The organism is Streptomyces tyrfis, from assembly GCF_037034285.1.
In the GTDB taxonomy this organism is placed as follows: domain Bacteria; phylum Actinomycetota; class Actinomycetes; order Streptomycetales; family Streptomycetaceae; genus Streptomyces.
The window spans coordinates 57,091-113,481 of record NZ_JBAGJZ010000006.1; the positions used below are offsets into that span (position 1 = coordinate 57,091).

Genomic DNA, 56,391 nt, shown 5'->3' on the forward strand with positions numbered 1-56,391 from the left:
CGGTGCGCACCCCGATTGTTCCTGGCTGAGCCTCCGGTTGCGAACCCGGGGGCGGACCGGGGTGTCACAGGTCACTCCGGCCGCTTCCCGGACACAGGGGGCTGAAGTACGGCGAACACGGCGCCCTGGTCGTCCTGGAGCACCGCCATCCGCCCGTGCGGGATGTCGAAGGGCGGCGCGGTGATGCGGCCGCCGAGGCGCACCGCGTGCCCGGCGGTGGTGTTGCAGTCCTCGACGGCGAAGTAGGTGAGGAAGTAGCTGGGCATCTCGGCGGGGAAGGCGTCGGTGATGACGCCGCGCCCGGCGATCGCGGTGTCGGGTCCGGGCTCGGCTCCCGCCGGGGACCAGACGCGGAAGTCGGGGTGGGTCCCGGCGGCGCCCGGCGCGGCCTCGCCGTGCGCCTCGTGGCCGGACAGGTCGCGGGCGGCGTCGTCGTGGTCGGCGCCGGCGGAGCCGAGGGCCGCGCCGGAGGCGTCGAGGTCGGTGCCCTGGAAGCCGAAGACGTCCTCGTAGAAGGCGTCGACGCGTTCCTTGTGCCGGGTGTGGACCTCGGTCCAGCAGAACGAGACGGGTTCGTTCCGCTTCTCGAAGCCCGCGCGCTCACCGGCCTGCCAGAGCCCGAAGACCGCGCCGCCGGGGTCGGCGGCCTGGGCGACCACCCCGGCCCGGCCGGCCGGCGTCGGAGCGGTGATCACCAGGCCGCCCGCCTCCCTGATCCGGGCGACGGTCGCGACGATGTCGTCGGTGGCGAAGTAGACGCCCCAGGCGGTGGGCATCCGGCCGTCCTTCTTGGCGACGAGCGCCGCGACCAGCCGCCCCTCGCTGTACGCGTCGGCGTACGGGCCCTCGCCGGGCCGGAAGGTCCAGCCGAACAGCTCGCCGTAGAAGCGCTTGCCCGCTTCGAGGTCGGGGAGCTGCACATCCACCCAGCACGGCGCGGATCGCGCGAATGCGGCCATGGGCCCGGGTCCTTCCGTGTTCACGGTTCACGCCGTCGCTCCCGAACGCCCCCCGACGCCCGCGACCGCTCCCGAGGCGTTCCCCCGGGGGGCGTTCCGGGCCGTCCGCGGGGGCTCACGGCCCACGTCGGTGACACTGGTCGCACCCAACGTAACCGCGCCCGGCGCACACCGCTCCCCGGGTGACCACAACGAGATCACCCTTCGAAGAAAGATTCGATATTTACCGGGTCACGGAAAGTTATCCACGGAAGTTATCCACAGGCTGTTGATAGGACTTATCCCCGCGCGGGGCCCGTCCCGTCGGTTTCCGGCCACTCACCCCGGGGCACCTGCGAAGCTCCCCATTTGCAGTCGGCCGAATCGCGCTGGGATCACCCCTCGGTAAGCTGACGGCATGACAGGACAAGTACGCACCGTCGACGGCCGCGTGGCCGGTCGACGCGGACAGGCGACGCGGCAGAAGCTGCTCGACTGCCTCAGCGAGATGCTCAGTTCCTCGCCGTACCGGGACGTCAAGGTCATCGACGTGGCCCGGAGGGCGGGGACTTCACCCGCGACCTTCTACCAGTACTTCCCCGACGTCGAGGGCGCCGTCCTCGAAATCGCCGAGGAAATGGCCAAGGAGGGTGCCGGGTTGACCGAATTGGTCGCCGGCCGCTCCTGGGTCGGCAAGGCCGGCCGGCAGACCGCCGAAGAGCTGGTCGAGGGCTTCCTCGACTTCTGGCGACATCATGACGCGATTCTGCGCGTGGTGGACCTCGGCGCCGCCGAGGGCGACAAGCGGTTCTACAAGATCCGCATGAAGATCCTCAATTCGGTGACGAACTCCCTCACGGACGCGGTGAAGGACCTCCAGGCCCGCGGCAAGGTCGACAAGGACGTGAGCGCGGCCGCGATGGCGGGCTCCCTGGTCGCCATGCTGGCCGCGGTCGCCTCACATCAGAAGGGCTTCACGACCTGGGGCGTGAAGCAGGCCGAACTCAAGCCGAACCTCGCACTGTTGGTGCACCTTGGCATCACCGGCAAGAAACCGGCGAGGTAGCCGGGCGCCGGGTTCCTCCTCACTTCCCCACTGGGCGCCGCCCGGCCGTTCCGGGCGCCCCCAGGTCCTGTCTCGCCGACGGCGGACCACCCAGGTGGTCCGCCGTCGGCGTACCCGGGTCCTTCCACCCGGGTACGTCCCCCGCTCACCGCATCAGCCCGTCGCGTCACCCGACTGTTCCAGCCGGAAGAGCCGGATTTCCCGTTCGACCCGTGCCTGGTACGAGGCGTACGGGGGCCAGAACCCCACCGCCGCCCGCCAGGCCGCCTCCCGCTCCGCGCCGCTGAGCAGCGTGGCGCGCACCGGGATGTCGCGCCCGTGCCAGTTGACGACGGCCCGGTCCGGCCCGGCCAGCAGGTTCGCGGTCCAGGCCGGGTGACCCGGTCGGCCGAAGTTGCTGCCGACCAGGAGCCAGCTGCGCGCCGCCCCCTCGCCCTCCGGGACGCAGGCCAGCGGGGTGGTCCTGGGCAGCCCGCTCCTCGCGCCCGGCACCGTCAGCACCAGCCCCGGCAGCATCCGGGCGCTGAGCAGCACCCGGCCGCGCGTCAGCCGGTGCACCGCCCGGTCCGCGGCCGGGACGACATGCGGGGCGATCCTCGCGAAGGCGCGAGTGGCGGAGACCTTCTGGACCAGCCGGACCCCGGCCGCCATCAGACGGTCACCCGCCCGGCCGTGCCCGGGGCGGACGCCGGGGCGGGCGTGGCGTCGACCCCCGGGGCGGCCCGGCCGGGAGCCGACGGCACGGCCGCGCCCGGATCGGCCGTGCCCGGGGCGGTCCGGCCTGCGTCCGGCCGCGCGCCGGCCGGTCCGGCGAACAGTCCGGCCTGCTCGGCCGCGCGGTCGCGGAGCCGGTGGACGGGCCCGAAGAGCAGTTCGTCGCCCGCGGCCCGCTTGAGGTACAGATGCGCCTCGTGCTCCCAGGTGAAGCCGATGCCGCCGTGCAGCTGGACGGTCTCGGCCGCGGTGGTCCGCAGCGTCTCCAGGGCCTGGGCGAGGGCGAGCCCCCCGGCGGAGGCCGGGTCCCAGGCCGCGTAGCAGGCGGCGGAGCGGGCCGCCCGCACCCCTACGTACAGGTCCGCCAGGCGGTGCTTGACGGCCTGGAAGGAGCCGATCGGCCGGCCGAACTGCTCCCGCGTCCCGACGTACGCGACGGTCCGCTCCAGCGCGCTCGCCGCCGCCCCCACCGCCTCCGCGGCGAGCAGGGCGGCGACCGGGGGCCCGGCCGCGGCGAGCGCGCCGGTCACGTCCGCGGTGTCGTCCGTGCCCAGGAGCTCGGCCCCGGCGTCCCGCAGCTCGACGCGGGCGAGCGGCCGGGTCTCGTCCAGCGAGGTGCGGCGGGCCCGGACCACCCCCGCCGTGTCCGGGCGGACCAGGAAGAGCAGCGTGCGGCTGCGCGGGAAGCCGCCGGCGTGGGCGGCGACCAGGAGAATCCCCGCGCTGTGCCCGTCCGGCACCCGCGTGGCCTCCCCGTACAGCCGCCATCCCGTGCCGTCGGCGGCCGGCCGGGCCTGCACGCCGCCCGCCCGGCCGCCCCCCGCCCAGGCGCCGCCGGCCGGGTCACCGATGAGACCCAGCGCGAGGGGCAGCGAGGCGCCCGGGACGGCCAGGGTCGCGGTCAGCTCCCCGGCGGCGAGGCGCGGCAGCAGGGCGGCGCGCTGGTCCGCGGTGCCGAGCGCGGCGATCAGCGGCGCGGCCAGGGCGGCGGTGGCGATCAGCGGCGACGGGAGCAGGGCCCGGCCGGTCTCCTCGCAGGCGACGGCCAGTTCGACGAGGCCGCAGCCGACACCCCCGTACTCCTCCGGGAGCGCGAGCCCGGGCAGCCCGAGGTCCCGGGAGAGCCGGCGCCACAGCGGGGCGTCGTAGCCGTCGGCGGTGCGCACGGCGCTCCGGACGGCGTCCGGTCCGGCGTGCTCGGTGAGCAGTTCGCGCAGGGTGCGGCGGATCGCGTCCTGTTCCGCGGTGAAGGCGGCGTCCATCGTCGGGCTCCTTCCCCTCGGGGGTCCCGGCCCCCGATCTGACGGGCCGTCATGTTAGGTGCGATCCCCCGAGATGCCCAGAGCCGCGCGCCCCGGGGCCGGGGCGGTCGCGCCCGGAGCCATCCGCCCCCCACCCCACCCGGCCCGCCCGGCCTGCCCGCCCGCGTGCGATCCGGGCCGCGGCGGCCCGCGCGGCGAACCACGCGACGGGTTCCGCACAGGTCCGCCGGACAGAAATCTGATGTACCGTCAGATTCATGGCTGCTTCCCCGCGCAAGGTCGCCGTCGTCGGCATATCGCTCGCGGACTGCGGACGCGTCGACGACGCCACGCCGTACGCCCTGCACGCCCAGGCCGCCCGTCGGGCGCTGGCCGACTCGGGCCTGGACCGGTCCGTGATCGACGGTTTCGCCTCCGCCGGGCTCGGCACGCTCGCCCCCGTGGAGGTCGCCGAGTACCTGGGGCTGAAACCCACCTGGGTGGATTCCACCGCGGTCGGCGGCTCGACCTGGGAGGTGCTGGCGGCCCATGCGGCGGACGCCATCGCCGCGGGTCACGCCCGTGCCGTGCTGCTGGTGTACGGGTCGACGGCCCGGGCGGACATCAAGGCCGGGCGGCGGACGTCCAACCTCTCCTTCGGGGCGCGCGGCCCCCTCCAGTTCGAGGCGCCGTACGGGCACTCGCTGATCGCGAAGTACGCGATGGCCGCCCGCCGCCACATGCACGCGTACGGGACGACCCTGGAGCAGCTCGCCGAGGTGGCGGTCCGGGCACGGGCGAACGCGGCGGCCAACCCGGACGCGATGTTCCGCGACCCGATCACCGTGGACGACGTGCTGTCGGGGCCGATGATCGCGGACCCGTTCACCAAGCTGCACTGCTGCATCCGCAGCGACGGCGGCTGCGCGGTGCTGCTGGCCGCCGAGGACCTGGTGGCGGACACGGCGAAGGACCCGGTGTGGATCCTCGGCACGGGCGAGCACGTCTCGCACTCCGCCATGTCCGAGTGGGACGACTTCACGGTCTCCCCGGCGGCGGTCTCGGGCCGGCTGGCGTTCGAGCGGGCCGGGGTGCGCCCGTCGGACGTGGACCTCGCGGAGATCTACGACGCGTTCACGTACATGACGCTGGTGACGCTGGAGGACCTGGGATTCTGCGCGAAGGGCGAGGGCGGCGCGTTCGTGGAGAAGGGCCGGACCGGTCTGACGGGCGAGCTGCCGGTCAACACGGACGGCGGCGGGCTCTCCGCCTGCCACCCCGGGATGCGCGGGCTGTTCCTGCTGGTGGAGGCGGTACGGCAGCTGCGCGGCGAGGCGGGCGCGCGCCAGGTCCGCAGAAGCGGCGGCGGGCTGCCGGAACTGGCGGTGGCGTCGGGGACCGGTGGCTGGTTCTGCTCATCGGGGACGGTGGTGCTGGGGCGGGGCTGAGCCCGGTGGCGGGGGCGGAGACCGGCGGGCCATGCGCTGCAATGGGGGCATGAGTGACGTACAGAAGTCCGACGCGCGGCGGCGCTTCCTGGATCTGCTCCACACCCAGCGGGTCTGGGACATCGACCTCCCGGCCTTCGAGCCGGGCGACGCACCCGACACGCCGCTTCCGCTCTTCCACGCGTGGTTCGCCGAGGCCGTGGCCGCCGGGCAGACCGAGCCGCACACGATGTCGCTGGCCACCGTCGACGCGGAGGGCCGGCCCGACGTGCGCACGCTGATGCTGCACGACGCGGACGAACGCGGCTGGCACTTCGCCACGCACCGCACCAGCGCGAAGGGCCGTCAGCTGGCCGCCCACCCGGATGCCGCGCTCGGTTTCTACTGGCCCGCCCAGGGGAGGCAGGTCCGGGTACGGGGGCCGGTCGCGGCCTGCTCCCCCGCCGAGAGCCGGGCCGATCTGCACGCCCGCTCGACCGGGGCGCTGGCGTCGGCGCTGGTCGGGCGGCAGAGCGAGGTGCTCGGCTCGGCCGAGGAACTGCACCGCGCCTCGGACCTCGCCTGGCGGCGCGCCGAGGCGGAGCCGGACGCGGAGGCCGCGAGCTGGACGCGGTACGTGGTCGAGCCCCGGGAGGTCGAGTTCTTCCAGGGCGACGCCCGGCGGCGGCACATACGGCTGCGTTATGTCAGGCGGGCGGACGCCCGGGGCTGGGACCGAGAACTCCTCTGGCCCTGAGACCGGGGGCTCCTCCGGGCCTGGCCCGGGGCTTCCCGGCCCCGGGGCCCGGGGCCTCTCCGATCCCGGCCCGGGGCTCCCCCGGCCGGCCGCCGCACCACGCCGTCCGTCCGGCCGGCCGCGATCCACGCATGCGGTCGCGGTCGGCCGGACGGTGCGGCCGATGAGCCGCCTCGACCGGTCGGACGGCTCGTCCGAGGCGATTCGACCGGTGAGGCGATTCGACCGGTGAGGCGGTTCAGCGGTCAGGCGGTTCGACCGGTGAGGCGGTGCAGCGATGAGGCGGTGCAGCGGTGCTGCTGTCGCAGCGATGAGGCGGTCGTTTCATCCGGCGGTGACGATGATCGCCTGCACCGGGCAGGCGCGGGCCGCCTCCTTCACCGTGGGTCCGTCGGCGGCGTTCTCGTAGTCGGGCAGCAGTTCGCTGAACCCTTCGTCGTCCTGGGTGAACACCTTCGGTGCGGTGAGCGCGCACTGTCCCGCGCCGATGCACCGGTTCCTGTCGATGTCGATATCGATCCGCATGTCGGCAAGCCTTTCTGATCCGGCCATGATCCGGCCCCTTCAGCCGCTCCGGATGATCCGGCCGGCACAACTCTTCCGACGGACCCGGAAGATTCGGCGGATCGATCCCGGCGATTCTTCGGGTCCGTTTTCGATCACCTTCCGATCACCACGTCACGGGCAGTTCGTACAGTCCCTGAATGGTGTCGCCCGGTTTGAACGGGATTTCCTCGGCGGGCACGGCCATCCGCAGTTCCGGAAGACGCCGGAACAGCGCCGGCAACGCGATCTCCATTTCGGCCCGCGCCAGATTCTGGCCCAGGCACTGGTGGATGCCGAACCCGAAGGCGAGGTGATTGCGCGCGTTCCGGCCCAGGTCCAGCCGGTCCGGTGCGGGGTAGACCTTCTCGTCGCGGTTGATCACCGAGGTGGACAGGATGACGCCGTCGCCCGCCCGGATGGTCACACCGCCGACCTCGATGTCCGCCACGGCCATCCGCGAGATCCCGTCCGCGATGGAGAGGAAACGCAGCAGTTCCTCGACCGCGGTCGGCATCAGCTCGTCCGACTCCCGCATCCGGGCCAGCTGCTCGGGGTGCTGGAGCAGGGTGAACGTGCCGAGCGAGATCATGTTGGCGGTCGTCTCGTGACCGGCCACGAGCAGGATCTGGGCCAGCCGCACCAGCTGGTCGCGGTCCAGCCCGCCGGTCTCCAGCTGCTTCACGATGAGCTCGTCGAGCAGCCCCTCGCCCGGGGCGGACCGCTTCCGCTCGATCAGCACACGGAAGTACTCGTCGAGGGCATCCCGCGCGGCCTCGACGTCGGCGGCCGCGGGCCCGCGCAGCAGCTTGCGCGACTGCGCCTCGAAGAACTCGTGGTCGGAGTACGGCACGCCCAGCAGCGAGCAGATGACCATGGAGGGAACGGGCAGCGCGAAGGAGTTGACCAGGTCGGCCGGCGGTCCCTGCTCGACCATCCGGTCGAGCAGCCGGTCGACGATCTCCTGGATCTGGGGCCGGAGGGCCGCCGTCCGCTTGAGCGTGAAGCTGGGGATGAGCATCCGGCGCTGGACGTTGTGCTCCGGGTCGTCGACGCCGAGCAGCTCCACGCGCCGCAGCTTGGACGTCGCGATCCGTTCGGCGAAGATCGGGAACGAGGGGTGCTCCCGGTCCGACGACAGCCTCGGGTCCGCCAGCAGTGAACGGGCCTCGGCGTGTCCGGTCACCAGCCACACCGTGCGTCCGTCGAAGAGCCGGACGGACGACACCGGCCCTTCCTCGCGTCGCGCGCTGCGGTATTCCGTTGGCGGGTGATAGGGGCAGGTACGGTTCTGCGGAAATGAAGGGGTCTCGGCAACTGCCATGGCGGACCTCGCAGGGGTGAGGGAGTCCTACCGATCTCTGCCCACTAGATGCCTCAGGCATCTAAAGGGTCCAGGTGATGTTCGGCCAAATATCCTCCGGTGGCCCCTCGGGACCTCCCCCGGTCCATTTTCCCTCCCCCGTCTGCTTTCCCTCGTCGGCCACTTTCCCCCCGCCGGACCGAACGCGCACGTCGAACTCCGCCCGCCGGGTGCTCCATAGTCCCTCCCCCGGGCCCCGCATTCCGGCTGCGCCGTCCCGCTTTCCGGGTGAAAGGGGCAAGATGGAAGGCGACAGCGTGACTGGAGGCGACGATGAGCCGAACCCGTTCCCGTTACGCCCCGGACAGCGGACTGACCACCCGCATGGTCAGCACGATGTTCCTGATCGGACTGCTGTACGTGGTCCTGGTCGGGGTGCTGCTCGCGGTGCTGCGCGGCGCCTGGCCGATCATCCTGATCATCGTCGGCGGCATGTTCATCGCCCAGTTCTGGTTCAGCGACCGCATCGCGGCGTTCAGCATGGGAGCCCGCGAGGTGACCCCGGAGGAGGCGCCCGAGCTGCACGGCGCGATCGACCGGATATGCGCCCTTGCGGACATGCCGAAGCCACGCGTGGCCATCGCCCGCAGCGATGTGCCGAACGCCTTCGCGACCGGCCGCAGCGAGAAGACCGCCCTGGTCTGCGCCACCACGGGGCTGCTGCGCAGACTGGAGCCGCCGGAACTGGAGGGGGTGCTCGCGCACGAGATGTCGCACGTCGCCCACCGCGACGTGGCCGTCATGACGATCGCCTCGTTCCTCGGCGTGCTGGCCGGCGTCATCACCCGCGTCGCCCTGTGGGGCGGGCTCTCCCGCAGCAGCCGCAGCAACGACCCGGTCGGCATCGTGGTCATGCTGATCCCGCTGATCAGCGCGGTCGTGTACGTGCTGAGCTTTCTGCTCACCCGGCTGCTCTCGCGCTACCGCGAGCTCTCCGCCGACCGGGCGGCCGCGCTGCTGACCGGGCGGCCCTCGGCGCTGGCCTCCGCCCTCACCAAGGTGAGCGGCCAGATGGCCCGCATCCCGACGGAGGACCTGCGCAAGGCGGAGCCGTACAACGCGTTCTACTTCGTCCCCGCGTTCTCCTCCAAGGAGAGCCTGAGCCGGCTGCTCTCCTCGCACCCGACCCTCGAACAGCGCCTGGACCAGCTGGCCCGCATCTCCACCGAGCTCTCCCGTCCGTGAGAAGCCCGGCAGCGCGGGGCAACGGAAGCGCACGACCTACCGGTAAGGAGCGTTCATGGGCCTTCTCGACGCCATCCTGGGCCGCAGCAAACCGGTCCGCCCCGACCTCGACCAGCTCTTCGCCGTGCCGTCGGCGGCCCTCACCCTCCAGGCGGGCGCCGGGTTCACGCCCACCGGACTCGGCTCGGTCTGCTTCGCGGGCGTCGAGGGCGGCTCCTTCGCCCGCGTGCGGCAGGACGTGCGCGAACTGCTCGACGCCGACACCGACCGCGGCGGCGTCCCCGTGGAGTTCAGCCAGGACGCCTACGGCTACACCTGGCTGCTCGCCCGGCAGTCCCCGGACGACGTGGCCTCCCTGGTCAACGACCTGCACGCGGTCAACACCCTGCTCCAGGAAGGCGGCTTCGGCCCGCAGCTGCTCTGCTCGCTGATCGGATTCCGGGACGGCCACGACCGCCCGCTGGCCCTGGTCTATCTGTACAAACGCGGCACGTTCTACCCGTTCGCACCCGCGCCCGACGGCGCCGAGAAACGCGACAACCAGCTGGAATTGCAGGTCAGGGCCCTCCTGGGAAACGACCTCCGGGTGGAGAAGGACCTGGCCCGGTGGTTCCCGGTGTGGGGAGCGCCGGGTCTGTGAACGTACGCGCCCGAGGGACGGCGAGGCCGCGGGCGTGCGCGCCGGAGCAGTGAGGCTGAGGGCGTGCGCGCCGGGGCGGTGAAGCCGCAGACGTACGCGCCGGGGGCGGCGAGGCCTCAGGCGTGCGCGCCGGGGGCGGGCGGGCCGTGAAAGCCGCCGCCCGCGGTCCCCGGGGCCGTGCGGGGGCCGTGAGCGGCGATCGGCACCGGGTCCGCCGGTGCCGCCCCCGCACCGCGCCTGCCCGCCGCGACCGAGAGCACACCCGCCGCGGCCGGGAGCACACCGACCGCGGTCGGGAGCACACCCGCCCGAAGAACACACCCGCCCCGGGGAGTCAGGCACGGGCCCGCGCGGCCCCCGGCCGGAAGACCGGGACCGCCTCCTGGCCCTCCTCCCGCCGGAAGGCCACCCGGAGCGGCATGCCGATCGCCAGGTCCGGCTCCGCGCAGTCCACGATCTGGGTCATCATCCGCGGCCCCTCGGCCAGATCGACGACGGCGGCCGTGTACGGAACCCGGGCCCCGAAGGGCGGCAGGTCGTTGCGGTGAACCACCGACCAGGTGTACAGCGTCGCCTCCCCGCTCGCCGGTTCCCAGACGACGTCCTCGCTCCAGCAGTACGGGCAGAACTCGCGCGGGTAGTGATGGGCGCGCCCACAGGCGCCGCAGCGGCGCAGCAGCAGCCGTCCGCGCGCGGCGGCGTCCCAGTAGGGGCGGCTGAAGGCGTCGGGTTCGGGCAGGTCGAAGCGGACGGCGGCGCCGGAGGAGGTCGTCACAGGAAGAGTCCGATCGCGTGGTCGAGGGACCAGGTCTGCCAGGACATCGCGAGCAACGCCACGAGCGAGATCAGCGCCATCATCGCGTTCTGCCCCTGCTCGGCCCAGTCGTGGATCATCAGCACCAGGTAGAGAAGGTTGAGGAGCAGCCCGCCGACCAGGGCGACCGGGGTCAGGAACCCGGCGACCAGGCCCAGCCCCAGGGCGAGTTCGGCGTACACGACGATGTACGCCATGGCCTTGGGGCGCGGGGCCACGATCCGCCGGAAGCCGGTGCGCACGGCCGCCCAGCGGTGCTTCTCCGCCACGTCGGCGGCCCAGGCGATGCCCGTACCGCGTTCGAACCAGCCCTTCTTGTCCTTGTGCCGCCAGCTCTCCAGCCACCACAGGCCCAGGCCCACCCGGAGAACGGCGAGCCACTCGGCCCCGCCGAGCCAGATCGTCTGCATGAGGCCTCCCGGTCAAGGAATCTGACGATACGTCAGTTCACCTGATGGCGACCGTCCGCACAAGAGGCGTGCGCCGTGATCGATTCGCAATCGATTCCGGTCTTGACCGAGACCCAACAAGCAGGGGCGTGATTACGCTCCGGACCATGCCCGACAGAGCGCCTGCCGCCGGTGGTTCCGTCCCGGCCCTCACCGACCTCACCGAGAACCGTCCCGTGTACGTGATCGGCGGCGGCCCGGGCGGTCTGGCCGCCGCCGCGGCCCTGCGGGAGCGCGGGGTGCGGGCGGTGGTGCTGGAGAAGTCGGACGGGGTGGGGGCGTCCTGGCGCCGCCACTACGACCGGCTGCGCCTGCACACCGTCCGCCGCTGGTCCGCGCTGCCGGGGCTGGCGATGCCGCGCCGGTTCGGACGCTGGGTGGCCAGGGCCGATGTGGTGCGCTACCTGGAGAAGTACGCCGAACACCACGAGTTGGAGGTGGTGACGGGCGTCGAGGTGTCCCGGGTCGACCCGGCCCCGGACGGCACCGGCTGGCAGCTGACCGCGAGCGGCGGCCGGATGCTGACCGGCCGGGCGGTCGTGGTGGCCACCGGCTTCAACCACACCCCGCACATCCCCGACTGGCCCGGGCGCTCCGGCTTCACCGGCGGCTTCGCGCACGCCTCCGGCTACCGCGACGCCGCCCCGTACACGGGCCGGGACGTCCTGGTCGTCGGCGTCGGCAACACGGGGGCGGAGATCGCCGTCGACCTGGCCGAGGGCGGGGCGTCACGGGTGCGGATCGCGGTGCGCACCGTGCCGCACATCGTGCGCCGCTCGACGGCGGGCTGGCCCTCGCAGGCGACCGCCGTGCTGGTGCGCCGGCTGCCGGTGTGGCTGGTGAACCCGGCCGCGAAGCTCATGTGCCGGCTGGCCGTGCCCGACCTCTCCGCGCACGGGCTGCCACGGCCGGACACCGGCCTGTACTCGCGGGTCCGGGAGGGTGCGATCCCGGTGCAGGACGTGGGGCTGATCCACGCGGTGAAGGGCGGCCGGGTGGCGCCGGTGGCGGCCGTCGAGTCGTTCGACGGGGACGCGGTGGTGCTGGCGGGCGGCGAACGGATCACCCCGGAGGCGGTGATCGCGGCGACCGGCTACCGCAGGGCCCTGGAGGGGCTGGTCGGCCACCTCGGCGTACTGGACGCCCGGGGCCGCCCGGTGGTGCGCGGGGGCCGCACGCCGAAGCGGGCCCCCGGGCTGTACTTCATCGGCTTCACCAATCCGATCAGCGGCATGCTGCGCGAAATCGCCCTGGACGCACCGAAGATCGCCAGGAAGATCGCCCGGAGGACGGCCCGCTCCCGCTGATCGCCGCGCCCCCACCGCCGCACGCCCCTCGCCGTACACCCACCGGGCCCGTGGCGGTACGCGCGCGGGGCGCGGCCGGTGCGACGACCGGCCGCGCCCCGCGCGGTGAACTCCCGTACCGTTCGGCGTGGTGTGCGTCAGACCCCGGAGGCGGGGTTCACCACGAACTGAGCGGTGTTGTTGTCCGGGTTCGGGTCGAACGGGAACGGCGCGCTGCCGAAGCTCGGCCGCAGCACGATCTGCCCGGTGGCGTCGGGGACGACCTGATCGATGCGCAGCTTGAACGCAAGGGTGTGCGCCGTGTCCGGCAGCGTCCAGTACGGCAGCTTGCACACGTAACGCGGAGCGCCGGCACTGCTCGGCCAGGAGTCGACGCCGTCCAGGGAGCGCGCTATGCACTCCTCGGGCGCGGAGGTGACGGTGACGCCCTCGGGGACGGTGAAGTCGACCTTGGCGACGGGGTCGCCGGAGCCGAGGTTGCCGAGCCAGGCCGGGCCGTTGTTGCGGAAGCCGAGTTCGGCGGTGACGGTCTCGCCCGCGGCGCCCGCGACACGGACGCCCCGCACCTCGAAGTCGGCGGTGTTGACCGCGTCGAGGTAGGCGATGGTGTAGTTGTCCTCGTCCGCGAGGTCGGCGGCGCCGTTGCCGGGGTCGACGCTCATGTCGAGGCGCTCGGCGTACGCGTGGGGAGCGAGGGTCACCCGCATCGGCTCGGGCAGGGCGAAGGAGTCGCCCGGTTCGAGGACCTGGTCGAAGGCGCAGGTGGCCTCGGTCATCGGGGCGTAGCCGCCGTCGCCGAGCGTCCGGTACGTGCACTCGGGGTACCGGGTGACGAGGTCGAGACCGTACGAGGCGACCATCCGGACGGTGAAGCCCTCGGAGGGGGCGTCGCCCTTGTTGGTGAGCGTGAACGGCACGGTGTGCGTGCTGCCCGGCTGGGCGTCCTTCACCGGGGCGACGTTCTCCAGGGAGAGGTCCGGCCCGCCGGCGACGGTGAGCGTGGAGTCGAACGAGTCGCGCGGGGCCTCCAGGGAGCCGGCGGGCCCGCCCGTGGCGACGGCGGCGTAGGTGATCCGCCCGTGCGCCCCGGCGGCCGCGCCGTCGGCGGCCCGCACCGTGAGACGCACCTGCCGGCTGTAGTCGTCATTGATGATCGGCACATCGGGGACGCTGCACACGGCCGTCGTCCCGCTCGGCGCGCAGTTGTCCGGCCAGGTCACCTCGGCCACCCCGGCGATGCCGGAGACGTCGACCGTGAGCAGGCCGCCCGTGACGGTGAAGTTGCCGTTGTCGTGGTAGAGCCCGATGGCCAGCGTGCGGCTCTGCGGCTCGCCGTCGGGGCCGCCGCCGAGCGGCAGGTTCTGTCCTCCGGGCGCGTCGATCCACAGCTGGTCGGTCTGGTCCACCGGTTCGTCGGCGGACGCGGGCATCGCGAGTCCGACGGACAGCAGTCCGGCGGCTGCGGCGGCGCAGGCCGTGAGCCGCAGGGTGCGCCGGGCGAAGGCGGGTCTCATTCTCTCCCCCAAAGATGGGCCATGAATGGCGAACTCGGCCGGGGAACCGGCCCTTTCAGTTGGACACCCAAGATCACCCGGAGGTTGTACGGCACCTCGGACGCCGCCCCGCTCCCGGCCCGGCCCCCTCCGCACCCCTCCCTCGACCGTCTCCCGCCCCCTCGCCACGCATCCGCCCCTCCCCCGGCTCCGCTCCCGCGCGCCGCCCGCAGGCATTGCCTGCACACCCATTCCTGACACGGCGTCAGTTCAGTAACCTGACACTGTGTCAGCTATTGGGCTGGCCGGAAACAGGCAGCCGACGGACTTCGAGCAGGAGCGGGCGGAACGATGCTTGGATCGACTCACGGCACCCTCACCACCGACCTCCGCGCCAGGGTGGTGGCCTGCGGCGAGGAACCGCGCGCCGCCGTCCACAGCATGGCGACCGCCGCCGCGGAAGGCGACCTCGACGTCAGCGGCCGGCCGCTGCACGCGCCCGTGCCCGACCTGGACCGGTTCTTCCGGCCCGAGTCCGTGGCCGTCGTCGGCGCCTCCGACACCGAGGGACGCCCCAATACGGGGATCACCCGGCAACTGATCGCCTGGGCCGAACGGGTCGGCGCCCGGCTCCATCCCGTGCACCCCACCCGCGAGACCGTGTTCGGGCGGCCCTGCTTCCCGTCCGTCGCGGACCTGCCGGAACAGGTCGACCTGGCCGTGCTGCTGGTCGGCGACCCGCTCCCGGTGATCGAGGAACTCGCCCAGGCGAAGGTGAAGTTCGCCGTCGCCTTCGCCTCCGGGTTCGCCGAGACCGGCGAGGCGGGCGCCGCAGCGCAGGCACGGCTGGCCGCGGCGGTGGAACGGTCCGGGCTGCGACTGCTCGGGCCGAACACCAACCTCAACGCCTTCGAGAAGTTCCGGGACGACCTGGACGGACCCGCGATCGCCCTGATCACCCAGTCCGGCCACCAGGGACGCCCCGTCCACACCCTTCAGGAACTGGGGGTGCGGCTCTCGCACTGGGCGCCCACGGGCAACGAGGCGGACCTGGAGACCGCCGACTTCATCTCGTACTTCTCACAGCGCCCGGAGGTCGGGGCCATCGCCTGCTATGTGGAGGGGCTCAAGGACGGGCGCTCCTTTCTGCTCGCCGCGGACCGGGCCGCGCGGGAGGGGGTGCCGGTGGTGACCGTCAAGGTGGGACGTACGGAGACGGGGGCCAGGACGGCCGCGTCGCACACCGGCAAGCTGACCGGCGCCGACCGGGTGGTGGACGCGGCGATGCGGCAGTTCGGCGTGATCCGGGTCGACGGGCTCGACGAGCTCCAGGACACCTCCGCCCTGCTGGCCCGGGCCCGCAAACCGCTGGCCGACGGCGTCGTCGTGTATTCGATCTCCGGTGGCACGGGGGCGCACTTCTCGGACCTGGCGACCGAGGCGGGGCTGAGGCTCCCCACCCTGTCCGAGGAGAAGCAGCGCGAACTGCACCAGTGGATACCCGGCTATCTCAACGTCGCGAACCCGGTCGACAACGGCGGGCACCCGGTCGGGGACTGGCGGGGCCGGAAGATCATCGACGCGATCCTCGCCGACCCGGACGTCGGGGTGCTGATCTGCCCGATCACCGGTCCCTTCCCGCCGATGAGCGACAAGCTCGCGCAGGACCTGGTGGACGCGGCGGAGGCCACGGACAAGCTGGTCTGCGTGGTGTGGGGCTCGCCCGTCGGCACCGAGGACGCCTACCGCACGACCCTGCTCGGCTCGTCCCGCGTCGCCACCTTCCGCACCTTCCGCAACTGCATCACCGCCGTGAAGGCGTATCTGGACCACCACCGGTTCACCGACCGCTACCGCTCCCCCTTCGACGAGGCCCCGCGCACGCCGTCGCCCTCGTTCCGCAAGGCGCGGGGGCTGCTGCGCGCGGGCGACCAGCTGAGCGAGCACGCGGCGAAGCAGCTGCTGCGGGCCTACGGGATCCGGGTGCCGCGCGAGCAGCTGGTGACCAGCGCGGCGGCGGCCGTCCGGGCGGCGGGGCTGGTCGGCTACCCGGTCGTCATGAAGGCGTCCGGCGCCCGGCTCGCCCACAAGACGGAACTGGGGCTGGTCAAGGTCGGCCTCACCTCCGCCAGCCAGGTGCGCGACACATACCGGGAACTGACCGACATCGCGCGGTACGAGGGCGTCGAGCTGGACGGGATCCTGGTCTGCCAGATGGTCGAGCGGGGGGTCGAGATGATGGTCGGTGTGACCCAGGACGCGCTGTTCGGCCCGACGGTGACGGTCGGACTCGGCGGCGTGCTCGTCGAGGTGCTGCACGACTCGGCCGTACGCGTGCCGCCGTTCGGCGAGGACCAGGCCCGGTCGATGCTCGGCGAACTGCGCGGCCGGGCCCTGCTGGAAGGGGTGCGCGGCGGGCCGCCGGCGGACGTGGACGCGCTCGTCGAGGTCGTGCTGCGGGTGCAGCGGATGGCCCTGGAACTGGGCGACGACCTGGCCGAGCTGGACATCAACCCGCTGATGGTGCTGGGACGCGGACAGGGCGCGGTGGCACTGGACGCGCTGGCCGTCTGCCGCTGACCACCGGCCGCCTGCCGCCGCCCCGGCCCGAGCCCGTCCGGCACGCCGGAGCCGTCCGGTACGCCGAGGCCCGACGTCATGCCGGAGCCGGTGGGCCCACCGGGCCCGTCGCACCCACCGGGCCCGTCCGGCAGGCCGAAGCCGTCCGTCCGGCCGGGCACCGCCCCGGAAGCGCCCCGTCCGCCTCCCGCGCCCCCACCACCCGCCAAGGAGCTTCCTCATGCCGTCCTCCCCCGAAGACACCGCCGAGCACACCGAACGTGATCGGCACACCGAACACGCCGGACGAACCGATCCGCCCCCGTCGGCCGACCCGCTCGACTCATTGGTACTCCACACCACTGACAACGGCGTCTCCTGGATCACGCTCAACCGCCCCGAGGCCATGAACGCCGTCACCTGGGACCAGCGGGAACGCGTCATCGCGCTGCTCGCCACCGCCTCCGCCGACCCGGCGGTCCGGGCGGTCGTCCTCACCGCCACCGGCCGCGGCTTCTGCGCGGGCGCCGACCTGCGCGGCGCTCCGGCGACGGGCCCCTCCGCCCCGGGCTCCCGCACGCCCGGCGACCGGGTGCCGGGCGATGTGGCCCGTACGATCCGGCTCGGCGCGCAGCGTCTGATCGCCGCGGTCCTGGACTGCGAGAAGCCGGTGATCGCGGCGGTCAACGGCACGGCGGCGGGCATCGGCGCCCATCTCGCGTTCGCCTGCGACCTGGTGCTGGCCGCCGAGTCCGCGAAGTTCATCGAGGTGTTCGTCCGCCGCGGGCTCGTCCCGGACGGCGGCGGCGCGTATCTGCTGCCGCGCCTGATCGGCCCGCAGCGGGCGAAGGAGCTGCTGTTCCTCGGGGACTCCCTCCGGGCGGCGGACGCGGAACGTCTGGGCCTGGTCAACCGGGTCGTACCGGACGGGGAGCTGGCGGCGACCGCCCGCGCCTGGGCCGAACGGCTGGCCGACGGCCCGACCCGGTCCCTCGCCCTCACCAAGCAGCTGGTGAACGCCTCGCTGGAGTCCGACCGGGCGACGGCCTTCGCGGCGGAGGCGGCGGCCCAGGAGATCAACATGACCACGCACGACGCCAACGAGGGCGTGGCCGCCTTCGTGGAACGCCGGGAGCCGAAGTTCCAGGGACGGTGAGACCCGGGGGCCGACCTCCCCCGGACGCCGGCCCCGGTCTCCTACTTCTCGGCGAAGACGTCCTCGACGGAGGAGGCGTTCGCCGCCCGCAGCAGCCAGCGGCTCAGGGTGTCGACATCGGCACAGCCCATGATCCGTTCCCGGGCCTCACCCGGTACAGTCACGCCACCCTGCCCCAACAGGAGCAGCACACTCCTGGCGATACCTTCCGCACGCCCCTCGGCACGGCCCGTGGCACGCCCTTCCGCACGGCCCTCCGCGCGTCCTTCCGCACGTCCCTGAACTCGGCCTTCGGCGCGGCCCTCGTCCCGGATCTCCTCCGAGAGGGCCGACTTGTAGAACGAAAGATCCACGGCCACCAGGTTCCTCCACTGTTGTGCGGCCGGGCGCTTGCCCAGGCCCTGAGCGATGAGTTCGACAATCGGGTCAGCGATGGGTTCCGGCACGTCCCGCAGAGCGGTCGACAGCGTCTTCAGCATGGTACCGATGTCCGGATCGCCTGCATGTGTGATCGCCGCCAGGGTGGCCAGCGCCAGGTCCTTCCGGGCCTCGGCCACGTCCTTGATCACCGGCATGTTGTGCGGGCCCGCGACGAGGGGCCGCAGGGTGAGTACGGGTGCCTGCGGGTGCCCGACGGAGTACGGCTGAGCGGCCCATTCGGCGGTGGCCCGGTCCTGGCAGACGACCAGCAGCATGGGCGGCAGCCGGTACTTCGCCTGCAAGTAGGACAGGTAGTACATCCAGCTCACCGGCTTCTCCGGGTCCTTCTTCCCCTGCGCCTCGATCGCCAGGAGGTACGACTGCTCGTCGCCCTCCATGTCGATCCGCAGCAGGGTGTCCACCCGGCGTTCGAGTGGCCGGTTCTCGGTGAGGTCCGTGGGCATGATGGTGGCCGAGGCCGGAGAGCCGATGGAGATGCCCAGCACCTCGGAGACACGGGAGAAGAGCCCGGGATACTCCTGAAAGATGCGGTGCATCGCCTCGTGGGACGAGCTGACCATACGGATTCCTTGGAGTTGCTCGAAAGAGGTCGGAGGCATGGCCGGGCAGAGGCACACGAGCCACCGACGGATGTGCTGACTACGGGTCGGGCGCGGAAGGACGGGGAGCGCGGTCGGCGGACCGGCCGGAAGCGGGACGCGGACGGGTCCGGGCCGCGCGTTCCCGGACGAAGGCGTCACGCGCTCCGGGGAACGCCGTGCCTCCGGAGCCGTTCGCCGTGCGAGCATATGCCCGACAACCGGGCTTATTTCCAGCTCAGTTGGACGACCTCATCCATGTGAGTGACTGGGCGTCGCGAGGGCGACCGAACGGATGTTCATTCACGCATCCCTCCGTGACCGGAGGCCCGCCCCCAGGAGAGCCCGGTCGTCAGAGCCGGCCCTGTGCTCGGCGCGAGGTCGAGTTCGGCCCAGACGGTCTTGCAGGGGGCCGGCCCGGTGCTGATCCCCCAACGGTCGGCCATCGCCTCGACGATCAACAGCCCGCGCCCGGACTCGCGGTCGGCGTCCGGTACGTGCGTGCGCCCCGGCTCGGGCGGCAGGCACTCGCCGCGCGCGTCGGTCACCTCGATGCGCAGCACCGCTCCGTCGCCGTAGACGCCGAGCCCGAGCCGGAAGTCTCTCCCCCGCACCCGGCCATGGGTCAGGGCATTGACTGCCAGTTCGGCCACGATATGGGCGGCCGCTTCCACCCGTGAGGCGACTCCCCACTCGCCCAGCTGCGTCGTGGCGAGCAGCCGGGCCAGGCGGGCGCCTCGACGCGTGGGCGAGAGCATCACGGTGAACGCACAGACGGCACCGTTGTGTTGAGGGAGGGTGATTTCTCGTTTCACGCCCCTCAGCCTCGCCGTAGCGATCTACGCTGACCAGTGATCAGGCGAATGCGTACGGTAACTGTCCGTCGCTTGTCCGGGGATGCCGGAGCTGTCCGGAGCGGGCTCAGGAGCGGACACGGCCGTCGCGCCGACGACATGACGGCAGGTGGAGGTGGTACGGGATGCGGGTGGATGCGGCCGGTACGGGGAGGACCGGAACCGACGCGGACGAGCCGGGCTGGGAGGTCGACCCCGATGACGAGTCCGGCGCGGCGGTCGTCGCCACGGTGGGGCGTCAGTTGAAGCTGCGCCGGGAAGCCGCGGGGATGCGGGCGGCGGAGTTCGGCCTTGCGATCGGGTACGGCGAGGACCAGGTCTACAAGGTCGAGTCGGGCAAGCGGATTCCGCGCCCGGAGTACCTGGACAAGGCCGACAGGACCCTGAAGGCGGGCGGGCTGATCTCCGCCATGAAGGCGGACGTGGCGGAGGTCCGGTACCCGAAGAAGATTCGGGATCTGGCTCGGATGGAGGCGCGTGCGGTGGAGTTGCTGTCGTATGGCAGCCACAGCCTGCACGGTCTGCTCCAGACCGAGGAGTGCGCCCGGGCACTTCTGATGACGAGGCGCCCCGCCTATTCTCAGGATGAGTTGGAACGTCTGGTCGCCGCGCGGATGGCCAGGCGTTCCATCTTCGACCGCTCTCCCGCACCCGAGCTGAGCTTTGTCCAGGAAGAGTCGACGCTCAGGCGTCCCACCGGGGGCAGGATGGTTCAGCGCGGGCAGTTGGAACGCCTCTTGGAGGTGGGGCAGTTGCGCAACGTGGAGATCCAGGTGATGCCGATCGCCCGTTGGAATCACCCTGGGACGGGTGGGCGAATCCAAGTGCTGAAGTTCGGGGACGGCACTGCGGTTGGGCGTACCGACGACGAGTTCGGGGGACGCCCTGTCTTCACCCCGAAACAGCTACGAATCCTCGAACTGCGCTATGGCATCATCCGATCAGAGGCTCTCAGCGCACGGGAGTCGCTGACTTTCATCAAGCGAATGCTGGAGGAAACATGATCCGGAATGCCTCTGCCGGGAACGGCTCCGAGCTGGCGTGGTTCAAGAGCAGCTACAGCGACACCAGCAACGGCCACGACTGCGTCGAGGTCGCCGCCACCCCTCGCACCGTCCACGTCCGCGACTCCAAGAACGTCCCGGGCCCGCTGTTCACCGTCGCCCCCGACGCCTGGAGCGACTTCGTGACGTACGCCGCCGGTCTCTGACCCGCGCGGTACCCGCGCCTCGCCCTCGTTCCGGGGGCGAGGCGGATCACCGAGCCGACCTGTACAACCGAGTGCTGGAGGAAACGTGATCCGGAACGCACCTGCCGGGGACAGCCCCGAACCGATCTGGTTCAAGAGCAGCCACAGCGACAGCAGCAACCCCAACGACTGCATAGAAGTCGCCACCGCACCCCACACCGTCCATGTCCGCGACTCCAAGAACACCGACGGCCCTCGCCTCTCCCTCTCCCCCACCGCCTGGGCGGACTTCGTGGCGTACGCCGCTGGCGGCTGACCGACAGCCGATCAGCGCGGGGTCAGCGTGTACCAGGCCGGTGAATCCGGGTCGGCGGTGCCGGCCACGGCGGTGCCCACCGCGGCCGGGACCAGCGCGGCCGCCGGGACCCAACGGGTGGCCTCGCGCCTCCCGCGATATGCGTCGACACGCAGCCTCCCCTCCCCATGCGACCCGTACCGCCCGTACGGGTCGCACCTGCCTTGAGGGTTCCTCCAGACGAAGTGAGGCACGCTCCACGGTCAGTCAGCCCTGGTAGCGTCCGCTGGGTGATCGAAGCGAACGACATTCTCGCCCAACTGGACGCATGCGCCGCCGAGTTCAAGATTCCTCATCCCGACAACGGCTACTTCTACGCGGTGGACGCGCGGATGCACCTCTACCGGGAGCCGGGGCGCTGGGCTCTGATCATCGAGACCGTCGGGTACAACCCGCGCATGGGCAACCTCGTCAATGTCGTGGGTGCCTACGGGAATTGCCTGATCACCGGTGAACCGGGCTGTGAGAGCGAGGGCATCCACTCTCGTATCGAGAACATGGAGGAGATCGACGATCAGGAGACCTACGCAGGTGGTGCTCCCATGGTTGTCAGGGGCCGAACGCCGGCCGTGGAGGGGGAGCCCGGCGAGCCGCTCGAAGTCGTGTTCCGCAGGCTGGTGCCGGAGTACCGGGATCTGATCCTTGCCGACGAGGCCGAAGTGCGGTCAAGGATTCCGGGGGACCTGCCCAAGGTCCTGCAACTGGAGGAATGGCATCAGCCGGAGGACATCGAGACACCTCCCAGCATGAGTGAGACCTACCAGCAGATTGCGGAAGTCCTGGCGTCCGGAGACGTCGGACGCTACCGGCCGAGCCTTTCGCCCAATACCCACTGGTCCAACTGGCCGGACTCCGGAACTCTGTGACTGGCCGCCGCAGGTTCGGGGGGACTGCGCCCGCAACGCGCGCAGTCCCGTTGTTCCGTCCGGATTCGCCGTCCCATCCCTTCCGATCTGATGCAGCGTCAGTTTCAATGGGAATGTGATGGGACACGCAGGCATGGCCGCCACCGCCGTCCGGTACCTGAGGTCCGTCGGCGCCGCCACGAGTGCCGGGCCGACGCCGGTCGATCCGCTGCCGCGCCCGGAACTGCGGGCTGTCGCGGACGGCGAGCGTCCCCCGGTGGACCCGGCGGAGTTCCGGCGTGTACTGGGACACTTCGCGAGCGGGGTCACCATCGTCACCGCCCACGACCCGGGGGATCGAGAGGTGCACGGGGGGCCGGCCGGCTTCGCGTGCCAGTCGTTCGCCTCGCTCTCCCTCGACCCGCCGCTGGTCGCGTTCATGGTCGCCCGTACGTCGACGACCTGGCCGCGCATCGCCCGCGCCGGGTCCTTCTGCGTCAACGTGCTCGGCGCGCACCAGGAGGCGTTGTGCCGGGGCTTCGCGGTGAGCGGGGCCGACAAGTTCGCGGGGGTGGCGTACGAGGCGGCCCCGGTGACCGGATCGCCGCTGCTGGACGGCGTGCCCGCCTGGATCGACTGCCGCGTCCACACCGTCCACACCGGGGGCGACCATCTGATCGTCGTCGGCCGGGTGGAGGCGCTGGGGGCGGCCGGCCCGGCGGACGAAGGCGGCGGAGGCGACGGCGACGGTCCGTTGTTGTTCCACCGGGGGAGGTTCGGCCGGTTCAGCGCATGAGCCGGGTGTCGGCCGCGCCCGGCTCGCCGGGAAGCAGTCGGATCGGGTTGTCCGGATACGGCCTTCTCGACCGTGGCGTTCGGGCAGAGTGGAAGTCATGGCACCAGGCGCGACGTGCTCGACAGGGACCCCCATGCGCTTACGGTTCGTCGGCAAGGACCCCGAGTCCGGAGACCACGGGTCACCCGCCGTATGGGTGGACGCCGACACGCGGGATCTCGTCGTACAGGGGTGGACGGCGGACGAGGAGACCAGGGGCACCAGCTCGCGGGATGTTCCGATCCCCGGCAACGAGTCGGTCATCAGGGTTCCGAAGCGAATGGTCCCGCTTCTTCGGGAGGCGCTTCGTGTCGCAGAGTCTGACTGACTTCTCCGATCTCATCAGGTCGGCCCGGGAGTCGGCCGTTCATCTGGAGATGCGGGACGGGTACGGCGTCGACAACGAGATCGAAGGCTTCGCGGCGTGGAAGCGGGGCCGTCGCCTCGACCCGAACGATCGGAGCTCCTGGTGGCGGCCCTGGCTGGACCTCGTGCGGGAGGTGACGGCGAACGGTGTCGTCATCCGACGTGCCCGTGTCGTCTCCGAGCCCGTGAGTGACTACATCGCGTTCGAGCACTCCGGCACGTTCACCAACATCGCGGCCGGGGAGCAGATCCGATGGCTTCCCCGCCGTCAGGCGTCCGACCTGCTGTTGCCGGGCAACGACTACTGGTTGTTCGACGGCCGACTGGCACAGTTCAACGTCTTCGACGGCATGGGCCGTTGGGTGCACACGGACCAGACCGAAGAACCCGCCGTCGTCGCGCAGTGTGCGCGGGCTTTCGAGGCCGTGTGGGAGCGCGCTGTCCCGCACGAGAAGTACACCGTGTGATCCGTCCGGTCCAGCTCATGTCCTCGTCCCCGCTCTCCAGCGCCCAGGCCGCACGGGCTGCCGTCGCGTCCCGGCTGCAAGGGCTCATGAAGGATGCGGGGCTGTCCGGGCATGAGCTGGCCCTGCGGTGCGGCTGGCACCGGGCGAAGTCGTCCCGTATCGCGCGCGGGGTCACGCCGCCTTCGGACGCGGACATCCGGGCATGGTGCGCCGCCTGCGGCGCGGAGGAACAAGCGGCTGACATCATCGCCGCGTCCCGAAACGCCGAGTCGATGTACGTCGAGTGGAGGCAGATTCACAGCGACGGCATGCGCCGCGTTCATGAGAAGACAGTCCCGCTGTACCGGCGGACCCGCTCGTTTCGGGTGTACGCCTCGAATGTCATGCCGGGCATGGTGCAGACCGCCGGGTACGCCACGGGGCTCCTGACGGGCATCACCCGGTTCGACGGCAGTACGCGGATCGCCGGCCCGTGATCTCATCCGCGCCGCACTCGCCTCCCTCGAGTGATCGTGTGCAACACCGTGCAGTACCGGCTGACGGACGTGAACTGGCTGCCGGCTTCCCAACTCTCCATGCTGCTTTCCCTCAGCGAGCACTACGCGGATCACCACACGGTGGACGGAGACGTCTTCGACGAGTGCACCGACCGCGCGATCTCCATGTTCCTCGCCCTGGCGGAACGCGAGGAAGGCGAATGCCGCCGTATCTGGGAGAACTGGATGACCAGGGAGGGGCGGGAGACATACGCCTACATGACCGTGGACACCCTGCTTGCCGCATTCGCCGTCGACTCCATCGAGGCGACTCCGGATCAACGGACGGTACTCATGCCCGTCCAGGCGACGGACGTAACCGAGAGGGACCGTGGCTACTACAACCGATACCTTCGGCGGAATCTGCCCAACCCGCTGAGGGACGCGAAGCAACTGGTCCTGTTCTCCCACATCCCCATCGCCGACTCGGACGCCCTCGGGTCGGCGATGCACTGCGTCCGGCAGTGGTGCAGCAGGGCGAACCTCGCCCGCGTGTACGCGGCGGTCAACACAGGAGCGTGACATGAAGAACAGCACGATCGAGGTCGAACGGAAGCGGGAGCTGCCGGACGCCGGGGCCGGGGTGCGGCCCCGGCCGGCCGCACTCGGCTACGTGGGCGGCGGGCCCGTCACCGAGGTGGACACGTACTACAGCCGCCCGGACGTGGACTACTTGGAAACCGTGGAGTGCCTGCGGGTCCGTCGCCGGGGTGACTTCGCGGAGATCACGTACAAGCCCGCGTCCGATCCGAGGACACACGCCCACGACGACGTGGTGTCGAAGGCCGAGACGAACGTGATCCTCAGCGGGGATGGCGAGGCCCCCTTCGCGGAGCGGCTGCTCACGAACATCGGGATGAGGAAGTTGGTCCGAGTCGAGAAGACACGCACCAGCTACAAACACCCGGATGTCCCCGACGTGACGGTCAGTGTCGATACCGTGCGCGGTGTCGGAACCTTCATCGAAACCGAGGTCAATCGGGCATCGGCCGCCGGAGCAGCCGACCTCGTCGCGGAGATCGAGGACGCGCTCGGCATCGCCGGTCACCCAACGGTGAGCCTGCCGTACCGGGACCTGGTGCTCCGGCGGGCGGGGGCGTGACGGTTTCTGCGGGCTTCACCGCGTGGGCGCGCCCCGGCGGGCTCCCGCGTCGTGCGTAGGATCGGTGGACCTCGGCTTCCAACTGCCGTCCCGTATGCGCTCGGTGGCGCATGCGCCACATCCACCGGGGCTCGCCCTTCGCGCCCGCAGGGAAAGGGAACCGCCATGCAATGGGCCACCCGCCAGCACTTCGAATCCCGCTCCTCGACGCTCCGCCTCTGCGGTGGGGGGCTGCTGGCCGTCGCGGCCGGGTTGCTGATCTGGGTGGGCTGCCTCCTGCTGGTCCCGTACACCGTGAACTACGGCAGGGGCGACCTGGAGTGCAAATCCCCGGTCGCGAGCTCCTCCTTCCAGAACGACCGGTCGCTGTGCGGTCAGGAGCGCGACTGGCCCGAGCTGATGCTCATCCTCGCGTTGTCCGTGCCCACGGCCGTCGCGGGTACGGCGCTCTGCGTCAGCGGCGCCATGCGCAACCAGATCAGCACGCACGTCTTCGCCGTCATCGAGATGCAGAAGTCCGAGGAGCGCCTTCGGAGCAAGCAGGACAAGCGAGATGAGCAGGGCAAGCAGAACGGGTAGCGCGGGCGCGGCGGACCGGGGGCGGAAGGAGCGGCGGGCCCGCCATGGCGTACGCGGGGGGGGAGGGCGGTTCGGCCGGGGACCGGTTCGGCCGGGGACCGGTTCAGGCGGGGATCGGTTCGCCGGGGGCCCGCCCGTCGCGGGGGCGGCGGATGACCAGGGCCATCAGCGCCGCGGTGGCGCAGAGCGCGCCGGACGCGTACCAGACCACGTCGTACGAGCCGAACACGTCGCGCGCCACGCCGCCCAGGAACGCCACCAGCGCCGCGCCCACCTGGTGGGAGGCGAGGACCCAGCCGAAGACGATGGCGCTGTCGTCGCCGTACTGCTCGCGGCACAGGGCGAGCGTCGGGGGCACGGTGGCGACCCAGTCCAAGCCGTAGAAGACGATGAAGAGGATCATCGGCGGGTGCACCGCGGGCGCCAGCAGCATCGGCAGGAAGAGCAGCGAGACGCCGCGCAGCGCGTAGTAGACGGCGAGGAGGCGGCGGGCGTCGAAGCGGTCGGTGAGCCAGCCGGAGAACACCGTGCCGATGACGTCGAAGACCCCGATGACGGCGAGCAGCGAGGCCGCGGCGGTGATGGGCATGCCGTGGTCGTGGGCCGAGGGCACGAAGTGGGTGCGGATCAGTCCGTTGGTCGAGGCCCCGCAGATCGCGAACGTGCCGGCGAGCAGCCAGAACGGGCCGGTGCGGGCCGCGTCGAACAGCACGCGCACGGTGCGCCGCGCCGCCCCGCGCGTGGGCGCGGGCTTGGGTGTGTACGCACCGCCGTACGGGGCGAGGCCCGCGTCGGCCGGGTGGTCGTGCAGCAGCAGCCAGACGAACGGGACGACGACCAGGGCGGCGAGCGCCACGGTCACCGAGGCGGGACGCCAGCCGTGTTCGGCGACGATCCAGGCGCACAGCGGCAGGAAGACCAGCTGGCCGGAGGCGCCGGCCGCGGTGAGTATGCCGGTGACCAGGCCGCGCCGGGCGACGAACCAGCGGTTGGTGACCGTCGCGGAGAACGCCAGCGCCATGGAGCCGGTGCCGAGGCCGACGAGCAGACCCCAGTAGATCATCAGCTGCCAGGAGGCGGTCATCCAGACGCTGGCCAGGGCCCCGGCCGCCACCGCGGCGAGTGCGGCGACGACCACCCTGCGGATGCCGAAGCGGTCCATCAGGGCGGCGGCGAACGGGGCGGTGAGGCCGTAGAGCGCCATGTCGATGGAGACGGCGAGCCCGATCTCGCCGCGCGACCAGCCGAACTCCGTGTGGAGGGGGTCGATGAGCAGGCCGGGGAGGGAGTTGAACGCGGCTCCGCCGATGATCGTCACGAAGGTGACGGCGGCGACGATCCAGGCGCGGTGGACGCGGAGGGCGCGGCGGGCGTCCAGTCGGGCGGCGGGGCCGTCGGCGCGGCCGGTGCCGGGCCGGGGCGTGGACGGGGGCCCTGGGGGCCCGGGGGGCGTGGGGTCGGGGGTCGTGGGCTCGGCGGCCGCGGGCTCTGCGGCCGTGGGGGCGGGGGTCGTGGGGGCGGGGGTCGTGGGGGCGGGTTCCCGGCCGTCGCCACGGGTCTCGGCGGTGCTGTCGGTCGTCTGGGTCACGTCCGTCAGCATCGGGGGCGGTCAGGGGCCGGACCACTGGCCGGAGGGACATCGTTCGCAGGAATCGGGCCACGCTCCGGCCGTGCTCCGCTCCGGGCGGCCGGAGCCGTCGCGGCCCAGGCGATCCCGGCGCCGACCGCGTACCAGAGCAGGTCGGGCGCGTTGAAGGTGGAGCCGAGCACCAGCCGTGCCACCGTGCTGTGCCGGGAGAGGTCGGCGGGCAGGCCGGTCAGTTGCAGCAGCTCGACCGCCCAGCTCAGCGCCAGCCCGGTTCCGGCCATGGCGAGCGGCCGGGTGCGGGGCGCGGCCACGAGGACCAGGGCGCAGACCAGCACGGTGTAGAGCGCGTCACCGGCGTACTTGGCGATGTCGCCGTCGGCCACCGCCCTGATCCCGAGTCCGGCGGCGACGGTCAGCAACGCCGCTCCCGCCGCCTTCGTCCGTGACACCGTCATGTTCGCTCCGCGGTTGCCGTCGCCGTCGTTGTCGTTGTCGCCGTCGGTGTTGTTGTCGCCGTCGGTGTTGTTGTCGCCGTCGGTGTTGTTGTCGCCGTCGGTGTTGTTGTCGTTGCCGTTCGCGGCACTGTCGTCCCCGTGTCGTTCCCGGGCTTCTGCTCAGCCGATGCGTTCCAGGCGGCGGATGGGGCGGGCCAGCAGCAGGACCGCGACCACCGCCATGTTGATCACCGCCCCGGCCAGCAGCACCTCCGGGGCGCCCAGCCGGTCCGCGACCGGGCCGGCCAGGGCGCGGCCCGCCGACAGCATCAGCAGCGAGCCCGCCACGTCGTACGCGTGCAGGCGGTTCAGGGCCTCCGGCGGCACATGGGTCTGGACCGTCGTCGACCACATCACCAGCCAGAACGCGAACGCGGCGCCCGCCACGAACTGCCCCGCCCCCAGCGCGGCCACCGACAGGCCCAGTCCCAGCACCACCAGGTTCACGCAGACGGCGGTCAGCGCGACGGCTCCGGCGGCGAGCGGGCGGCGCGGTCTCAGGCGCAGGGCGAGCAGCCCGCCGACGACGCTGCCCGCGCCGTTCACCGCCATCATCACGCCGTACGTCCCCGAGCCGTGCGCCTCGGTGACCTGGACGGCGGTGAGCGGCAGCATCGGGCCGAGCACCGTGAAGCCGTACACCGTCCAGATCGCGATCACGCCCCACAGCCAGCTGCGGGCCCGGAACTCGCGCCAGCCGTCGACGAGTTCGGAGAACATGGTGCCGCGCCGCACGTCGTCGGCGGGGGCCGGGGCAAGCCGCAGCAGGAACAGGCAGATCCCGGAGACCAGGAAGGTGGCCGCGTTCGCCGTGTAGACCGCGCCGGCGTCGGCCAGTCCGACGAGCAGCCCCGCGAAGGCCGGGCCCGCCATGGTCATCAGGGCCTCGGAGACCCGCAGCACCGCGTTGGCGCGTTGCACGTCGGCGGCGACCCGGGGCACCGTCGACGCGACCCCCGGCTGGAACAGCGCGGCCCCGACGCCGGCCACCGCGCTGAGCGCGTACACCGCCCACAGGGGCGGGTTGCCGGTGGCGAAGGAGACCGCCAGCACCGAGGCGCCGACCAGGCGCAGCGCGTCCGCGAAGACCATCATCCGGCGCGGGGTGAAACGATCCGCCAGCACGCCGCCGAAGAGCACGAAGAGCGCGAGCGGGCCCATCCACGCGGCCAGCGCGTACCCCACCGAGGAGTGCGGCCGGCCGGCGCCCAGCAGACCGGCGGTGAGCGCCACGGGGATCATGCCGTCGCCGAAGAGCGCGGCGGTGCGGGCGACGAAGAACAGTCGGAAGTTCCGGTTCCATAGCCCGGCGGGCCCCTCGCCGCCCCCGGGACCGTCGCTCGCGCCCATGTGCCCGGCGGCGGGAATGCGCTGCTGCTCTGCTGACTTTTCCTTCACAGGAGTGACATGTATCAGCTTGTGGTCTATACCAGCTAGGGTCGAAGGGAGTCCGTTCATGCTGCACCGAGTCGTCGTCCTGGCCCTCGACGGGCTGCTTCCCTTCGAACTCGGCATCCCTCAGAGGATTTTCGGCCGCTCGCTCGGATCCGAGCCGCTCAACAAGGGGCGCAAGCTCTATGAAGTCGTGACCTGTTCCGTCCGTCCGCCGGGCCCGGTCCGCACCGACGCCGACTTCACCATCACCGTCGAGCGCGGCCCCGAAGCCCTGGCCACCGCCGACACGGTGGTGATCCCGGCCAGCTACGAACTGGGGCCGGTGTACACGGAGGGCAGGCTCACCGGCGAGCTGGCCGCCGCGTTCGCCCGCGTCAGGCCCGGCACCCGGATGGTCTCGATCTGCACCGGCAGCTACGTGCTGGCGGCGGCCGGCTACCTGGACGGGCGGCCGGCCACCACGCACTGGTCGTCGGCCGACCACTTCCAGCGGCTGTTCCCGAAGGTGCGGGTCGACCCGGACGTGCTGTTCATCGACGACGGGGACGTCCTGACCTCCGCCGGGGTGGCCGCCGGGATCGACCTCTGCCTGCACATCGTGCGCCGCGACCACGGCACCGCGGTCGCCAACGACGTCGCCCGCCGCACCGTCGTACCGCCGCACCGGGACGGCGGGCAGGCGCAGTACATCCAACGGCCCGTTCCGGAGGCGCGGCTGGCGACCACCACTACCGCCCGCGCCTGGGCGCTCGGCCGGCTGGAGCACCCGATCCAGCTGCGCGACATGGCCCGGCAGGAGTCGATGAGCGTACGGACGTTCACCCGCCGGTTCCGGGAGGAGGTCGGGATCAGCCCGGTGCAGTGGCTGACCCGTCAACGCGTGGAGCGGGCACGGCAGTTGCTGGAGTCGACCGATCTGTCGATCGACCAGGTGGCGCGGGACGCGGGCTTCGGCACGGCGACCTCGCTGCGGCAGCACCTCCAGGCGGCGCTGGGGGTCTCCCCCACGGCGTACCGGCGCACGTTCCGGGCCCGGGCCGCGCGCGACTGACGGGGCGCGGGGCGCGCGCGACCGGTGGGCCGGGGCACGCGACCGGCGGGTCCGGGGCGCGCCGGACCCCGCGCGAACAGGTGGGCCGGGGCGTGCGCGAACAGGTGGGCCGGGGCGCGCGCGACCGGTGGGCCGGGGCGCGCGAGGCCCGGTCAGAAGACCAGGACCCCCCGGGCCACCCGGCCGTGGTGGGCGTCGTCCGCCGCCTTGGCGAAGTCCTCCACCGGGTAGGTCTCGGTGACGAGTTCGTCCAGCAGCAGCCTGCCCTCCCGGTACAGCTCCGCGTAGAGCGCGATGTCCCGCTGCGGGCGCGAGGAGCCGTAGCGGCAGCCCAGGATCGACTTGTCCAGGTACATCGACGAGACCAGGAACGACGCCTCCGCCGTCGCCGCGGGGACGCCCAGCAGGACCGCCTGGCCGTGCCGGTCCAGCAGGTCGATCGCGGTGCGGATCAGCTCCGTGCGGCCCACGCATTCGAAGGCGTGGTCGGCGCCGTGCGGCAGGATCTCCCGTACGGCGTCGGCGGAGGCCGAGGTCAGGAAGTGGGTGGCGCCGAACCGCCGGGCCACCGCCTCCTTCGCCGGGTTGGCGTCGACGGCGACGATGGTCAGGGCGCCCGCGATCCGGGCCCCCTGGATCACGTTGAGCCCGATGCCGCCGGCGCCGATGACGACCACCGTGTCGCCCCGGTCCACCTTCGCCCGGTTGAGCACGGCCCCGACCCCGGTCAGCACCCCGCAGCCGATCAGGGCCGCCGAGGTGAGCGGCAGTTCGGCCGGGATCTTCACCGCCTGCACGGCCTTGACCAACGTCCGTTCCGCGAAGGCCGAGTTGGAGGCGAACTGGTACAGCCGCCTCCCGCGCCGGGAGAAGGGCCGCCCCGGCATCCCGATCGCCTTGCGGCACATCGTCGGCCGGCCCCGGTCGCACTGCGCGCACGTACCGCAGTTGGCCAGCGTGGACAGCGCCACGTGGTCGCCGGGCGCCACATGGCCGACGCCCGCGCCGACCGCCGCCACCACCCCGGCGCCTTCGTGCCCGAGAACCACCGGCGAAGGAAACGGGATCGTCCCGTCGATCACCGACAGGTCGCTGTGGCACAGTCCGGCCGCGGCCACCTCCACCAGCACCTCGCCGGGCCCCGGGTCGCGTATCTCCAGATCGTCGACGACCTCGGTCCGGCCGTCGTCGAAGACGACGCCTCTCATCCCGTCTCCCTCGGTAGGCCGAGCACCCGCTCGGCGATGATGTTCCGCTGGATCTCGTCCGAGCCGCCGTAGACGGTGTCGGACCGGGTGAACAGGAACAGCCGCTGCGCCTCGTCGAGTTCGTACGGGGCGTCCGGCGTCCAGTCGTACGGGCCGACGGCCCCGGCCGCGCCCCTGACCCGCACGGCCAGTTCGCCCAGGCGCTGGTGCCAGCCGCCCCAGAGCAGCTTCGCCACGCTGGGCGCGCCGGGGTCGCCGGCGGATCCGAGGGTACGCAGGGCGTTCCAGCGCATGACCTTCAGCTCCGCCCACTGCCGCACGAGACGCTCCCGCAGCACCGGGTCGCCGTCCGCGCCGCCGGCGACGGCGGCCCGGACCACCCGGTCGAGCTCGGCGGCGAAGCCGATCTGCTGGACGAGGGTGGAGACGCCGCGTTCCAGGGCCAGCAGCCCCATGGCGACCGCCCAGCCGCCGCCCTCGCCGCCGACGCACTCCTCGGCGTGCGCCCCGTCGAAGAAGACCTCGTTGAACTCGCTGGTCCCCGACATCTGCCGGATCGGCCGCACCTCGATCCGGCCCGGCTGGTCCATCGGCACCAGCAGGAACGACAGGCCGTGGTGACGGCGGGAGCCGGGCTCGGTGCGGGCCAGCACGAAGCACCAGTCGGCCTCCCGCGCCGATGACGTCCAGATCTTCTGGCCGGTCACCCGGTGGCCGCCCGTGCTCCGGTCGGGCACGGCGGCCGTCCGCACGGCGGCGAGGTCGGACCCGGCGTCCGGTTCGCTGTAGCCCTGGCACCACAGCTCCTCGCCGCGGGCGATGGGAGGCAGGAAGCGACGGCGCTGCTCCGGGGTGCCGTGCGCGATCAGGGTCGGGGCGAGGAGGTTCTCGCCGATGTGGCCGACCCGGGCGGGGGCGGCGACGCGGGCGTACTCCTCGGCCCAGACGACCTGCTGGACGAGGGTGGCCCGGCGGTTGCCGTAGCCGGTGCGGGGGGTGGGGGCGAGGTCACCGGGTGCGCCGCGTACGGGGCCGCCGTCGCCGTCGTCCGGCCAGCCGAGGCCGATCCAGCCGCCGCGTCCGAGCTCGCGCTCCCAGGCGCGGCGGACCTCGGCGCCCTCGTGCTCGCTGCCCGGGCCACCGGTTCCGGCCGCCGCCGCGTACGGGCCCACGAGATGCGCTTCGAGCCAGGTCCGGGCCTCCTCGCGGAAGGCGTCGTCCTCGGGGCCCAGGGTGAAGTCCACGTCGCCTCCTGCGTACGGATACGGGTATGGGTACGGGCACGGAGCCGGGGAGGCCCGCCCGGCGCCGCGCGCCGCGGCCGGGCGTCGGACCGGGCCGTCAGGCACTGGGCCGGGCCGTCAGGCGGCGGACCGAGCGGTCAGGCACTGGGCCGGGCCGTCAGGCGTTGGGCCGGGCCGTCAGGCGTTGGGCCGGGCCTTCGCGGCGGCCGCGGCGGCCATCTCCTCCAGCCGTTCCAGCATCGGCATCGGGTCGGTGCCGACCGTCCCCGGCAGGAAGTCCGCGATCCGCTCCGGGGTCCACGGCCCGTCCGCGTATCCCGCGCGCAGCTCCCTCGGCTGGGCCCAGACCGCGATCTTCGGCCCGGCGACCGTGTACACCTGGCCGGTGATCCGCTCCTTGCGGGCCCGGTCGCTGAGCAGATAGACGACGAGCGCCGCCACGTCCTCCGGCTCCCCGATCTCCTTCAGCTCCATGGGCACGTTGGCGGACATCCGGGTGCGGGCGACCGGGGCGACGGCGTTCGCCGTGACGCCGTACTTGTGCAGGCCGAGGGCAGCGCTGCGCACCAGCGAGATGATGCCGCCCTTCGCGGCGCTGTAGTTGGCCTGGGCGACGCTGCCCTGGTGGTTGCCGCTGGTGAAGCCGATGAGCGTGCCGCCGCCGTCCTGCTTGCGCATCACCGCCGACGCGGCGCGGAAGACGGTGAAGGTGCCCTTGAGGTGGGTGGCGACCACCGGGTCCCACTCCTCCTCGGACATGTTGAACAGCATCCGCTCGCGCAGGATGCCGGCCACGCACACCACCCCGTCGATCCGCCCGTAGCGCGCCAGCGCCGTGTCCACGATCCGCTGCCCGCCCGCCATCGTGGAGATGTCGTCCGCGACGGCCACCGCCTGCCCGCCCGCCGCCTCGATCTCCTTGACGACGGCCTCGGCGACCTCGCTGCTCGGTGCGCCGCCGTCGACGGAGACGCCGTAGTCGTTGACCACGACCCGGGCGCCCTCGGCCGCCGCCGCCAGCGCGACCGCCCGGCCGATGCCGCGCCCGGCACCCGTCACGGCCACCACCTTGCCTGCCAAGAAGTTCCCCATGCCCGGCCCCTTCCCGCGGTTTCTGACGGACCGTTAGATTTTATGGGCCATCAGGTCCGCGAACACAACCCCCGGGAGGCCCCGTGTCACTGCCGGACGAGTTCCATGAGATCGCCGAGCGCGTGAACAACTGGGGCCGTTGGGGAGCGGACGACGAGATCGGCACGCTCAACCTGATCGACGGCTCCGTCGTACGGGACGCCGCCGCCACGGTCCGCTCCGGGCTGCGCGTCCCGCTCGCGCTCCCCCTCCAGCAGGACGGGGTGCAGTCCGGTCTGGTCCCGGGCAGGATCAACCCGCTGCACACCATGGTCCAGATCAACCAGGAGCTCTTCGGCCCCGGCACGGTCGCCACCAGCGACGACTCGGCGGTGCTGAGCCTCCAGACGGCCACCCACTGGGACGCCCTCACCCATGTCTCGCACTCGGGGCGGATCTACAACGGCCGCCCGGCCGGCACGATCACCGCGCACGAGGGCGCGCGGTTCAGCGGGATCGGCACCGTGCCGCCGCTCGTCTCGCGCGGGGTCCTCCTCGACGTGGCCCGCGCGCGGGGGGTGGACCGGCTGCCCGGCGACCACGCCGTCACCCCCGAGGACCTGGACGCGGCGGAGGACCTCGCCGGGGTCCGGGTCCGTTCCGGCGACGTCGTGCTCGTACGGACGGGGCAGATGCGGGTCTACCTCGGCGGCGACCGGCAGGCGTACGCCTATCCGTCGCCCGGCCTGTCGATCCGCACGCCCGAGTGGTTCCGGGCACGCGACGTGGCGGCGGTCGCGAACGACACCCTGACGTTCGAGATCTTCCCGCCCGAGATCGAGGACCTGTGGCTGGGGGTGCACGCGCTGGACCTGGTCGAGATGGGCATGCTCCAGGGCCAGAACTGGAACCTGGAGGCGCTGTCCACAGCCTGTGCGGAGGAGCGGCGGTACGCCTTCCTGCTGTCGGCCATGCCCGAGCCGTTCGTCGGCGCCACCGGCACCCCGGTCGCCCCGGTCGCCGTGCTCTGAGCGGGACACGGCGGACGACGGGGCCGGGCGGACGACGGGGCCGGGCGGACAGTCGGCTACTGCGCGGGCGGCCGGCTACTGCGCCGGCTGGTCGCCTCCGAGGCCGCGCTCCTGGACGAGGATCGCTGCCTGCACCCGGGAGCGCAGCCCCAGCTTGGCCAGGATGTGGGAGACGTGGGACTTCACGGTCGTCTCGCTGATGTACAGCCGGCGGGCGATCTGCTGGTTCGACAGGCCCTCGCCCAGGCACTCGAACACGTCCCGCTCGCGGTCGGTGAGCTGCTCCAGCCCCTTGGGCCGGGGCTGGACGGGCGCGGCTGAACCGGCGAACTTCGAGATCACCCGGCGGGTGACCTGTGGCGCGAGCACGCCGTCGCCCTGCGCCACCAGCCGTACCGCCTCCACGAGTTGCAGGGCCTCCACGGACTTGATCAGGAAGCCCGCGGCCCCGGCCCGCAGGGCGGCGTAGACGTACTCGTCGAGGTCGAAGGTGGTCAGGATCAGCACCTGGCAGACGCCCTCCTCGACGAGGATGCGCGTGGCCTCGATGCCGCCGCCGGGCATGCGGATGTCCATCAGCACCACGTCGGGCCTCAGCTGCCGCGCCATCCGGACCGCGCTGTTGCCGTCGGTGGCCTCGCCGACCACCTCGATGTCCTCGGCCCGGTCCAGGATGAGCACCAGACCCGACCGCACCGCCGCGTGGTCATCGGCGACCAGAACCCTCATGCTCATGCTCCCTCTCTCCTCCCAGCGGGAGTACGGCGTGCACCCGCCAGCGATCGCCGACCGGCTCTGCTGAAATCGTTCCCCCGATCGCCGCCGCGCGCTCGCGCATGTTGAGCAGGCCGATGCCGGCGCCGGGCAGGGCGGACAGCTCGTTCCCGGCCAGTTCGTTGACGATCTCCACATGCAGGTCGCCGCCCTCGGGGCGCACGGTGACCCAGGTGCGCGCCCCGGTGGCGTGTTTGGCGGCGTTGGTCAGCGCCTCCTGCACGATCCGGTAGGCGGCGAGATCGACGGAGGCGGGCAGTCCGCGCAGCGAGCCGTCCGACGGGTCGCCCTCCGCCCCGGCGATCCCGGCGGCCCCGGAGCTCCCGGCGGCCCCGGCGGCCCCGGCGGTCATGGTGACGTCCAGTCCGGCGGCGCGCGCCGAGTCGAGCAGGACGTCCAGTTCGGCCAGGCGGGCGGGGGCGGTGTAGGAGACCTGCTGTCCCTCGGAGTTCTGGCCGCGGAGCAGCTCGATCATGGCGCGCATCTCGCGGAGCGCGTCCACGCTGTTCTTCCGGATGGTGCGGAGCACCTCGTCGACGGCCGCCCGGTCGTCGCTCATCGCCCCCACGGCGTCCGACTGGATGGCGATGGCGGACAGGTGCCCGGCGATCACGTCGTGCAGTTCCCTCGCCATCCGGGCCCGCTCCTCCGCCACGGCCGTGCGGCGGTCGAGCTCGGCGATGGTGGCCTGCTGCTCCGCCCGCGCCCGCTCCGCCTCGGCGGCCTCGCGCTCCTGACGTACCGTCATCGCCCACCAGACCGGGACGAACATGATGGTGAGCATCAGCATGACCAGCAGCACGATGACCTGCCAGTCGCGCACCACCGACAGCAGGGCCGACGTGATCACCACCATCAGCGCGATGACGGTGCGCACGAGCATCCGGCTGGCGTACCGGGAGGCGTGCAGGGTGGCGCTGTAGAGCAGTTCCGACAGCACCATCAGCATGGAGATGCTGAAACCCATCAGCACGTCGATCGCGCTGAAGAACAGCCCGGCGACGAGCGCGGACATCGGCAGGCGCCTGCGGACCAGCACGGCGGCGCAGGCGCCGGTGAGCGGGACCAGCCGCCAGCCGAGGGGCACGTTCCAGAGCGCGAACGTGTGCACGTCCCGGAAGAACGGGTACCAGCCGGCGCCGTAGAGGGCCGCGCCCAGCACGAACAGACCGGCGGCGGGCAGGACGTCCTTCCGCTCGAAGCGGGAGACCCTGGTCCGTAAGGCGCCGAGAACTGTCACGCGGTCATGAAATCACAACGATCGGGGGCGTCCGGGCCGGAACCGGGTGCCCGAAACGCATCTCCTACGAACGTCGGAGCATACGACCGTGCGCCTCCCCGAAGTGATGACGCGGAGCCCTACCAGTCGACGAAGACACCAGGTCCCGCGCCCGGCGACGCTGTCGGCCATGAACTCCACCGACACCTCCGGCACGGTCCCCCCGCCCACCGGAACGGCCCCGCCCCCGTCCGCGGCGGGGCGGCGCATCGAGGTCCTGGACATCCTGCGCGGCGTCGCGATCGTCGGCACGCTCGGCACGAACATCTGGCTCTTCACCAACCCGCTGGGCCCGCCCAGCCTCTTCTTCCACCTGCCCGAGGCGGACTCCGCGCGCGGCGCCGTCGAGGTCGCGCTCCGCTATGTGTCGAACGGCAAGTTCCTGGCCCTGCTCACCATCCTGTTCGGCGTGGGGCTGGAGCTGCAGTACCAGTCGGCGCGGCGCCGGGGGAAGCCCTGGCCCGGCTGGTACCTGTGGCGGACGGCCCTGCTGTTCGTCGAGGGCGTGCTGCACTTCATGCTCGTCTTCGAGTTCGACGCCCTCATCGGCTACGCCTTCACCTCGCTGGTCGTCGTCCATCTCGTCGGGCGCAGCGAACGCTGCGTGCGCGCCTGGATGTTCGCGATGGGGGCGCTGCATCTCGCGCTGGTGGCCGCCCTCACCTGGGCGATGGTCGCCACGGGCACCGGCGCCGGCGGCACGCTCGGGCGCGCGGAGATCTATGAGACGGGCGGCTACGCGGAGCAGGTGGCGCTGCGGCTGAACCGGTTCATCCTGTACCGCATCGAGGCGTTCTTCGTGATCCCGATGGGCATCGTGCTGTTCCTCCTCGGCTCCCGTCTGCTGCGGGCCGGGGTGTTCGAGAAGGACGAGCGCGGGGCGCGGCTGCGCAACCGTCTGATGGTGATCGGGCTGGGCGTCGGGGCCCCGCTGAACCTGCTCACCGCCTTCGCGGGCCCGGGCTGGTTCGTGGTGGACCGGTATCTGATGCCGCCGCTGGTGGCCCTGGGGCTGCTGGGTCTCGTCACCACGCTGGCGCACCGGGCGACCGGCGAACACGGCCTGCTGCGGCGGGGGTTGACGGCGGTTGGGCGGTGCGCCCTGTCCTGCTACGTGTTCCAGAACCTGGCCGCCTCCGCGGTCTGCTACGGCTGGGGGCTGGGCCTCGCCGGGGAGCTCGACTGGGCGCGGCCGTGGTGGCCGGTGCTGGCGTGGGCCGCGATCGTCGCCTCGTTCCTGGTGCTGTCGTCGCTGTGGCTGCGGAGGTTCAGCCGGGGACCGGTGGAGCTGGTCTGGAACTGGGCGTATCTGGCGCCGCAACGCCTGGGCCGGTCCTGACGGCGGGGCGGCGGGGCGGCGGGGCGGCGGGGCGGCGGGGCGGCGGGACCCGTGCGCGGGCACGGGTCCCGCCGCCGGCGGTCAGGAGCCGGGGCGCAGCTCGACCGTGCGCAGTTGCGGGGAGGCCGCTATCTCGCTCTCGCAGAACCTGCCCTCGGTCATCCGCGCCTCGGCGTACAGGCCGGTCTGGTCGGCGTAGTGGGGCGAGGTGGGGTCACCCGACTGCGAGGGGGCCAGCAGCCGCGCGGTGTCCGGGCAGTCGCCGTCGTTGAACGAGACGATCTGGACGAAGCTGGGGCCGTAGTCGACCTCGCCGTACCCCTTGGCCGGGTCCCAGACGTGGTTCTGCACGTTGATCAGGCCCAGGGCCGCCGGGCCGCCGTGGGTGGGGATCCTCGTGCCGCCGCGCACCACGTACTGGTGCTCGCCCAGCGGGGCGTCCGGGGCGATGCCGAGCCGGGCCAGTTCCGCCACGGCGTCGCCGAGGGCCGTGGCCACGGCCGGGTCCGCGGTGTCCAGGTCGCGCGGGGTGCGGACCGGGTCGGCCGGGTCGAAGGGGGTGCGCCACGGCGGGGCGCCGTTCCCCTGGAGCCTGGTCCAGAACCGGGTGAACAGCAGCGCCCCGCGGCTGTCGACGCGGTACCGCCCGTCCCATCCGGTCAGCGCCGCGCAGGCGGGCCGGGCGTCGACCTGGCCGCCCCCGGACGTGGGCGCCTTGCCGTCGGGCAGGGCGGCGCACATCCGCGCGGTGTCGGCGGCCGCCAGCTCCGCGACGGCGCTGCGGTCGGCGAAGAGCAGGTCCCGCATGGTGTCGAGGGTGAAGCCGCGCCCGGGCAGCCCGTCGGCGCCCGCGATCCGCTCCTCCAGGGCGGTGAGGGTCATCCGGGTGCGCAGGGTGCGTTCCGTGCCGATGCTGCCGGCGATGCGCGGGTAACCGGTCAGCGGTTGGCGCGGGTTGGTCAGCCAGGCGCTGTCGTTGGAGTTCGCGACGTAGTCGGTGCGGCGCAGCACGGGCAGGCTCGACGGGCCCAGCAGCCCCGGGACCACCGCGTCGGCGCTGCTGCCCCAGGCGCACGCGGTCCTGGACCCGTCGAGCACGGCGAGTCCGGTGCCGGGGTAGATGGCCGAGCCGAGGGGAGTGTTGCAGCTGCGGGCCAGGGCGTCGGTGATGTGCGGGACGACGTGGACGCCCGAGAACAGGGTGCGGCCGGCCTTGTCCGCGGCCACCGTGTTGACCCAGGGCATGCCCTGGGTGCGGACGAGGGCGTTCCGCACGTCGTCGGTGCTCTGCGCGGTATTGAGGTCGAACCAGGTGTTCAGGCCGCGGAGGTTGCCCTCGTTGGCGTCCCGAAGCGCGTACGCCAGGTCCGCGGTCCAGCCGGTGGGCAGCCCGAACGCGTTGCCCAGCACCGGGCCGTACCGGGTGGACCACAGGGTCCGGGTCACGGTCTTCACGGTCCCGCCCGCCTCGCGCACCTGGACGGCGACCTCGCGCCGGGTCATCGGCTCCGGCGCGCCGTCGACGAGGTAGCTCGTCGGGTCGCCCGGGACCGGCTTCAGCTCGTAGAGGCTCAGCGGGACGGCGGCGGAGACGGTGTGGCTCCAGGCGACGCCCCGGGTGTGGCCGGAGCGGATCAGGGGCACGCCCAGCGGGGCCGCGCCGGACACGTTCATCCGGCCCGGCACCGTCAGCTGGGCCTCCCACAGCCGTTGGGCGCCCGTCCACGGGAAGTGCGGGTTGTTCAGCAGCAGTCCGCGGCCGTCGCCGGTCTGCTCGGATCCCGCCGCGAAGGCGTTGCTGCCCAGGCCTCCCGTGTCGCGCAGCGCCGCGGTCACGGCCGCGGCGGCAGCGCCCGGGTCCTTCGGCGCGGCGCTCCGCCCGGTGCGGGCGCCGGGCGCCGGCGGCCGGGCGGAGACGATCGCGTCCATCACCCGGCCCGCGCCGCCGGAGGTGCTCAGCGCGTGGAACTGGCGGTACACGTCGATCTCGGCGATCGGCCGCAGCCAGTCGGCTCCCCGGCAGGCGGGGTCGGTGACGCCGTCCGGGCCGGTCTCGGCCAGGTAGCGGTTGTAGCCGGCGACATAGCCGCGCACGAGCTCCCGGACCTCGGCGCGGGGGCCGGCCGGGGCCGGCCGGGCCAGGGCGTCCTCGACCACCCGGGAGTCGTTGACCTGCTGGTAGTAGAGGTCGCTGTTCAGGTTCGAGCTCGCGGGCCCGTAGGCGTTGACCGGTCCGTCGGGTCCCCGGTACAGCGAGCGCCGGGCGCCCACCGTGAGGTACGTGTCCGCGAGCAGGCAGATGTTGTCCTTCGCGGAGGCGTAGCCGAGGCCCAGGCCGAGCCCGGTGAAGTCGTCCGCCTTGATGTGCGGGATCCCGTACTCGGTGTACCGGATCGTCGCCGACGGTCCGCCGGAACGTCCGGCCGCCGAGGCGGGCGGTGTGACGCCCGTCGCGAGCGCCCACGCGGTCGCCAGGGCCGCGGTGCGGACCAGTCGGCGCCGCCATGTGTTCCGTCTCATCGTTCCCCCATTTCATGCGGACCGCGCCCGCCCCCGTGAGGTGCTGCGGGGCGGGCGCGGTCCCGTGCGTGTTTCCTGTGGTGCCGGGCCGTGTCCTCCTCCCCGGCGCCGTCCGGCGGACGGCGGGGCGGGGCGGGGGGGCACGGCCTGTGCCGTGTCCTCACACGGTCCGTGTGCCGGTGGTGGTCAGGGGGCCCGGCGGGGCCGGGCCGGTGCCGCCGCCGACGAGGCCCTGGTGGGCGGCGAGCGTGCGGTAGAGCGGGCTGTCGCGCAGCAGCGAGGCGTGCGTGCCGGCCGCCGTCACCGTCCCGCCGTCGAGCACGACGATCCGGTCGCAGTCGACGAGGGGCGCCAGGCGGTGGGCGACCATGATCGTGGTGCGGTCGGCCCGGCGGGTGCGCAGCAGCCGCTGGAGCCTCGACTCGGTCTCCGCGTCGAGGCTCGACGTCGGCTCGTCGAGCAGCAGCAGTTCGTGGTCGTGGAGCAGGGCCCGGGCCCAGGCCAGGCGCTGCCGCTGGCCGCCGGACAGCACCACGCCCGCGTCGCCGAGGTCGCGGTCCAGGCCGTCCGGGTGGTCGAGCAGCCCGCCCAGTTCGACGTCCTTCAGCGCGGCGCGCAGATCGTCGTCGGTGGCGTCCGGCGCCCCCAGCCGCAGGTTCTCGCGCAGCGAGCCGGCGAACACCGGGGCGTCCTGCTCGACCATGGACAGGCGGGCGCGCAGCGCCTCGTGCGGCAGGTCGCGGATGTCCCGCCCGTCGACCCGGATCGTGCCGGCGTCGTGGTCGTAGAAGCGCGCCAGCAGCGCCAGGACCGTGGACTTACCGCCGCCGGACGGGCCGACGAGGGCGGTCCACGAGCCCCGGGGCACCGCGAAGCCGACGCCGTCCAGGACGGCCGGCCCCTCCGGGTACCGGAAGCCGACGCCGTCGAACTCGACGAACCGCCGCGGGTCCGGCGGGCACGGCGCCGCCGCGGCGGGCGTCCGCCCCGCGGCCTCCCGTTCCGTGGGGATGCTCAGCACCTCCGCCGCGCGGTCGACCGCGGCCAGGCCGACCTGGACCGTGGTGATCGCGCGGGACGCCTGGTTGAGCGGGAGGACGACGCTGAAGAGGTAGAGCAGGAAGGCGACCAGGTCGCCCAGGGCCATGGTGCCGGCGGAGACCCGGTAGCCGCCGACGAGGAGGACCATGAAGATGGCGATCTGGATGGCGGTGGTGACGGCCGGCTGCACGACGGCCTCGCGCCGCGACAGCCGCAGGCCCGTCTCGTAGGCGGCCTCGGCCCGGCGCGCGACCCGCTCGTACTCCCGGTCCGTGGCGTCGAACACCCGGATGGTGCGGACCCCCTGGAGCGCGCGCTCGAACTCGGCGGTCATCCGCCCGACGTGTTCCTGCGCCGTCCGGCTGATCCCGCGCAGCGAGGCCATCAGGGCCCACAGGGCGACGGCCGCGAACGACACCGAGGCCAGGGTGATGGCCAGCAGCAGCGGGTCGAGCAGGGCGAGGACGGCGACCGAGCCGACGCCGAGCAGCACGGCGGAGACGACGTCGAAGACGCCGTTGCTGATCACCGAGCGCAGCAGCGAGGTGTCGGTGCTGAGCCGGGAGATCAGGTCGCCGGTCCTGCGCCGGTCGTACTCGGCGATCGGAAGCCGCAGCAGCCGCCGGACGAGGGCCAGCCGGGTGTCCACGACGACGCCCTCGGCGAGCCGTTTGAGCAGGTAGACCTGGGCGCCGGTGAGCAGCGCCTCGCCGACGGTGACCGCGGCGAGCAGGAGCACCGGGGCGAGCAGGGCGCGCTGCTGCTCGGCGCCGGAGACGATGTCCCGCACGATCAGCGGCTGGACCAGCGGGACCACGGGCGCGAGCAGGGAGGCGACGCAGCCGAGGACGACCAGGCGCCGGCGCCCGTTGTCGCGGTCCCAGGCCAGTCGCCACAGGGTGCGCAGCCCCGCGCCGGGCTCCGTCTTCCTCACCGGTGCTCTCCGGGGCCGGCGCCGTCCGCGTCCCGGTCCGGGGCGGCCGTCTCCCGCAGGCTGGCGCGTATCTCCGGTTCGGAGGCGGCGCCGGCGACCGGCGGCCAGTCGTCCGCGGCGCACAGCACGCGCACCACCGCGACCCGGCCCTCCCGGGCCGCCGCCAGGGCCGCCGCGACCGCCTCCGTCATGCCGTCCGGCCCGGACACCACCCAGGTGGTGACGCCGTCCCCGAGGTCGTGCCGCACCGGGGCGCCGGCCGTGAACAGGTGCGGCGGCCCGCCGAGGTTCTCCACCATGCGCTGCAGCCAGCCGTAGCCGCCGTTGTCCAGGACGACGTACGTCACGCCGACCCGTTCCCGTACCAGGGTGGGCAGTTCGACGCGGAGGAAGTCGAACGCGCCGTCGCCGACGATCGCGACGACCTGCGCGTCCGGCGCCGCCAGCTTGGCCCCGGCGGCCGCGGCGGCTCCGTAGCCGAGGGTGGTCTGCTCGGAGGGCACGAGGCAGCGGGTCCCGTCGGGCAGCGCGAGCACCGGGTACAGATACGACCAGATGTCCATCAGCCCGTTCTCGTGCACGACCACGCCGCGCGGCGGGAGGGCGCGGGAGAGTTCCCGCACGGCGGACTTCACCCGCACCCGGTCGGCGGGGAGTTCCGGGTGGGCGGGCCGCTCGGCCCAGGCCCGCAGGCGGCGGCGGGCCCCGGTGATCCGGGTGGTCCAGGCCGCGTCGGGCGCCCGGCCGGCCAGGTCGGCGGCCCACCGGCCGGCGGTGGCCGCCGCCTCGCCCAGGACCAGGGGACCGGCCCAGTCGTAGGAGAACTCCCCGGCCGCCACATTGACCTGACATACCGTCACATCCCGGGGCAGGCCCTCGACGGCGGTCTCCTCCAGCCGGGACCCCAGGGTCACCACGACATCGCAGTCGGCGAGCAGCTCCCGCACCGGCGGCAGCGCGTACAGGCCGGCGAGCCCGCAGTACAGCGGGTGGGACTCGGCCACCGTGCCGCGCCCGCTGGCGGTCACCAGCAGCGCCGCGCCCAGTGCCTCGGCGAGCCGCTCGGCCACCCCGCGGACGGCCGCCCCGCGCATGCCGCCGCCGGCCACGACCACGGGTCGCCGCGCCGCGGCGACCTCGGCCGGGAGCTCCGGCTCCGCGTACCGGGCGGGCTCCGGCGGACCGGCGTCCAGCAGGGCCTCGGGAACGGTGACCGGCCGCTCCAGGAACCCGTCGGGGATCTCCAGGAAGACCGGGCCCCGGGGGGCCTCGGCGACCAGCGCCGCCGCCCTGCGCAGCGCGGGCAGCAGCCGGTCGGGGTGGGTGACCCGGGCGGCCCACTTGGTCACCGGGGCGGCGAGCGCGAGCTGCGGCGCGTCCTGGAAGGCGCGGGCGCCGTCGGCCTCCAGCGCGGTGCCGCCGGCCAGCAGCAGCACCGGGCCGCAGCCGGTGGCCGCCTCCAGCAGGCCACCGACGGCCTGGGCGACGGCGGGCCCCTTGCCCACCACGCACACGCCCGTGCGGCCGGACGTCAGGGCGTACCCGGACGCCATGTGCACCGCCGCCCGCTGGTCGCGGCACCACACCAGGCGGATGCCCGCGCCCTCGAAGGCCGCCACGGCGAGCACGTCGTCGCCGGGCAGGCCGAACACGGTGTCCACGCCCCGGCGGGCCAGGAATCCGGCCACCAGGTCCCAGGGGCCCGGGAAGGTCCTGACCGGGGAGGCCGGGACCGGGCCCGACGAGACCGGGGCCGGCTCGGGGACCGCCGCCCCGGAGACCGCCGGCTCGGACGCGGCCGGCCCGGGGGCCGCCGGGGTCCCGTCGGGTCGCCGCTCGTTCATGGGGTGCGTGTGTTGCATGTGTCGCCGCCAGAGGTGTCGAAGAGCCGCCAGTAGGGCTCGAACGGACCGGGGGTCCCGTCGAGCAGCTTGTGCCGCAGACCGGTGAGGAGGGCGCGGTGGGGACGCAGCGCCGCCAGGCCCAGCCGGCGGGCGTCGGCGTCCGAGGCGGGCCGCCCCAGGAGCACCCACATCGCCCGGAGGGTGCGCGGGGCCGCCCGGGACAGCGACCGAGCCGTCTCGTGCAGCAGCTCGCCGCCCGTGCTGTCCAGCCGGCGCCGGGCCTCGGCCTCGCCCCAGCGCCGCACGGCGAGGCCGTAGGTGTTGAACGAGCCCTCGGCGGCGTCCTGTTCGACGCTCCGCAGGTCGTCCTCCAGGTCGACGAACGACATCATCGGCCCGAGCAGCCCGCTCAGCTCCCGCGCCCACGGCCGGCCCGTGAGGGCCGCGGCGACCGCGAGGAAGGCCCGGATGTCGGAGCACCGCAGCCGGACCGCGCGGGCCAGCTCGTCCTCGTCGAAGGAGTCGCCGGCCGCGAGGAGCCGGGTCTCCAGCTCGAAGTACTCCTCCAGGCCGGTCAGATGGCGCTCGACGGTCCCGTCGAGCAGTTCCAGGGAGCCCAGGAACGCCCGCAGGTGCTCCGGCCACCAGGATCCGGGCCTCGTCCCGCCGGAGCGCTGGTGCGCCTCGTACGCCCAGTCCGCCTCGTAGACCACGGCCCACAGATGGGTGAACAGCGGCGAGACCAGGGCCCGGTCGCCGTCGTCGTAGCCCAGCGCGCGGAACACCGGGGCCAGCGTGCGGTACACCTTGGCGCCCTTGATCTCGGCGGCGGGCGAGGTGCGCGGGGTCAGCCAGGCGGGCCCGGCCGCCTTCTCGGACGTGCCGCGCACGAGCACGTCCAGGGCCGTCACCCGGTCGGGGGCGAGCAGCCCGCCGAGCAGCGCGCGCCGCATCTAGCGCCCCGTCCCCGGCAGGGACCGCGTCTCCCACAGCTCCCGCGTCCGCTCCGCGACCTGGCGGAACCACGGGGTGAAGGAGGCCGCGCCCGGCCCGTCGAGCTCCCGCAGGACCTCCGCCAGGGGCCGCCAGACGGCCTCGGACGCCTCGTCGGGGTCGACGGCCGGCGGGACGCCGTCGTAGTCGCCCACCAGGACGTGGTCGTACTCGTGCTCGACGTACTCCGACGCCGGGTCCTCGGCGCGGTAGACGAACGGGCGGCCCGGCCGCAACTCGCCCGCGCGGACGCCGAGTTCCTCCAGCAGTCGGGCCCTCGCCGCGTCCGCCGGGCGCTGGCCGGGCGCCGGGTGCCCGCAGCAGGTGTTGGACCACAGCCCCGGGAAACGGCGCTTGGCCGCGGCCCGGCGCTGGAGCAGCACCTCGCCCCGGCCGTTGACGAGCATCACGGAGAACGCGCGGTGCAGGAGCCCGTCGGGGCGGGTGTGCGCCGCGTGCACGGTCGTGCTGCCGGTGGTCCGGCCGGACGGGTCGACGAGTTCGACCCGCAGCCGCTCCCGGGCCGCCTGGCCGCGCGTGGCTGAGCTGGGCATGGATGCTCCTCGTGTCGTTCCGCCGGGTGTCACGGGCCGGCGATGTGGTAGCCGCCGTCCGCCCAGACGACCGAGCCGGACGTCACCGGCATCCAGTCGGAGAGGACGGCGCAGCAGGTCCGCGCCACCGGGGCCGCGTCCCGGTCGTCCCAGCCGAGCGGGGAGTGCTCGGCCCAGTGCGTCGCGTCGAAGCCGGGTATGGAGGTGGCCGCGACCGTCCGCAGGGGCCCGGCGGCGACCAGGTTCACCCGGATTCCCCGGGGGCCCAACTGCATGGCCAGGTAGCGCGCGACCGACTCCAGGGCGGCCTTGGACACGCCCATCCAGTTGTAGCCCTCCCAGGCGCGCTGGCCGTCGAAGTCGAGCCCGACGATCGAGGCGCCGGGTGCGAGCAGGTCGCGGCAGGCGTGGGTCAGCGAGGCCAGCGAGTACGCCGAGACCTCCAGCGAACGGGCCACGTCGGGCCAGGGCACGGCGGCGAAGTCCTCGTCGAAGCAGGCGGGCGAGCCGTGCGCGATCGAGTGCACGACGCCGTCCAGCCCGTCCGTGTGCTCCGCCACCCGCCCGGCCAGCCCGGCCAGGTCCGCCGGGTCGGTGACGTCCAGTTCGACGACCGGCACGGGTTCCGGCAGCCGTGCGCAGACCCGTCTGACCAGCGACGCGCGCCCGTAGGCGGTGGCGACGACCCGGGCCCCGGCCCGCTGCGCCTGCTCGGCGACGTGGTAGGCGATGGAGCTGGGCGTGAGGATGCCCGTGACCAGCAGCCGTTTCCCGGCCAGCAGGCCCGCGCCGCCCGCCGGCGCCGTCGTCGTGTCGTCCTCGTGCTCAGACACCCATGCTCACCCCACCGTCGACAGGAATGACCGCCCCGGTGATGTACCGGGCCTCGTCGCTGGCCAGGTACGTGATCAGGGAGGCGACTTCGGCCACCGTCCCGGCCCGGCGCAGCGGTACGGAGTCGATGAACTCCTGGCGCACCTTCTCGGGGAAGTCCCGGCCCATGTCGGTGTCGATCAGCCCGGGGAGGATGACGTTCACCGTGGTGCTGCCGCGCGCGAGTTCGCGGGCCAGCGTGCGGGCCAGGCCGATCAGCCCGGACTTGCTGGCCGCGTAGTTGCCCTGGCCGACCCCGCCCAGCAGCGCGGCGGTGCTGGAGCAGAAGATGACCCGGCCCCGGCGGGAGCGGATGAGCGGGCGGATGCCCGCCCTGACGGAGTAGAAGCCGCCCATGAGGTTGGTCTGGATGACGGCGGAGAAGTCCTCGGCGGTCATCCGGGCCATCAGGTTGTCGCGGACGATCCCGGCGTTCACCACCAGGACGTCGAGGCCGCCCAGCTCACCGACCGCCTCCCGCATCGCCCGCTCCACCGCCTGCTGGTCGGCGACGTCGCAGACCAGCGAGAGCGCGTTGTCGACGGGGGCCCCGGAGGCGCTGAGCGAGACGACCGTGTCGCCCATGGCGACGAACCGGTCGACGGTCTCGCGCCCGATGCCGCGCGTCCCGCCGGTGACGATCACCTTCCGCCCGGCCGCCCCGGGGGTCGTCGGGGGGTTCGTCGCGGGGTTCGTCGCGGGGTTCAGCACTTCTTCACCACCAGTACCGCGTTGTGTCCGCCGAAGCCGAACGAGTTGGACATGACCACCCGCAGCGGGTGCTCCTGCGCGGTGTGCGCGACGTGGTTCATCTCCGGGAACTCAGGGTCGTCGCAGTTGATGGTGGGCGGCGTCAGGCCGGTCTCCAGGGCCTTGACGCACGCGATCAGCTCGACCGCTCCGGCAGCGCCGATCATGTGCCCCGTGGTCGACTTGGTGGAGCTGAACGGGATGTGCCGGGCCCGCTCGCCGAGTTCGGCCCGGACGGCCAGGGTCTCGGTGCGGTCGTTGAGCTGGGTGCTGGTGCCGTGCGCGTTGACGTAGTCGACGGCGTCGGCCGCCACCCCCGCCGCGGCCAGTGCCCGCCGCATGGCGAACCGGGCGCCGAGCCCCTCGGGGTGCGGCGCGGTGATGTGGTGGGCGTCGCTGGCGGCGCCGTAGCCGACGATCTCGGCCAGTGGCGTGACGCCGCGCCGGCGCACGCTCTCCGCCGATTCGAGCACCACCGCCCCGGCGCCCGAGGAGAGCACGAAGCCGTCCCTGGCCCGGTCGAAGGGGCGGCTGGCGGCGGTGGGATCGTCGTTGAACGTGCTGGTGAGCGCCCGGGTTGCCGCGGTGAGCGCGAGGTCCTTGCCGCTCATGGAGTCCTCGGCGCCGACCGCCACGACGATGTCCGCGTCGCCCCGCTCGATCATCCGGTGGGCCTCGCCGATCACGACGGTGCCCGAGGCGCAGGCGGCCGACACCGCGAACGACTCGCCCATGGCGCCGATCTCCATCGACAGATAGGCGGTCACGATGTCCACCGCGGCGTACGCCGACAGATGGGGGCGGACCGCCCGCGCGCCCCTGGCGTCGAACACCCGGACCGCGTCCGCGTCCAGCTTGGTGGTGCCGTAGCCCGATCCGGCGAGGACCGAGACGCGCTCCGGCGGGCAGATTCCCGGCTTGACGCCGGCCTGTTCGAGGGCCTGGTGGGCGGCGGCGACCGCGTATCTCGCGTACGGGTCCATCCGGCGCACCTCGGTGCGCGGCATGTAGTCCGTGGGCTCGAAGCCGCGTATCTCCCCGCCGATGGTGACGGAACAGTCACCGGGGTCGAAGCTCGTGATGGAGGTGATCCCGCTGCGGCCCTCCACCATGCCGTCCCAGGTCTCGGACACCGAGTTCCCCAGCGGTGTCAGCGCACCGAGACCCGTCACGTACGAACCCATTGCCTCACTCCAAATCGCCGGCGGCCGACCGCCGGTCCGTGAACGTCTGCGCTACTTCCCCGCCACCGCGGCCAGCCGGTCCTCGCCGCGGGCGCCGGAGCCGAACCGGCTCCCGTACTCCGCCACGGCCTTGGAGATCAGCAGGGGCTGCGGGAAGCGCCGCCCGTCCAGGGCCAGGTAGCCCGCCCTGATGCCGCGGCCGCCGAACGGCTTGTTGCCGTTCTCTATCTCGATGAGCGTCGAGTCGACGCTCACCATGTGCCTCTCGCGCAGGAAGTCCACGAGCTCCCGGCCGCCCCCGTAGACCGAGGCCCCGAAGGCGCGTTCGGTGAAGGGCGGGGTGCCGAGCACGTTCCTGAGCGTGTGTTCGTCGTCGTAGACCACCAGGTTGAAGATGGGGGCGAACTGCTCGGAGACGTCCAGGGGTTCGGACACGTCCCAGACGAGGACGGTCGGCACCACGTGGGACTGGGCGATGTCGACGGCGCCGCCCTGGTGGATGCGGTGCCGGTTCGCGATCAGGTAGCGCGTGACCTGGTGGAGCACGTTCGGGTCCTGGAGGCTGCCGTAGTCCCTGCCGTGGTCGGCCGCCGGGCCGAACCGCAGCGCCCCGACGCGCCGGGACAGCTCCTCGCGGAACTCGTCGGCGACCGAGCGGTGGGCGAAGTAGATGTCGGGGGCCAGGCAGTCCTGACCCGAGTTGAGCATCCTGATCCGCGCCCCGTCGGCGGCGGCCGCCCGGACGTCGGCGCCCTCGGTGATGATGAACGGGTTGACGCCCTGGCCGAAGAAGAGGAAGAGCGGTTCGTCGCCCAGGGCGACCCGCAGCTCCTCCGCGTTCTCGTAGCGGCCGGTGAAGACGACCACCCCAGGGTTGCCGCGGATGGAGTCCGCGTACGCGCCCTGGGTGCCGGTGAACGCCGTGATGTCCAGGCCGTGCACGGGCGCCAGCAGTTCGTGGATCCGCAGCGTCGTCTCCAGGATCCGCGAGGACGGCCGGAAGGAGACCGCGCGGGTGAAGCACGCCGGGACCAGCAGATACAGGGCGTACGAGTAGAGCACCATGTTGGACGGCATGAAGACCCAGGACGCGGGCGCCGTCGGCGGCTGGTGCAGGGCGTACTCGGCGGCCGCCCCGCGCAGCGTGGAGACGAACCCCTCGATCTCGATGCCGGCGGCCTCGCGGTCGGTGATCCCGCTCAGCACGTCGACGAACAGGTCGCGGTTCTCCTGCACGTACCGGGCGGTGCGGGCAAGCGCCGCGAGCGCGCCGGTCAGGCGGCGGTCTCCGCGGAAACGTTCCGGCACGCCGTCCGGGGAGCCCAGCCGCTGGGCGGTGGCGGCCTCCGCGAACGCCTGGACCCGGCCGAGGTCGACCTTGCCGAACGCGTTCTGCGGCAGCTCGTCCACCACGAAGACGTGGTCGGGCGCCTCGTAGGACGCCAGGTGGGCGGCGATCTCCCGCCGCCAGTGGGCGTGCGCGCGGCGGCCGGGGTCGGCGACGACGGTCACCAGTCGCTCGCCGCGCTCGGCGTCCTCGACCACCACGCAGGCGTTGACCACGCCGGCGTCGGCGAGCCTGCGCTGCACCTCGGCCGGGTAGACGGTGAACCCGCTCCTGGACAGCGCCGAACGGCGGCCCAGGACCGTCAGGTGCCCGTCCGGGCCGACCGAGGCGATGTCCTCGGTGCGCTGCCAGCCGTCCGCCTCGCGCACGAGCCGGCCGTCGGCGTCGAGGTATCCCCGGTACCGGTCGGGGGTCCGGACCAGCAGTTCGCCGACCCGCCCGGCGGGCATCTCGGCCCCGTCGGCGCCGACGACCCTGATTTCGACGCCGGGCAGCGCCTTGACCAGCGCGGGCCTCTCCGGGAGCGCGTGCGCCACGTTGCCCAGCTCGGTCGAGCCGTAGCCGTCGAGCAGCGGACGGCCGGCGGCCCGGTGGAAGCGCTCGGCCAGCCGGCTCTCCAGCGGCCCGCCGCCCACGCACCACAGCCGCACCGACGACAGGTCCTCCAGGAACGCGGGGTTGCGGGCGGCGAGGTTCAGGATCGCCTGGTACGTACGCGGCGGCGCGTCGACGACCGTGGCGGAATGGCGCTTCCCCAGGCGCAGCGCCTCGGACAGATGGGCCGGGGGCACGATCACCAGCCGGGTGCCGGCGATCCAGCTGATCAGGGCGACCGAGAGGCCGTACTGGTGGGTCATCGGCAGCAGCGGCAGCAGGACGTCGTCCGGGGTGTACCGGACCCGTTCGGCCGTGCGCAGGCAGTTGTCGACGACGGAGCCGCCGGACTTCACCACGGCGCGCGGTTCGCCGGTCGTCCCGGACGAGAGCAGGATCAGACCGTCCTCGCGCCGCCGCCAGGCGAGGGAGGCGGGGTCGGGGAGGGCGGCCGAGCCGCCGACGTCCGCGGCCCGGACCTCTCCGACGCCGTAGTCCCACAGGTCGCGGGGCGCGACGGCGCCGGGGACCCGCTTGGCCGCGTCGCCCGACAGCACGGCGTGCTGGGCGTGCACCCGCGCCAACGGGTCGTCCATGCGGGCAAGTTGGGCGTCGTCGAGGACGACGACGGACACGTCCGAGGCGATCAGGGCGAGCAGGGCCGCGTAGAACTCGATGGTGTTGTCGCCGCCGAGGACGACCCGGTCACCGGCCCGCACCCCGCGGTCGTGCAGCGCGCGCCGCATCACCTGGACGCCGTGGCCCAGGGCGTACTGGCTCACTGCGGCGCGTCTGGCGACCGCGACCGGTCTCTCCTCCGGAACGGAGGTCATGCTGATCACCCCGTCGTTCTCACTGTTGCTGTCGGACGTGAGCTCTGCGGCTCCAGGGCGACACGGCCCTTAGGCTGGTGAACGGGCGTGGGGCGCGACGCACGGCCCGCGCCGCGCCCCCGTCCCGGGCTCCTTCCGAAGCCCCGGGACGCGCACCGTCACCGCTTCGTTCAGCAGGAGTTGCTGATGGTGCTGCCCAGCGCCTCGGCGCTCTCGGCCGGGACCTCAAGGCCCTGCAGCTCGATGATCGACATGTTCCGCACCTCCTTCCGTCCAGCTCGGGCGGCCGAAGCCGCCGCACGGATGTCCCGGTCCCCCTCGCGGGGGCGGAACGGGTGATGGTTCAGCGGGTCATGACGGCACGTCAGCAGTTGTTGCTGATGGTGCTGCCCAGCGCCTCGGCGCTCTCCGCCGGGACCTCAAGGCCCTGCAGCTCGATGATCGACATGTTCCGCACCTCCTTCCGTCCAGCTCGGGCGGCCGAAGCCGCCGCACGGATGTCCCGGTCCCCCTCGCGGGGGCGGAACGGGTGATAATTCAGCGGGTCATGACGGTACGTCAGCAGGAGTTGCTGATGGTGCTGCCCAGCGCCTCCGCGCTCTCCGCCGGGACCTCAAGGCCCTGCAGCTCGATGATCGACATGTCCGTACCTCCCCTCGGGTGTCGGGCCGTCTCGGACGGCCGTCCGGCAGGCGCCGTTCCCACGAGCTGTCAGAGCGGCTCGATGCCCAGGAACGGCAAGCTCTTCAGGCTGCGGTCGCGGACCGCGGCGAGGGCGAGAACCACACCGGCGGCGCCGGTGGCGAGGTCCGCGGAGAACCTCACACCGCCACTGCCCGGCACGCGCAGCCCGCCGTCCCGCTCCACCAGGTGCAGCGGCAGCGGCCGCAGAAGGCCGGCGAGCGCCTCGCCCGTCTCGTCGACGCGGTCCCCCAGGGCGACCAGGGCCAGCAGCGCCCCGGCGCGTCCGGAGAAGACCCCGGCGTCGGCCATGAGCCGCACCCGGGCGCCGGCCACCAGGCCGGGGACCGCCGCGCGCAGCCCGGTGCTGTCGCGATGCCGCAGCACGGCGTCCGCGCCCAGCGCCACGCCCAGTCCGCCGGTGGCCAGGTACGGCAGACGGCGCTTCCCGTCCACCGCCTGGAGGGTTCCGGCGTCGTCCGCGGTGCACCGGGACAGGTCCCGGTCGACCGCCCGCTCGGCCAGGTCGAGCCAGGCGGGATCCCCGTCGGCCTCGTACATCCGGGCGAGGAAGACCGCCGCTCCGCTCCAGCCGCGCATCAGGCCCGCGGGCAGCGCCTCGGTGTGCGGGCTCGGGAAGAGCTCGTCACGGAGGCGGACGGCCGCGCGGCGGCCGAGCGCGGTGATCTCCTCGTCGCCGAGCACCGGGCCCAGCGCCAGGGCGGCCAGGCCCATCCCGGCGAGACCGGAGAACAGCGACGGGTCGGTGGTGGTCCCGAGGTCCCGGACCAGCGGCGCCAGGTTCGCCCGGGCGGCCTCGTGCCGTCCGCGCGCCGCCCAGTACCAGGCCACCCCGGTCAGCCCGTCCCAGAGTCCGGGCGACGCCAGGGCCGCGGCCTCCGGGCCCGGGTGGCCCAGCAGCCACCGCTCGCACTCCGCGGGCGGCTCGTGCCCGGCCGCGTGGAGCGCCCACAGGACGCCCGCGGCCCCGTGGGCGAGGCTCGCCGGACCGGCGGTGTTCAGGTACTGGTCCGGGTCGCCCGGGAACAGCCGGTCGTCGCGGGCCGGGTCCGCCGCCGCGGCGAGCGAGGCGCTCAACGGCCCGATGAGGTCCGGTGGATCGACCGGAGCCGCGGTGCCCGGCACCAGCCGGGCCGCGTCCGGGACGGATCCGCCGGCCGCGTCCGCGAGCGGTTCGAGCCCCATGGTCCGCAGGGTGTCGTCGAAGTAGTCCGCCGGCAGGCCGAACCAGTCGACCGCGGCGGCCGCGTGCTGCCGGGCCTTGCGCCGGTCCAGTGCGTACACCGGCGCCAGCGGCATGAACAGCCAGAGCCGCAGCACCGCGAGGGCGTACCGGTCGCGGAACCCGGCGTTCCCTGTCCTGGGCGCGAAGCCGGGGTAGGCCAGCGGCGGAGCGTCCGCCTCATCCAGCGGCGCCGCCATCTCCAGGTCCAGCAGCCGCACCGTCAGGTCGTCGTCCACCATGATGTTCCCGGGGTGCAGGTCCCGGTGGGCGATCCCATGGGCGTGCACCTCGGCGACGGCGGCCGTGACCCGTGCCAGGACGCGCTCGGCCTGCTCGCGGTAGGCGTCGACGGCGTCGGCCGCGGGAGCGTGCCGGATGAACGGGTGGCGACTCGCCGCCCAGTTCTGCAGATTGCTCCCCTCGGCCTTCTCCAGCGCGAGGTAGTGGTGCTCCCAGTAGCGGAAGGAGTCCACCAGGTCCGGCACGGCCGCCGCGCCGGCCAGCCGGCGGAGGACGTCGGCCTCGTACCGGGCCCGGTCGACGGCGTCCCGGCCGTCGCGGTCGACACCGGCGTGGGAGCGGGCCTCCTTGAGGACGACCTCGCGTCCCGTCTCCTTCTGGCGGGCGGCGTAGACGCCTCCGCCGTTGGAGAACTGCAGCGCACGCTCCACGGCGAACGGGAAGGGCTCGTCCGGGTCGGGGGTGCGCAGGGCGTGCTGGATCTCGTCGGGGGGCGAGATCCAGGACGGCGGCCGGAAGGGAACCGACCGCGGATCATGGACCAGTCGGCCGTCCGGACCGTGCATCGCGAGGACGCGCCGGCCGTCCGGCGTATACGTGTACCGGGTGGTGAAGGCGCCGTAGCGCAGGTGGACGGGGCTTCCGTCGCGCCAGCGGCGGTCGCTGAGCACATAGGGGCCGTCCTGCCCGGTCAGCAGTCCGTGCAGCGCCTCCAGCGTCGGGAGGAGGTCCTCCTCGGACGGGTAGACCGCGACGAACTTGCCGCTGGCGGTACGCGGAGCGAACTTGAGGTTGTACGCCTGGAAGACCGCCCGGCGGGCGAGGAACTTGAAGGCGAGCCCGTGCTCCAGACAGTGGTCCGAGACGGCCGCCAGGACGGCGGCGGCGTTCTCGGGGCGGGCCGACACATGGATCTTCCAGCCCTGCTCGGGCAGCGGCCGCCCGGTGGGGCGCAGGTGGCACCAGGGCCCCTTGAGCGTGCGGGTCCAGCCGTCCCGCTCCGGCACGGTGGCCGCGAAGTCCAGGTCGTCCTCCGGGAACCAGCGCTCGGGGGGTTCGAAGTAGTCGGGATCGGCAACGGAGAAGAGTTCTCCCGCCTCACGCATCCGCGCCCCTCCCCTCGGCGGCGGCGAGCGAGGTGGGCCCGCCCCCGGCCAGATAGTCGTCCAGCATCCGCCGCGCCCGCGCCTTGTCGTCCTCGGGAACGGACGGCACGTACTTCAGCCCGTCCAGGTGCTCGGTCTTCTTCAGCTCGGCCTCGTACTCCGAGCGGAGCATCGACCAGACGGTCGCGTCGTGGTACTCGCCGTCCAGGTAGTAGAAGTCGCGCAGGATTCCCTCCAGCACGAAGTTCCCGCGGATCAGGGCCGGGAGGGTGTAGGGGTTGAACGCCCCGGTGGTCAGCTGCACCCTGCGGGCGTCGTACGTCATGAAGAGGATGTCGATGAGCCGGACGATCGCCTCGCCGCCGTAGGCGCTGCGCCAGCGGCCGGGCTCTCCGACGATCACGGCTATCTCGAAGGACTGGTGGCTTCCGCGCTGCCGCCAGTTCACGAATCCCAGGGGGTCCCCGGCGTTCTCCTTTATCATCCGGAATGTGACGCTCCCGGAATAGTGAGCGGCGCGGAGTTCTTCGGGGCTCGCGATTTCCCGCGAGTCCCCGCTGAGGGCGGTTCCCTGTGCATCGGGCGCCAGCCACCCGGCCATCAGATCGAAGTCGCCGGGAGTCGGCGGGAGCAAGCTTATGAAACGCCCCTGCATTTCTTCCCCATCCCCCCTGTCTCAAGGCCCTTCGGCCCTTCGCGGCTTCAACCTCTCGGCGAGCCGCTGAAGAACCTAGATCTCGACGTTCTTTTCCGTCAAGCACGATCCGCACAAGTCGAACGGCCGGAAAGTCGAACAACGCGCCGCCCGTAAGAACGGGGGCCCAGGGTCTAAAACACGTTGACAGTTCGCTTTGCCGCCCGTGACGCTGGGCGCAGTAATCTCCCGCGCCATGACAGAAACGCGGCAGGTTTTAAGGACTCCGTCGTTGGCATTCGTGGGCGCCGGCCCGCGCACGACCGGCATCCTGGAGCGGATCGCGGCCAATTTCGCCGCCCTGTGGCCCGGCGGCGCGCTGCGGATCGACGTCGTCGACCCGTATCCGCCCGGCGGCGGACGCGTCTGGCGGGACGGCCAGTCGCCCCGGATGCTGATGAACTCCCGGGCCAGGGACGTCACGATGTTCACCGACGACAGCGTCGAGTGCGCCGGCCCGGTCACGCCCGGCCCGACCCTGTTCGAGTGGGCCGCCGGCCCCCACGCGCGGGAGACGCCGGTCGCCGGGGTCGCCGCCGAGGCCCGCTCCCTGGCACCGGACTCGTTCCCCAGCCGGCGCCTGGCCGGGGCGTATCTCGCCTGGTGCTTCGACCGGGCGCGAACCTCGCTCCCGCCGGGCGTGGAGGTCCACGACCACCGCGCCGCGGCGGTCGCCCTGACGG

General features: G+C 72.9%; 52 protein-coding genes (1 of these 52 only partly in view). 22 read left to right on the plus strand and 30 right to left on the minus strand.

Features of this window, described 5'->3' with window-relative positions:
• Nucleotides 1-71 precede the first annotated feature (71 nt).
• Nucleotides 72-959: a VOC family protein gene (locus WA762_RS06495; protein ID WP_335933682.1), complete on the minus strand. Its 888-nt coding sequence runs from the start codon at nt 957-959 to the stop codon at nt 72-74.
• 397 nt (nt 960-1,356) lie between these two features.
• Between WA762_RS06495 and WA762_RS06500 the strand changes: the two genes are divergently transcribed.
• Nucleotides 1,357-2,004, plus strand: a complete 648-nt coding sequence (locus tag WA762_RS06500; RefSeq protein WP_335933683.1) for a TetR family transcriptional regulator — start codon at nt 1,357-1,359, stop codon at nt 2,002-2,004.
• Between the two features lie 153 nt (nt 2,005-2,157).
• On the opposite strand, the gene WA762_RS06505 is transcribed toward WA762_RS06500, so the two are convergent.
• Nucleotides 2,158-2,655, minus strand: coding sequence for a nitroreductase family deazaflavin-dependent oxidoreductase (locus WA762_RS06505; RefSeq protein WP_335933684.1), 498 nt, complete (start codon nt 2,653-2,655; stop codon nt 2,158-2,160).
• Complete coding sequence (locus WA762_RS06510) at nt 2,655-3,980, minus strand: acyl-CoA dehydrogenase family protein (RefSeq protein WP_335933685.1); 1,326 nt, start codon at nt 3,978-3,980, stop codon at nt 2,655-2,657. Before WA762_RS06510 ends, WA762_RS06505 begins: the two co-directional genes overlap by 1 nt.
• Before the next feature lie 257 nt (nt 3,981-4,237).
• On the opposite strand from WA762_RS06510, the gene WA762_RS06515 reads away from it, so the two are divergent.
• Both WA762_RS06515 and WA762_RS06520 read left to right on the plus strand, forming a co-directional pair.
• Complete coding sequence (locus WA762_RS06515; RefSeq protein ID WP_335933687.1) at nt 4,238-5,407, plus strand: thiolase C-terminal domain-containing protein; 1,170 nt, start codon at nt 4,238-4,240, stop codon at nt 5,405-5,407.
• A 31-nt stretch (nt 5,408-5,438) separates the two neighbouring features.
• Nucleotides 5,439-6,143: a pyridoxine/pyridoxamine 5'-phosphate oxidase gene (locus WA762_RS06520; RefSeq protein ID WP_443080530.1), complete on the plus strand. Its 705-nt coding sequence runs from the start codon at nt 5,439-5,441 to the stop codon at nt 6,141-6,143.
• A gap of 324 nt (nt 6,144-6,467) precedes the next feature.
• Here the strand turns inward: WA762_RS06520 and WA762_RS06525 are convergent, their stop codons facing one another.
• Nucleotides 6,468-6,695 carry a ferredoxin gene (locus WA762_RS06525; protein ID WP_443080531.1) on the minus strand — a complete coding sequence of 76 codons (228 nt, stop codon included), beginning with the start codon at nt 6,693-6,695 and terminating at the stop codon, nt 6,468-6,470.
• 118 nt (nt 6,696-6,813) lie between these two features.
• Nucleotides 6,814-8,010: a cytochrome P450 gene (locus tag WA762_RS06530; RefSeq protein ID WP_335933689.1), complete on the minus strand. Its 1,197-nt coding sequence runs from the start codon at nt 8,008-8,010 to the stop codon at nt 6,814-6,816.
• A gap of 312 nt (nt 8,011-8,322) precedes the next feature.
• On the opposite strand from WA762_RS06530, the gene htpX reads away from it, so the two are divergent.
• The gene (gene htpX / locus WA762_RS06535) at nt 8,323-9,234 is read left to right on the plus strand and encodes a zinc metalloprotease HtpX (protein WP_335933690.1); all 912 of its coding nucleotides are present in this window, start codon (nt 8,323-8,325) and stop codon (nt 9,232-9,234) included.
• A 55-nt stretch (nt 9,235-9,289) separates the two neighbouring features.
• Entirely contained in the window at nt 9,290-9,874 is a 585-nt protein-coding gene (pspAB, locus tag WA762_RS06540) for a PspA-associated protein PspAB (RefSeq protein WP_335933691.1), read from the plus strand.
• Between the two features lie 334 nt (nt 9,875-10,208).
• On the opposite strand, the gene WA762_RS06545 is transcribed toward pspAB, so the two are convergent.
• Together WA762_RS06545 and WA762_RS06550 are read right to left on the minus strand one after the other, a co-directional pair.
• Entirely contained in the window at nt 10,209-10,649 is a 441-nt protein-coding gene (locus tag WA762_RS06545; protein WP_335933692.1) for a Zn-ribbon domain-containing OB-fold protein, read from the minus strand.
• On the minus strand, nt 10,646-11,098 hold the full coding sequence (locus tag WA762_RS06550; protein WP_335933693.1) for a DoxX family protein: 453 nt from the start codon (nt 11,096-11,098) through the stop codon (nt 10,646-10,648). The genes WA762_RS06545 and WA762_RS06550 overlap by 4 nt, the downstream gene beginning before the upstream one ends.
• A gap of 146 nt (nt 11,099-11,244) precedes the next feature.
• On the opposite strand from WA762_RS06550, the gene WA762_RS06555 reads away from it, so the two are divergent.
• Nucleotides 11,245-12,444 (plus strand): flavin-containing monooxygenase, encoded by a 1,200-nt coding sequence (locus WA762_RS06555; protein ID WP_335933694.1) that lies wholly within the window; start codon nt 11,245-11,247, stop codon nt 12,442-12,444.
• Nucleotides 12,445-12,581: 137 nt separating this feature from the next.
• Here the strand turns inward: WA762_RS06555 and WA762_RS06560 are convergent, their stop codons facing one another.
• Nucleotides 12,582-13,958, minus strand: coding sequence for a COG1361 family protein (locus WA762_RS06560; RefSeq protein ID WP_335933695.1), 1,377 nt, complete (start codon nt 13,956-13,958; stop codon nt 12,582-12,584).
• Nucleotides 13,959-14,288: 330 nt separating this feature from the next.
• On the opposite strand from WA762_RS06560, the gene WA762_RS06565 reads away from it, so the two are divergent.
• Entirely contained in the window at nt 14,289-16,517 is a 2,229-nt protein-coding gene (locus WA762_RS06565; RefSeq protein ID WP_335933696.1) for an acetate--CoA ligase family protein, read from the plus strand.
• A gap of 220 nt (nt 16,518-16,737) precedes the next feature.
• On the plus strand, nt 16,738-17,652 hold the full coding sequence (locus WA762_RS06570; RefSeq protein ID WP_335933697.1) for an enoyl-CoA hydratase/isomerase family protein: 915 nt from the start codon (nt 16,738-16,740) through the stop codon (nt 17,650-17,652).
• A gap of 41 nt (nt 17,653-17,693) precedes the next feature.
• Here the strand turns inward: WA762_RS06570 and WA762_RS06575 are convergent, their stop codons facing one another.
• Together WA762_RS06575 and WA762_RS06580 are read right to left on the minus strand one after the other, a co-directional pair.
• On the minus strand, nt 17,694-18,653 hold the full coding sequence (locus WA762_RS06575) for an RpnC/YadD family protein (protein WP_335933698.1): 960 nt from the start codon (nt 18,651-18,653) through the stop codon (nt 17,694-17,696).
• Nucleotides 18,654-18,970: 317 nt separating this feature from the next.
• Nucleotides 18,971-19,486 carry an ATP-binding protein gene (locus WA762_RS06580; protein ID WP_443080532.1) on the minus strand — a complete coding sequence of 172 codons (516 nt, stop codon included), beginning with the start codon at nt 19,484-19,486 and terminating at the stop codon, nt 18,971-18,973.
• Between the two features lie 164 nt (nt 19,487-19,650).
• Between WA762_RS06580 and WA762_RS06585 the strand changes: the two genes are divergently transcribed.
• The 10 genes from WA762_RS06585 to WA762_RS06630 all read left to right on the plus strand — a co-directional run bounded on the left by WA762_RS06585 (nt 19,651) and on the right by WA762_RS06630 (nt 25,799).
• A complete protein-coding gene (locus WA762_RS06585; protein ID WP_335933700.1) occupies nt 19,651-20,529 on the plus strand; it encodes a helix-turn-helix domain-containing protein in 879 nt (292 codons plus the stop codon).
• A complete protein-coding gene (locus WA762_RS06590) occupies nt 20,526-20,735 on the plus strand; it encodes a DUF397 domain-containing protein (RefSeq protein WP_335933701.1) in 210 nt (69 codons plus the stop codon). The genes WA762_RS06585 and WA762_RS06590 overlap by 4 nt, the downstream gene beginning before the upstream one ends.
• Nucleotides 20,736-20,820: 85 nt before the next feature.
• Nucleotides 20,821-21,030 carry a DUF397 domain-containing protein gene (locus WA762_RS06595; RefSeq protein ID WP_335933702.1) on the plus strand — a complete coding sequence of 70 codons (210 nt, stop codon included), beginning with the start codon at nt 20,821-20,823 and terminating at the stop codon, nt 21,028-21,030.
• A 269-nt stretch (nt 21,031-21,299) separates the two neighbouring features.
• A complete protein-coding gene (locus WA762_RS06600; protein WP_335933705.1) occupies nt 21,300-21,935 on the plus strand; it encodes a DUF7003 family protein in 636 nt (211 codons plus the stop codon).
• Nucleotides 21,936-22,068: 133 nt separating this feature from the next.
• Nucleotides 22,069-22,710: a flavin reductase family protein gene (locus WA762_RS06605; RefSeq protein WP_335933882.1), complete on the plus strand. Its 642-nt coding sequence runs from the start codon at nt 22,069-22,071 to the stop codon at nt 22,708-22,710.
• Between the two features lie 347 nt (nt 22,711-23,057).
• On the plus strand, nt 23,058-23,582 hold the full coding sequence (locus WA762_RS06610; protein WP_335933706.1) for a DUF6879 family protein: 525 nt from the start codon (nt 23,058-23,060) through the stop codon (nt 23,580-23,582).
• 17 nt (nt 23,583-23,599) lie between these two features.
• Nucleotides 23,600-24,058 carry a helix-turn-helix domain-containing protein gene (locus tag WA762_RS06615; protein WP_335933708.1) on the plus strand — a complete coding sequence of 153 codons (459 nt, stop codon included), beginning with the start codon at nt 23,600-23,602 and terminating at the stop codon, nt 24,056-24,058.
• A 30-nt stretch (nt 24,059-24,088) separates the two neighbouring features.
• Nucleotides 24,089-24,640, plus strand: a complete 552-nt coding sequence (locus WA762_RS06620; protein WP_335933710.1) for a hypothetical protein — start codon at nt 24,089-24,091, stop codon at nt 24,638-24,640.
• A gap of 1 nt (nt 24,641) precedes the next feature.
• Nucleotides 24,642-25,220 (plus strand): class IV adenylate cyclase, encoded by a 579-nt coding sequence (locus tag WA762_RS06625; protein ID WP_335933712.1) that lies wholly within the window; start codon nt 24,642-24,644, stop codon nt 25,218-25,220.
• A gap of 165 nt (nt 25,221-25,385) precedes the next feature.
• Nucleotides 25,386-25,799 carry a hypothetical protein gene (locus WA762_RS06630; protein ID WP_335933714.1) on the plus strand — a complete coding sequence of 138 codons (414 nt, stop codon included), beginning with the start codon at nt 25,386-25,388 and terminating at the stop codon, nt 25,797-25,799.
• Nucleotides 25,800-25,902: 103 nt separating this feature from the next.
• Here the strand turns inward: WA762_RS06630 and WA762_RS06635 are convergent, their stop codons facing one another.
• From WA762_RS06635 to WA762_RS06645, 3 genes are all read right to left on the minus strand, one after another.
• Entirely contained in the window at nt 25,903-27,399 is a 1,497-nt protein-coding gene (locus WA762_RS06635) for an MFS transporter (RefSeq protein ID WP_443080533.1), read from the minus strand.
• Entirely contained in the window at nt 27,393-27,842 is a 450-nt protein-coding gene (locus tag WA762_RS06640; protein WP_335933716.1) for a ribosomal maturation YjgA family protein, read from the minus strand. The genes WA762_RS06635 and WA762_RS06640 overlap by 7 nt, the downstream gene beginning before the upstream one ends.
• 159 nt (nt 27,843-28,001) lie before the next feature.
• The gene (locus WA762_RS06645; protein ID WP_335933885.1) at nt 28,002-29,231 is read right to left on the minus strand and encodes an MFS transporter; all 1,230 of its coding nucleotides are present in this window, start codon (nt 29,229-29,231) and stop codon (nt 28,002-28,004) included.
• A 106-nt stretch (nt 29,232-29,337) separates the two neighbouring features.
• Between WA762_RS06645 and WA762_RS06650 the strand changes: the two genes are divergently transcribed.
• Nucleotides 29,338-30,327, plus strand: a complete 990-nt coding sequence (locus tag WA762_RS06650; RefSeq protein ID WP_335933718.1) for a GlxA family transcriptional regulator — start codon at nt 29,338-29,340, stop codon at nt 30,325-30,327.
• Nucleotides 30,328-30,479: 152 nt separating this feature from the next.
• On the opposite strand, the gene WA762_RS06655 is transcribed toward WA762_RS06650, so the two are convergent.
• The 3 genes from WA762_RS06655 to WA762_RS06665 form a co-directional block, all read right to left on the minus strand.
• Nucleotides 30,480-31,535 carry a Zn-dependent alcohol dehydrogenase gene (locus WA762_RS06655; RefSeq protein WP_335933720.1) on the minus strand — a complete coding sequence of 352 codons (1,056 nt, stop codon included), beginning with the start codon at nt 31,533-31,535 and terminating at the stop codon, nt 30,480-30,482.
• Nucleotides 31,532-32,779: an acyl-CoA dehydrogenase family protein gene (locus tag WA762_RS06660; RefSeq protein WP_335933722.1), complete on the minus strand. Its 1,248-nt coding sequence runs from the start codon at nt 32,777-32,779 to the stop codon at nt 31,532-31,534. Before WA762_RS06660 ends, WA762_RS06655 begins: the two co-directional genes overlap by 4 nt.
• Before the next feature lie 177 nt (nt 32,780-32,956).
• Nucleotides 32,957-33,871 carry an SDR family oxidoreductase gene (locus WA762_RS06665; RefSeq protein WP_335933724.1) on the minus strand — a complete coding sequence of 305 codons (915 nt, stop codon included), beginning with the start codon at nt 33,869-33,871 and terminating at the stop codon, nt 32,957-32,959.
• 83 nt (nt 33,872-33,954) lie between these two features.
• Between WA762_RS06665 and WA762_RS06670 the strand changes: the two genes are divergently transcribed.
• Nucleotides 33,955-34,881, plus strand: coding sequence for a cyclase family protein (locus WA762_RS06670; protein WP_335933725.1), 927 nt, complete (start codon nt 33,955-33,957; stop codon nt 34,879-34,881).
• Nucleotides 34,882-34,956: 75 nt separating this feature from the next.
• On the opposite strand, the gene WA762_RS06675 is transcribed toward WA762_RS06670, so the two are convergent.
• Nucleotides 34,957-35,616 (minus strand): response regulator transcription factor, encoded by a 660-nt coding sequence (locus tag WA762_RS06675; protein WP_335933727.1) that lies wholly within the window; start codon nt 35,614-35,616, stop codon nt 34,957-34,959.
• Nucleotides 35,588-36,895 (minus strand): sensor histidine kinase, encoded by a 1,308-nt coding sequence (locus WA762_RS06680; protein ID WP_335933729.1) that lies wholly within the window; start codon nt 36,893-36,895, stop codon nt 35,588-35,590. Before WA762_RS06680 ends, WA762_RS06675 begins: the two co-directional genes overlap by 29 nt.
• 169 nt (nt 36,896-37,064) lie before the next feature.
• On the opposite strand from WA762_RS06680, the gene WA762_RS06685 reads away from it, so the two are divergent.
• Nucleotides 37,065-38,273 (plus strand): DUF418 domain-containing protein, encoded by a 1,209-nt coding sequence (locus WA762_RS06685; RefSeq protein WP_335933731.1) that lies wholly within the window; start codon nt 37,065-37,067, stop codon nt 38,271-38,273.
• A gap of 81 nt (nt 38,274-38,354) precedes the next feature.
• Here WA762_RS06685 and WA762_RS06690 read toward each other — a convergent pair whose 3' ends face one another.
• The 12 genes from WA762_RS06690 to WA762_RS06745 all read right to left on the minus strand — a co-directional run bounded on the left by WA762_RS06690 (nt 38,355) and on the right by WA762_RS06745 (nt 55,498).
• On the minus strand, nt 38,355-40,793 hold the full coding sequence (locus tag WA762_RS06690; RefSeq protein ID WP_335933733.1) for a penicillin acylase family protein: 2,439 nt from the start codon (nt 40,791-40,793) through the stop codon (nt 38,355-38,357).
• 160 nt (nt 40,794-40,953) lie between these two features.
• Nucleotides 40,954-42,768, minus strand: coding sequence for an ABC transporter ATP-binding protein (locus WA762_RS06695; RefSeq protein ID WP_335933734.1), 1,815 nt, complete (start codon nt 42,766-42,768; stop codon nt 40,954-40,956).
• Nucleotides 42,765-44,612, minus strand: coding sequence for a thiamine pyrophosphate-binding protein (locus WA762_RS06700; RefSeq protein WP_335933735.1), 1,848 nt, complete (start codon nt 44,610-44,612; stop codon nt 42,765-42,767). The genes WA762_RS06695 and WA762_RS06700 overlap by 4 nt, the downstream gene beginning before the upstream one ends.
• The gene (locus WA762_RS06705; protein ID WP_335933736.1) at nt 44,609-45,565 is read right to left on the minus strand and encodes a hypothetical protein; all 957 of its coding nucleotides are present in this window, start codon (nt 45,563-45,565) and stop codon (nt 44,609-44,611) included. Before WA762_RS06705 ends, WA762_RS06700 begins: the two co-directional genes overlap by 4 nt.
• Nucleotides 45,566-46,159: an isopentenyl-diphosphate Delta-isomerase gene (gene idi, locus WA762_RS06710; protein ID WP_335933738.1), complete on the minus strand. Its 594-nt coding sequence runs from the start codon at nt 46,157-46,159 to the stop codon at nt 45,566-45,568.
• Between the two features lie 29 nt (nt 46,160-46,188).
• Nucleotides 46,189-46,992, minus strand: coding sequence for an enoyl-ACP reductase FabI (gene fabI / locus WA762_RS06715; protein WP_335933740.1), 804 nt, complete (start codon nt 46,990-46,992; stop codon nt 46,189-46,191).
• The gene (locus WA762_RS06720) at nt 46,985-47,743 is read right to left on the minus strand and encodes an SDR family oxidoreductase (RefSeq protein WP_335933742.1); all 759 of its coding nucleotides are present in this window, start codon (nt 47,741-47,743) and stop codon (nt 46,985-46,987) included. Before WA762_RS06720 ends, fabI begins: the two co-directional genes overlap by 8 nt.
• On the minus strand, nt 47,737-48,966 hold the full coding sequence (locus WA762_RS06725; RefSeq protein WP_335933743.1) for a beta-ketoacyl-[acyl-carrier-protein] synthase family protein: 1,230 nt from the start codon (nt 48,964-48,966) through the stop codon (nt 47,737-47,739). Before WA762_RS06725 ends, WA762_RS06720 begins: the two co-directional genes overlap by 7 nt.
• A gap of 51 nt (nt 48,967-49,017) precedes the next feature.
• Nucleotides 49,018-51,741, minus strand: coding sequence for an aldehyde dehydrogenase family protein (locus WA762_RS06730; protein WP_335933745.1), 2,724 nt, complete (start codon nt 51,739-51,741; stop codon nt 49,018-49,020).
• 364 nt (nt 51,742-52,105) lie between these two features.
• Entirely contained in the window at nt 52,106-52,198 is a 93-nt protein-coding gene (locus tag WA762_RS06735; RefSeq protein ID WP_335933746.1) for a class III lanthipeptide, read from the minus strand.
• A gap of 254 nt (nt 52,199-52,452) precedes the next feature.
• On the minus strand, nt 52,453-55,014 hold the full coding sequence (gene lanKC, locus WA762_RS06740) for a class III lanthionine synthetase LanKC (RefSeq protein ID WP_335933747.1): 2,562 nt from the start codon (nt 55,012-55,014) through the stop codon (nt 52,453-52,455).
• The gene (locus WA762_RS06745; protein ID WP_335933748.1) at nt 55,007-55,498 is read right to left on the minus strand and encodes a GNAT family N-acetyltransferase; all 492 of its coding nucleotides are present in this window, start codon (nt 55,496-55,498) and stop codon (nt 55,007-55,009) included. Before WA762_RS06745 ends, lanKC begins: the two co-directional genes overlap by 8 nt.
• Before the next feature lie 451 nt (nt 55,499-55,949).
• Here WA762_RS06745 and WA762_RS06750 point away from each other — a divergent pair, with 451 nt between their 5' ends.
• Nucleotides 55,950-56,391, plus strand: the start of a protein-coding gene (locus WA762_RS06750) for an FAD/NAD(P)-binding protein (protein WP_335933886.1). The gene runs 1,457 nt beyond the window's last position; only the first 442 of its 1,899 coding nucleotides appear in the window; the start codon lies at nt 55,950-55,952; its stop codon lies off the right edge, out of view.

Excerpts from the sequence above, each read along its gene's own strand:
- WA762_RS06585 (WP_335933700.1), top strand. The coding sequence starts at position 19,651 with ATGCGGGTGGATGCGGCCGGTACGGGGAGGACCGGAACCGACGCGGAC.
- WA762_RS06730 (WP_335933745.1), bottom strand. The coding sequence starts at position 51,741 with ATGACCTCCGTTCCGGAGGAGAGACCGGTCGCGGTCGCCAGACGCGCC.
- WA762_RS06550 (WP_335933693.1), bottom strand. The coding sequence starts at position 11,098 with ATGCAGACGATCTGGCTCGGCGGGGCCGAGTGGCTCGCCGTTCTCCGG.
- WA762_RS06640 (WP_335933716.1), bottom strand. The coding sequence starts at position 27,842 with ATGACGGTGTCACGGACGAAGGCGGCGGGAGCGGCGTTGCTGACCGTC.
- WA762_RS06565 (WP_335933696.1), top strand. The coding sequence starts at position 14,289 with ATGCTTGGATCGACTCACGGCACCCTCACCACCGACCTCCGCGCCAGG.
- lanKC (WP_335933747.1), bottom strand. The coding sequence starts at position 55,014 with ATGCGTGAGGCGGGAGAACTCTTCTCCGTTGCCGATCCCGACTACTTC.
- WA762_RS06675 (WP_335933727.1), bottom strand. The coding sequence starts at position 35,616 with ATGAGCATGAGGGTTCTGGTCGCCGATGACCACGCGGCGGTGCGGTCG.
- WA762_RS06605 (WP_335933882.1), top strand. The coding sequence starts at position 22,069 with ATGGCCGCCACCGCCGTCCGGTACCTGAGGTCCGTCGGCGCCGCCACG.
- htpX (WP_335933690.1), top strand. The coding sequence starts at position 8,323 with ATGAGCCGAACCCGTTCCCGTTACGCCCCGGACAGCGGACTGACCACC.
- WA762_RS06495 (WP_335933682.1), bottom strand. The coding sequence starts at position 959 with ATGGCCGCATTCGCGCGATCCGCGCCGTGCTGGGTGGATGTGCAGCTC.
- WA762_RS06590 (WP_335933701.1), top strand. The coding sequence starts at position 20,526 with ATGATCCGGAATGCCTCTGCCGGGAACGGCTCCGAGCTGGCGTGGTTC.
- WA762_RS06650 (WP_335933718.1), top strand. The coding sequence starts at position 29,338 with ATGCTGCACCGAGTCGTCGTCCTGGCCCTCGACGGGCTGCTTCCCTTC.
- WA762_RS06700 (WP_335933735.1), bottom strand. The coding sequence starts at position 44,612 with ATGAACGAGCGGCGACCCGACGGGACCCCGGCGGCCCCCGGGCCGGCC.
- WA762_RS06505 (WP_335933684.1), bottom strand. The coding sequence starts at position 2,655 with ATGGCGGCCGGGGTCCGGCTGGTCCAGAAGGTCTCCGCCACTCGCGCC.
- WA762_RS06530 (WP_335933689.1), bottom strand. The coding sequence starts at position 8,010 with ATGGCAGTTGCCGAGACCCCTTCATTTCCGCAGAACCGTACCTGCCCC.
- WA762_RS06500 (WP_335933683.1), top strand. The coding sequence starts at position 1,357 with ATGACAGGACAAGTACGCACCGTCGACGGCCGCGTGGCCGGTCGACGC.
- WA762_RS06635 (WP_443080533.1), bottom strand. The coding sequence starts at position 27,399 with ATGCTGACGGACGTGACCCAGACGACCGACAGCACCGCCGAGACCCGT.
- WA762_RS06685 (WP_335933731.1), top strand. The coding sequence starts at position 37,065 with ATGAACTCCACCGACACCTCCGGCACGGTCCCCCCGCCCACCGGAACG.
- WA762_RS06560 (WP_335933695.1), bottom strand. The coding sequence starts at position 13,958 with ATGAGACCCGCCTTCGCCCGGCGCACCCTGCGGCTCACGGCCTGCGCC.
- WA762_RS06510 (WP_335933685.1), bottom strand. The coding sequence starts at position 3,980 with ATGGACGCCGCCTTCACCGCGGAACAGGACGCGATCCGCCGCACCCTG.
- WA762_RS06630 (WP_335933714.1), top strand. The coding sequence starts at position 25,386 with ATGCAATGGGCCACCCGCCAGCACTTCGAATCCCGCTCCTCGACGCTC.
- WA762_RS06520 (WP_443080530.1), top strand. The coding sequence starts at position 5,439 with ATGCGCTGCAATGGGGGCATGAGTGACGTACAGAAGTCCGACGCGCGG.
- WA762_RS06615 (WP_335933708.1), top strand. The coding sequence starts at position 23,600 with ATGTCCTCGTCCCCGCTCTCCAGCGCCCAGGCCGCACGGGCTGCCGTC.
- WA762_RS06705 (WP_335933736.1), bottom strand. The coding sequence starts at position 45,565 with ATGCGGCGCGCGCTGCTCGGCGGGCTGCTCGCCCCCGACCGGGTGACG.
- WA762_RS06515 (WP_335933687.1), top strand. The coding sequence starts at position 4,238 with ATGGCTGCTTCCCCGCGCAAGGTCGCCGTCGTCGGCATATCGCTCGCG.
- WA762_RS06570 (WP_335933697.1), top strand. The coding sequence starts at position 16,738 with ATGCCGTCCTCCCCCGAAGACACCGCCGAGCACACCGAACGTGATCGG.
- WA762_RS06555 (WP_335933694.1), top strand. The coding sequence starts at position 11,245 with ATGCCCGACAGAGCGCCTGCCGCCGGTGGTTCCGTCCCGGCCCTCACC.
- WA762_RS06575 (WP_335933698.1), bottom strand. The coding sequence starts at position 18,653 with ATGGTCAGCTCGTCCCACGAGGCGATGCACCGCATCTTTCAGGAGTAT.
- WA762_RS06645 (WP_335933885.1), bottom strand. The coding sequence starts at position 29,231 with ATGGGCGCGAGCGACGGTCCCGGGGGCGGCGAGGGGCCCGCCGGGCTA.
- WA762_RS06690 (WP_335933733.1), bottom strand. The coding sequence starts at position 40,793 with ATGAGACGGAACACATGGCGGCGCCGACTGGTCCGCACCGCGGCCCTG.
- pspAB (WP_335933691.1), top strand. The coding sequence starts at position 9,290 with ATGGGCCTTCTCGACGCCATCCTGGGCCGCAGCAAACCGGTCCGCCCC.
- WA762_RS06625 (WP_335933712.1), top strand. The coding sequence starts at position 24,642 with ATGAAGAACAGCACGATCGAGGTCGAACGGAAGCGGGAGCTGCCGGAC.
- WA762_RS06665 (WP_335933724.1), bottom strand. The coding sequence starts at position 33,871 with ATGGGGAACTTCTTGGCAGGCAAGGTGGTGGCCGTGACGGGTGCCGGG.
- WA762_RS06655 (WP_335933720.1), bottom strand. The coding sequence starts at position 31,535 with ATGAGAGGCGTCGTCTTCGACGACGGCCGGACCGAGGTCGTCGACGAT.
- idi (WP_335933738.1), bottom strand. The coding sequence starts at position 46,159 with ATGCCCAGCTCAGCCACGCGCGGCCAGGCGGCCCGGGAGCGGCTGCGG.
- WA762_RS06525 (WP_443080531.1), bottom strand. The coding sequence starts at position 6,695 with ATGGCCGGATCAGAAAGGCTTGCCGACATGCGGATCGATATCGACATC.
- WA762_RS06745 (WP_335933748.1), bottom strand. The coding sequence starts at position 55,498 with ATGATAAAGGAGAACGCCGGGGACCCCCTGGGATTCGTGAACTGGCGG.
- WA762_RS06725 (WP_335933743.1), bottom strand. The coding sequence starts at position 48,966 with ATGGGTTCGTACGTGACGGGTCTCGGTGCGCTGACACCGCTGGGGAAC.